At 67.3% G+C, this 41,423-nt stretch carries 36 protein-coding genes and 1 pseudogene; 14 read left to right on the top strand and 23 right to left on the bottom strand.

Annotation, left to right across the window (positions count from 1 at the left end; all coding sequences use genetic code 11):
• The 3 genes and pseudogenes from I55_RS29990 to I55_RS30000 all read left to right on the top strand — a co-directional run.
• Nucleotides 1-1,073, top strand: a pseudogene (locus I55_RS29990) (transglutaminase family protein); the annotation flags it as partial.
• Between the two features lie 7 nt (nucleotides 1,074-1,080).
• A complete protein-coding gene (locus I55_RS29995; protein ID WP_049974643.1) occupies nucleotides 1,081-3,627 on the top strand; it encodes a circularly permuted type 2 ATP-grasp protein in 2,547 nt (848 codons plus the stop codon).
• A complete protein-coding gene (locus I55_RS30000) occupies nucleotides 3,605-4,594 on the top strand; it encodes a transglutaminase family protein (RefSeq protein WP_044564389.1) in 990 nt (329 codons plus the stop codon). Before I55_RS29995 ends, I55_RS30000 begins: the two co-directional genes overlap by 23 nt.
• Nucleotides 4,595-4,600: 6 nt before the next feature.
• Here the strand turns inward: I55_RS30000 and I55_RS30005 are convergent, their stop codons facing one another.
• The 8 genes from I55_RS30005 to I55_RS30040 all read right to left on the bottom strand — a co-directional run bounded on the left by I55_RS30005 (nucleotide 4,601) and on the right by I55_RS30040 (nucleotide 12,945).
• Nucleotides 4,601-5,869 carry a hypothetical protein gene (locus I55_RS30005; protein WP_083901547.1) on the bottom strand — a complete coding sequence of 423 codons (1,269 nt, stop codon included), beginning with the start codon at nucleotides 5,867-5,869 and terminating at the stop codon, nucleotides 4,601-4,603.
• Between the two features lie 97 nt (nucleotides 5,870-5,966).
• Nucleotides 5,967-6,395, bottom strand: a complete 429-nt coding sequence (locus tag I55_RS30010; protein ID WP_044564391.1) for an EamA family transporter — start codon at nucleotides 6,393-6,395, stop codon at nucleotides 5,967-5,969.
• Between the two features lie 106 nt (nucleotides 6,396-6,501).
• Nucleotides 6,502-7,080, bottom strand: a complete 579-nt coding sequence (locus I55_RS30015; protein WP_148294052.1) for a hypothetical protein — start codon at nucleotides 7,078-7,080, stop codon at nucleotides 6,502-6,504.
• 41 nt (nucleotides 7,081-7,121) lie between these two features.
• Entirely contained in the window at nucleotides 7,122-7,982 is an 861-nt protein-coding gene (locus I55_RS30020) for a hypothetical protein (protein ID WP_148294053.1), read from the bottom strand.
• Nucleotides 7,983-8,056: 74 nt separating this feature from the next.
• Entirely contained in the window at nucleotides 8,057-10,285 is a 2,229-nt protein-coding gene (locus I55_RS30025) for a glycosyltransferase (RefSeq protein WP_044564394.1), read from the bottom strand.
• Nucleotides 10,282-11,247: an NAD-dependent epimerase/dehydratase family protein gene (locus I55_RS30030; protein WP_044564395.1), complete on the bottom strand. Its 966-nt coding sequence runs from the start codon at nucleotides 11,245-11,247 to the stop codon at nucleotides 10,282-10,284. The genes I55_RS30025 and I55_RS30030 overlap by 4 nt, the downstream gene beginning before the upstream one ends.
• A 138-nt stretch (nucleotides 11,248-11,385) precedes the next feature.
• Nucleotides 11,386-12,228: a class I SAM-dependent methyltransferase gene (locus I55_RS35145; protein WP_159107302.1), complete on the bottom strand. Its 843-nt coding sequence runs from the start codon at nucleotides 12,226-12,228 to the stop codon at nucleotides 11,386-11,388.
• A 201-nt stretch (nucleotides 12,229-12,429) separates the two neighbouring features.
• Nucleotides 12,430-12,945, bottom strand: a complete 516-nt coding sequence (locus I55_RS30040) for a sugar O-acetyltransferase (protein ID WP_199902773.1) — start codon at nucleotides 12,943-12,945, stop codon at nucleotides 12,430-12,432.
• Between the two features lie 174 nt (nucleotides 12,946-13,119).
• Here I55_RS30040 and I55_RS30045 point away from each other — a divergent pair, with 174 nt between their 5' ends.
• From I55_RS30045 to I55_RS30070, 6 genes are all read left to right on the top strand, one after another.
• Nucleotides 13,120-13,470: a TfoX/Sxy family protein gene (locus I55_RS30045; RefSeq protein ID WP_044564397.1), complete on the top strand. Its 351-nt coding sequence runs from the start codon at nucleotides 13,120-13,122 to the stop codon at nucleotides 13,468-13,470.
• 231 nt (nucleotides 13,471-13,701) lie between these two features.
• Nucleotides 13,702-14,541 carry an isopenicillin N synthase family oxygenase gene (locus tag I55_RS30050; protein ID WP_044564398.1) on the top strand — a complete coding sequence of 280 codons (840 nt, stop codon included), beginning with the start codon at nucleotides 13,702-13,704 and terminating at the stop codon, nucleotides 14,539-14,541.
• Nucleotides 14,542-14,635: 94 nt separating this feature from the next.
• Nucleotides 14,636-15,472, top strand: a complete 837-nt coding sequence (mazG, locus tag I55_RS30055; RefSeq protein ID WP_044564399.1) for a nucleoside triphosphate pyrophosphohydrolase — start codon at nucleotides 14,636-14,638, stop codon at nucleotides 15,470-15,472.
• Between the two features lie 37 nt (nucleotides 15,473-15,509).
• Nucleotides 15,510-16,289: an SDR family NAD(P)-dependent oxidoreductase gene (locus tag I55_RS30060; protein WP_044564400.1), complete on the top strand. Its 780-nt coding sequence runs from the start codon at nucleotides 15,510-15,512 to the stop codon at nucleotides 16,287-16,289.
• A gap of 125 nt (nucleotides 16,290-16,414) precedes the next feature.
• Complete coding sequence (locus tag I55_RS30065; protein WP_083901548.1) at nucleotides 16,415-17,215, top strand: glycosyltransferase family 2 protein; 801 nt, start codon at nucleotides 16,415-16,417, stop codon at nucleotides 17,213-17,215.
• Between the two features lie 8 nt (nucleotides 17,216-17,223).
• Nucleotides 17,224-17,925: a hypothetical protein gene (locus I55_RS30070; RefSeq protein ID WP_044564402.1), complete on the top strand. Its 702-nt coding sequence runs from the start codon at nucleotides 17,224-17,226 to the stop codon at nucleotides 17,923-17,925.
• Here the strand turns inward: I55_RS30070 and I55_RS30075 are convergent.
• Nucleotides 17,922-20,321, bottom strand: a complete 2,400-nt coding sequence (locus tag I55_RS30075; RefSeq protein WP_252181372.1) for a S9 family peptidase — start codon at nucleotides 20,319-20,321, stop codon at nucleotides 17,922-17,924. The genes I55_RS30070 and I55_RS30075 overlap by 4 nt on opposite strands.
• A gap of 54 nt (nucleotides 20,322-20,375) precedes the next feature.
• Nucleotides 20,376-21,389, bottom strand: coding sequence for a hypothetical protein (locus tag I55_RS30080; protein ID WP_044564404.1), 1,014 nt, complete (start codon nucleotides 21,387-21,389; stop codon nucleotides 20,376-20,378).
• A gap of 517 nt (nucleotides 21,390-21,906) precedes the next feature.
• On the opposite strand from I55_RS30080, the gene I55_RS33675 reads away from it, so the two are divergent.
• On the top strand, nucleotides 21,907-22,956 hold the full coding sequence (locus I55_RS33675) for a helix-turn-helix domain-containing protein (RefSeq protein WP_159107303.1): 1,050 nt from the start codon (nucleotides 21,907-21,909) through the stop codon (nucleotides 22,954-22,956).
• Between the two features lie 122 nt (nucleotides 22,957-23,078).
• On the opposite strand, the gene I55_RS35150 is transcribed toward I55_RS33675, so the two are convergent.
• The 13 genes from I55_RS35150 to dusB form a co-directional block, all read right to left on the bottom strand.
• A complete protein-coding gene (locus I55_RS35150; protein WP_044564405.1) occupies nucleotides 23,079-23,372 on the bottom strand; it encodes an inositol monophosphatase family protein in 294 nt (97 codons plus the stop codon).
• Nucleotides 23,357-23,929 (bottom strand): inositol monophosphatase family protein, encoded by a 573-nt coding sequence (locus tag I55_RS35155; RefSeq protein WP_199902774.1) that lies wholly within the window; start codon nucleotides 23,927-23,929, stop codon nucleotides 23,357-23,359. Before I55_RS35155 ends, I55_RS35150 begins: the two co-directional genes overlap by 16 nt.
• A gap of 154 nt (nucleotides 23,930-24,083) precedes the next feature.
• Nucleotides 24,084-25,733 carry a chaperonin GroEL gene (gene groL / locus I55_RS30100; RefSeq protein WP_044564406.1) on the bottom strand — a complete coding sequence of 550 codons (1,650 nt, stop codon included), beginning with the start codon at nucleotides 25,731-25,733 and terminating at the stop codon, nucleotides 24,084-24,086.
• Nucleotides 25,734-25,844: 111 nt separating this feature from the next.
• The gene (locus I55_RS30105) at nucleotides 25,845-26,132 is read right to left on the bottom strand and encodes a co-chaperone GroES (RefSeq protein WP_044564407.1); all 288 of its coding nucleotides are present in this window, start codon (nucleotides 26,130-26,132) and stop codon (nucleotides 25,845-25,847) included.
• 122 nt (nucleotides 26,133-26,254) lie between these two features.
• A complete protein-coding gene (gene hflX, locus I55_RS30110; RefSeq protein ID WP_252181373.1) occupies nucleotides 26,255-27,574 on the bottom strand; it encodes a GTPase HflX in 1,320 nt (439 codons plus the stop codon).
• Nucleotides 27,575-27,746: 172 nt separating this feature from the next.
• A complete protein-coding gene (gene hfq, locus I55_RS30115) occupies nucleotides 27,747-27,995 on the bottom strand; it encodes an RNA chaperone Hfq (RefSeq protein ID WP_040843434.1) in 249 nt (82 codons plus the stop codon).
• A 145-nt stretch (nucleotides 27,996-28,140) separates the two neighbouring features.
• Nucleotides 28,141-28,836, bottom strand: coding sequence for an HAD family hydrolase (locus I55_RS30120; protein ID WP_064742554.1), 696 nt, complete (start codon nucleotides 28,834-28,836; stop codon nucleotides 28,141-28,143).
• Complete coding sequence (locus I55_RS30125) at nucleotides 28,833-29,702, bottom strand: D-amino-acid transaminase (protein WP_044564422.1); 870 nt, start codon at nucleotides 29,700-29,702, stop codon at nucleotides 28,833-28,835. Before I55_RS30125 ends, I55_RS30120 begins: the two co-directional genes overlap by 4 nt.
• A gap of 66 nt (nucleotides 29,703-29,768) precedes the next feature.
• Nucleotides 29,769-31,172 carry a sigma-54 dependent transcriptional regulator gene (locus I55_RS30130; RefSeq protein ID WP_044564408.1) on the bottom strand — a complete coding sequence of 468 codons (1,404 nt, stop codon included), beginning with the start codon at nucleotides 31,170-31,172 and terminating at the stop codon, nucleotides 29,769-29,771.
• Between the two features lie 2 nt (nucleotides 31,173-31,174).
• Nucleotides 31,175-33,523 (bottom strand): PAS domain-containing sensor histidine kinase, encoded by a 2,349-nt coding sequence (locus tag I55_RS30135; protein ID WP_064742555.1) that lies wholly within the window; start codon nucleotides 33,521-33,523, stop codon nucleotides 31,175-31,177.
• Nucleotides 33,524-33,806: 283 nt separating this feature from the next.
• A complete protein-coding gene (ntrC, locus tag I55_RS30140; protein ID WP_044564410.1) occupies nucleotides 33,807-35,261 on the bottom strand; it encodes a nitrogen regulation protein NR(I) in 1,455 nt (484 codons plus the stop codon).
• A 3-nt stretch (nucleotides 35,262-35,264) separates the two neighbouring features.
• On the bottom strand, nucleotides 35,265-36,389 hold the full coding sequence (locus I55_RS30145; RefSeq protein ID WP_044564411.1) for a nitrogen regulation protein NR(II): 1,125 nt from the start codon (nucleotides 36,387-36,389) through the stop codon (nucleotides 35,265-35,267).
• Nucleotides 36,389-37,474 (bottom strand): tRNA dihydrouridine synthase DusB, encoded by a 1,086-nt coding sequence (gene dusB / locus I55_RS30150; protein ID WP_083901546.1) that lies wholly within the window; start codon nucleotides 37,472-37,474, stop codon nucleotides 36,389-36,391. The genes I55_RS30145 and dusB overlap by 1 nt, the downstream gene beginning before the upstream one ends.
• Before the next feature lie 300 nt (nucleotides 37,475-37,774).
• On the opposite strand from dusB, the gene I55_RS30155 reads away from it, so the two are divergent.
• The 4 genes from I55_RS30155 to I55_RS30170 all read left to right on the top strand — a co-directional run.
• Nucleotides 37,775-38,950, top strand: coding sequence for a bifunctional 2-C-methyl-D-erythritol 4-phosphate cytidylyltransferase/2-C-methyl-D-erythritol 2,4-cyclodiphosphate synthase (locus tag I55_RS30155; RefSeq protein WP_044564412.1), 1,176 nt, complete (start codon nucleotides 37,775-37,777; stop codon nucleotides 38,948-38,950).
• A 4-nt stretch (nucleotides 38,951-38,954) separates the two neighbouring features.
• Nucleotides 38,955-39,452 carry a CinA family protein gene (locus I55_RS30160; RefSeq protein ID WP_044564413.1) on the top strand — a complete coding sequence of 166 codons (498 nt, stop codon included), beginning with the start codon at nucleotides 38,955-38,957 and terminating at the stop codon, nucleotides 39,450-39,452.
• A gap of 131 nt (nucleotides 39,453-39,583) precedes the next feature.
• Complete coding sequence (locus tag I55_RS37920; protein ID WP_049974646.1) at nucleotides 39,584-40,744, top strand: HD domain-containing protein; 1,161 nt, start codon at nucleotides 39,584-39,586, stop codon at nucleotides 40,742-40,744.
• On the top strand, nucleotides 40,741-41,423 hold a 683-nt coding region (locus I55_RS30170), incomplete at its 3' end, for a nucleotidyltransferase family protein (RefSeq protein ID WP_044564414.1). The genes I55_RS37920 and I55_RS30170, both read left to right, overlap by 4 nt.

Raw genomic sequence — 41,423 nt, forward strand, 5'->3', positions numbered from 1 at the left:
CTATTTCCGAACCACCCCAGCCTTTCCTATCTGTTCGCACCATGTTCATCGGGCCGACCAGCCAGCACCCCCGGGTGGACGAGGCGCGGCACGAGAGCCTGTATGAGCTGGAGATCGCCTTCAAGGAGCTGGACCGCGCAGGCCCCAACCCACCGCCTTGGCTGGTCGACCGCGCGCTGCGCCACCTGTTGGTGGACGTGCAGGGGAACACCCACCGGTCGGAGTTCTGCATCGACAAGCTGTACAGCCCCGACAGTTCCACAGGCCGGTTGGGACTGGTGGAACTGCGCAGCTTCGAGATGCCGCCGCATGCGCAGATGAGCCTCGTGCAGCAGTTGCTGCTGCGCACCCTGATCGCCTGGTTCTGGAGGGAGCCTTACCGTGCCGGCCTGGTGCGCTGGGGCACCAAGCTGCACGACCGCTTCCTGCTGCCGCAGTTCGTGGCGCAAGACATCCAGGATGTGGTGGCGGAACTGCGCGAGGCCGGCTACGCCTTCGAGGACAGCTGGTTCGCCCCGCATCTGAACTTCCGCTTCCCCAAGATCGGCGCCGTCAGCCAGCGCAGCCTGAGCCTGGAGCTGCGCACCGCGCTGGAACCCTGGAACGTGCTGGGCGAGGAGCCGGGCGGCGGCGGCACCGTGCGCTATGTCGACAGCAGCCTGGAGCGCATCCAGGTGCGCATGACCGGCATGGTGGGCGACCGCTACGCCGTCACCTGCAACGGCCGCCGCGTTCCCCTGCACCCCACGGGCACGGAGGGGGAGTACGTGGCGGCCGTGCGCTATCGCGCCTGGCAGCCACCGGGATGCCTGCATCCGACTATCCCCGTGCATACTCCGTTGGTATTCGATATTTTGGATTTGTGGACCGAACGGTCCGTCGGCGGTTGCACCTATCACGTCGCCCATCCAGGAGGGCGCAACTTCACCACCTTCCCGGTCAATGCCAATGAGGCCGAAGGGCGCCGGCTGGCGCGCTTCACCCCATTCGGGCACACGCCGGGTCCCATGCCCACACCGCCGGAAACACGGAACCCGGATTACCCCATGACCCTAGACTTGAGACTTGGCTGAGCGGGATTTGCCAGAATCCGCCTCCCAACAGCCGCCGGAACAGCCCTCGCTGTTCAGTGACGCCGGCGACCTCGGCTACGGCATCGGCCCCGTCTTTGACGAGATGGTGACCGGCACGGGGCATCTGCGTCCGCATTGGCAGCAGTTCTTCGCCGCCCATGGTCCGTTCACACCGGAGCAGATGGCGGCGAAGTGGGCGGCGGCGCGCCAGCGGCTGTTCCTGAACGGCGTGACCTTCAACTCCTACCGCGACCCCCAGGGGACGGAGCGGCCCTGGCCGCTGGACCCCGTACCCCTGCTGCTGTCGGCGGCGGAGTGGCAGGTCATTGGCGCCGGGCTGGTGCAGCGCGCCCGCCTGATCGAGAAGGTGCTGGAGGATTTCTACGGACCGCAGCGGCTGCTGGCCGATGGCACCGTTCCGCCCGCCCTGCTCTATGCCGACCCGGGTTATCTGCGGGCCTGCCAGGGCCTGGACGTGCCCGGCGGGCGGCGGCTGCTGCTGTTCGCCGCCGACCTGGTGCGCGACGGCGACGGCCAGTGGCGGGTGCTGACCTGCCGGACCGAGGCGCCGACCGGCGTGGGCTACGCCCTGGAAAACCGGGCGGTGCTGAGCCAGACCCTGGCCGACCCCTTCCGCGCCTGCAACGTGGAGCGGCTGTCGCCCTTCTTCGAGACGCTGCGCGCCTCGCTGGCACGGGTGGCCCCGCAATGTTCCGGCGTGGATGGCCATCCCCGCGCCGTGCTGCTGACCCCTGGTCCCTATAACGAAGCCTATTTCGAACACGCCTACCTCGCCCGCCACCTGCGCATGACCCTGGCGGAAGGGGCGGACATGGTGGTGCGCGACCAGGCCGTCTATCTCAAGACCTTGGCGGGGCTGGAGCGGGTGGACGTCATCCTGCACCGGGTGGACGACGCCTTCTGCGACCCGCTGGAACTGCGGGTGGACAGCGCGCTGGGCGTGCCCGGCCTGCTGCAGGCGGTGCGCGCCGGATCAGTCGCGGTGGTCAACGCCCTGGGGTCGGGCATGGCGGAAAGCACGGCGCTGCTGTCCCACATGCCGGCCCTCAGCCGCCGCCTGCTGGGCCAGGAGTTGCTGCTGGCCGACGTGCCGACCTACTGGGGTGGCGACCCGGCGCAGCGGGAGATCCTGCTGTCGCAGTTGGACCGGATGGTGGTGCGCCCGGCCTTCTCCAGCCTGCCCGGATCGGTATCGAACGGGCCGGATCTGGAGGGGGAGGCGCGCGAGGCCTTGGCCGCCCGCATTCGCGCCCGACCGCAGGACTGGGCGGGCCAATTGCCGGTGGCCCCCTCCACGGCGCCCCTGTGGCGCGACGACCGGGTTGAGCCGCGACCCCTGGTGGTGCGCGCCTTCCTGTGCGCCAGCGGCGACGACGGCTGGAGCGTCATGCCTGGTGGCTTGGTGCGCATCAGCGCCGATGCGCGCCATGCCGCCGTTTCGCTGCAGGAAGGGGCTGGATCCAAGGATCTGTGGATCGTGGGGGCACAGCCACCGGGCACCATCCGCCGCCTGGTTTCCGCCCCACCCGACGGCGCGCGGGAACCCAGCCCCGTGCCCGGCAACCTGCCCAGCCGGGCCGCCGACCACCTGTTCTGGGTCGGGCGTTACGCGGAGCGGGCGGCGGCCGCCGTGCGGCTGCTGCGCGGCGCCACCCTGCGCCTGTCCGACGACAGCCGCCCGTCCGCGCGGGAAGAGCTGCCGCCCCTGCTGCGCCTAATGGGCCGTGCCTCCCTCATCCCGCAGGAGATCGCGCAGCTACCGGATAGCGACGCGTTGCGCGGCATGCGCCAGGCGCTGGAAATCGCTGTCGACCCCGTCAACCCCGGTGGTCTGGTGGCCACCACCCTCCGCCTGCGCCGCGCCATGGGCAGCGTGCGCGACCGCCTGCCCTCCGACACCCGCCAGGTGCTGAGCCGGCTGGACGCCATCGGCGCCGGCCTGGTGAAGGCCGACCGCGCCGCGCTGGCCTTGCTGCTGGACGATTTCAGCCAAGTGCTGGCGGCGCAGATGGGACTGGAGCTGGACGGCATGCCGCGCGGTGCCGGCTGGCGCTTCCTGGTGCTGGGCCGCCGGCTGGAACGGTCGATCGACGCCGTGGAGCGCTTGCAGGCCAGCGGCGTCGCCGCCGAGCGCGCGGACGCCGCCACGCTGGAAGTGCTGCTGGAACTGGCGGAAGCCGGCCCCGCCTATCGTGAGCGCTTCCCCGTGGGTGTGCAGCGTGACGCGGCGCTGAGCCTGCTGCTGACGGATTCGGAGCACCCGCATTCCCTGCTGTTCCAGCTGGAAACCGTGCGCCGCCAGGTCACCCGCCTCCCTTCCCTGCCCATCGTCGGCACGACCGACGACGCCGACCCGCTGGCCCGCCTGGCCGATCAGGTGGCCCAGGCCAGCTATCGCCTGCAGGATCTGGCGCTGACCCGCGACATGGGCCTGCTGAGCGCCACCCTGTTCCAGTTGGGCTGGTCGCTGCCCACCATGTCCAACCTGCTGTCACAAGCCTATTTCAGCCATGTCCACGCCCGTGCCGCCTGAGGCCCCCCCCTTGGCGCCCGTGCGCTATCGCTGCCGCCACACCACGCGGTACAGCTACACGGTGCAGGTCGTCTCCTCCCAATTGGTCGCCCATCTGGCGCCACGGGACGTGCCGGGCCAGGAGGCCCGGGTGGTGGAAACGCTGATCGACCCCGCCCCCGCCGTGGTGGCGGCCCGGCGCGATTGGCTGGACAACCCCGTCAGCTACGTCGCCATCGACACGCCGCACCTGGACCTGTCGGTCACGGTGGAGCTGGATGTGATCCTGACACCGCGACCGGCGCCAGACCTGGACACCACTCCGGCGTGGGAGGAGATCGCGGTCATCGCGCCCACCCAGCTGGCAGTGGCGGAATTCCTAGAGTCTTCCCCCCGCTTGCCCCTGCCCAGCCCGGAGCTGTCGACCTTCGCCGAAGACAGCTTCCCCGCCGGCCGGCCCGTCGGCGCCGGCGCCCGGGACCTGATGTCCCGCATCCACGCCGACTTCTCCTTCGACGCCACCGCCACCAGCGTGACCACGCCGGTGCGGGAGGTGCTGGCCCTCAAGCGCGGCGTCTGCCAGGACTTCGCCCATCTCATGATTGGCGCCTTGCGCGCGCTGGGCCTGCCCGCCCGTTATGTCAGCGGCTATCTGCGCACCTTGCCGCCGCCGGGCCAACGCCGCCTGCAAGGGGCGGACGCCAGCCACGCCTGGGCGCAGGTCTGGTGTGGACCTGCCGCCGGCTGGGTGGACATGGATCCCACCAACGACACCCTGATCGACCGCAACCACATCACGCTGGCCTATGGCCGGGACTATGACGATGTCTGCCCCCTGCGCGGGGTCATCCTGGGCGGCGACGCGCACGCCCTGTATGTCAGCGTCGACGTCGAGGAACAGGACGACGAGCCGCTGACGGAACCGCAACGGCAGGCCCAGTCGCAGGGCCAGCAGGGCCAGTGGCAGACGCAGGGATCTGTCGGGTGAGGCCGGCTAGGCTATCCCGATGCGGCCGCGCAGGTCGGCGCGGGTGAAGCGCAACGCGTTCTCAGGCACCTCGGACCAGCTGCCGACGAAGTCACCGGCGATGTAGTGGAATCCCGCCCCATCAGCGTAGGAGGCCATCAGGGTGGTGTCCGCCCCCTCCACGCCAGTGCGCAGACGCAAGCGCAAGGCCTCGTGGGCGAAGCGCGACAGCTCCAGGCCCCAGCGTTTGGGCGTGGCGCCGGGTGGCAACAGCAAGGTGGCGATATAGACGCCGGCCGCCGACAGGGCCGGCAGATCATGGCAGCCGCATTCCACCAGCACAATGACCACGCGGCTGAACTGCTTCAGGAAACTCACGATCTCCGCGGCACGGCTGACCGGCACGCCCTGGGGCAGGCCGATGATCTGGAAAGCGAGGAAAGCCACCAGTTCCTTGGGGATGGCCTGCAAGGCCGCCGCGTATTCCCGTCGCCGGACAATGCCGGCCAGGGTTTCGAAATGCACCGGAACCGACAGGAAGCAACGGAACTGGTTGCGGTAAAGCTCGTCGTACACCTGCATGGTCTGGCGCAGCACCTCCAAATCCAGGGCCAGAATCTGCTGCGCGTCCTGCGGGTCGGCGACGCAGTCATAGCCCCACAGGGGCAGGCGCCCCCGGCGCGGCCGCATGGGACGCGCCAGATAGATCGACAGCACCTCCTTGCGCACGTCCCAGATGGGGCGGTAGACCACTTCCACCGGCTGTTCCTGTTGGGCCACATGGCCCCAAGGGGACGCGTAATCGGATCCCGGGCCCGGCTCCGTCACGGCCGTTCCGGCGGCCAGCGCCGCGGCGGCGCCCAGCATCTCATGCAGAGTGCTGCTCTGGAACAGCACCTCGCCCCCAACCTCATGCACAGCGGAATGGACGCGGACGGCGGCGGTGTCGACATCGCCCAGCAACAGGCGCTGGAGTTGTTCCACCAGCTTGGCGCAGACCAGACCGGCCGCCGCCCGGTCCAACTGGGCGAAGACGACGATGTAGCCTTCCTCGCCATAGCGGAACCAGGCGTCGTTGGGCGCCAGCATCTGCCCCAACAGGCGTTCGGCCAGTATGTGGACGCGCTCCGCCACCCGTGGCCATCGGGTGCCCAGGCGGGTCCGCAGGCTGTCCAGTCCCACCATGTGCAGGCTGCCGGCGGCGGCCTGGGTCTGAGCCTGGAAGATGGCGCGCAGCTTGGGCGCAGCTTCCGTGAAGTGCCCGGCACCCGCTTCCTGTTGCGCCAACCCGTCCATGAACACGACCCCCACAACCCTGCGTGTCTTTTCACCCACAGTGTGGGGGCCGGAGATTAACAAAGGCTTGTGAAGGACCCCATCCCTTGGGATAGGGTTAGCCGCGCCAGGCCACCAGCACCGCGCCCAGGGCGATAAAGGCCACGCCCAGCCAGTTGGGCAGGCTGAGCCTCTCCCCCAGGAACAGCGTGCCGAACAGGGCCACCAGCACCACGCTCATCTTGTCGATGGGCGCCACCCGCGCCGCCTCCCCCAGTTTCAGCGCCCGGAAGTAGCAGAGCCAGGAGCCGCCGGTGGCCAGGCCCGACAGCGTCAGGAACAGATAGCTGCGGGCGGATACGCTGGCCGGCGGCTGCCATTGGCCGGTCAGTGGCAGCAGGGCGGCAATCACCAGCAGGATCACGGCCGTGCGCACCAGGGTGGCGTAGTCTGAATTCACCCCATCCACCCCCACCTTGGCCAGGATGGCGGTCAGGGCGGCGAAGACGGCCGACAGGATGGCCCAGAATTGCCAGGAGTGTGTCATGGGCCGTGCCCCATAGCTGATTGTCGATGCCGCTCATGAGATATTGCGCGGCCTGGGCTTACCCAACCTCCCCCATCGAGGGTCCCATGCTGAAGCTCAAAAGTCCCTATGGTGCGCGGTCTATTCGGTAAAGGTCCGCCACGGGGCCTTGATAGACGGGAACCAAACCGGCGACGGGCAGCCGCGCGGGACCGTCGGGGTGAAGGAAAAGGACGCGATCGAAGCGGTGCCGCCAGTCGGCCCACCAGCGGCCATCTGGCTGGTCGAGCTGCGCCGCCGGCACCGGTTCCCATATCTGCGTGTCGCTGGGGCGGTGATCTGGCCGGATTTGCAGGGGCGTGGCGCTGAAGGTCAGCGGATTCAGGGTGGAATGCTCAACCACCGTCAAGGCGGCCCAGTGCCAAAACACCACTTCCCGATGGCATGAGGCGCCGGTGCCATGGCGGGGCGGGTTCGCCAAGATGACCGGCAGGACACGCCGCCCCCGCCAATCATCCGGAATGGCGGTCAGCAGGCCATCCAGGGGCCGGCCGCAGTCCCGCCAAGCCATCGTCACGGTGCCCAGCAAGACAATGACGGCGGCCCCGGCCCCGGCCATCACCGGCAGCCGTTCCCCAGGCCCAAGCCTAACCCGGCACGACGCCAGCAGCAGGAACGCCACCAGGACCGGCAAGCGGGTGTGCATGATCACCACGCCTGATATGACGGGCGGCGTCAATAAAGCCATCACCCCGTCAGGCAGCAAGGGGACCCCGGGCACTTCTCACAATGGAAACGCGCCGGCCAGCGACCAGAAACCCGACAAGGGCCAGCCACGCCACGCCCCGGCAGGGGCGCCTCCATGAACACAACCCAAGGTGATTTGACGACGTCGAGCATCGACTGAGAACCAGGCGGCTCAAACCCGCCGTTGGCGACAACGGGAACCCCTAAAGTGGGCAAGGCAAGGCCAAGCGGAATTGCCGCGAGCGCCAGTAGAGCGGCGGCGTCCCGCCATTTTCGGGGTGGATAGGCCGGGTCCCGCCCCATGGGAAGGCGAAAGCCGACCTCGAACCAGAAGGCCGCCGCCGCGAGCACCCCGAACGCCATGGCATGGGCGACCATCACGGCCCCCCCGATCAGGGCGATGAGCGGCAAACGCAGCCATAGCCGCCAATGTCGCGTGCTCAACCAGAAGGCCAAGCCCCACAGCGCCAGACCAAGGCCGAACAAAAAGTTCACCAAGCCGTGCTGGAACGGCAGACCGTAGAGGATTGGATAGGCCAGGATGCCCGCATACCAGGGTCCGGCCGCACCGGAGGAACCCAAACGGCGCGCCAGGGCCCAGGTCCCGGAAATCTGAAGCAACATCGTGGCAAGGATGAATACCTTGCCCGCCCACCACGGCGAAAGCGGGCCGACCAAGGCTGGCGTGACCAAATCCATGGCCAGGTTCATGTTGGGGCGAAGACTCCAGTCCAACTCATACAAGCGCTGGAGATCCGGGTCCTGGCTATAGCGCGCCTCGACCACCACCCGGGCCAGATGCTCCGGATAGTCGACCAGTGGCGGAACAGTGACCGCCAGCACCGGCAGCAGGGACGCCACCAAAAGCGCGAGGCCCACTGCGCGGAAAGCCCAGCGCTCCGCACGGCGGGACGCCGCTCCCTCCCCCATGACGCTCAATTCTCATCCCCCGTGGCAGACGAGCCCGTGCCGAGGGATTGAAATTCGATGGGTATTTTCTGAATGACGGTGGCAGTTTTGCCGGTGGCCAGCAGGGGGATTTCATCGCAATAAGCGACGGAAATGGTGATGCTCGGCCCCATGTGGCCGGCCAGTTCCTCCATCATCCGCCTCATCCCGTCGCTTGAGTGGGTGGGGCTTTTGGCGATACGAAGGGTCATGGCCGCTCGCGTCTCCTGGATCACCTGGAACTGCCGAACCACGGAACTGTGATCCTTGAAGAAATGGCTAAAGAACGTGCCGGGGATCCAGCGTCCGTCCGGAGTGAGGATGACGGCCTGGGCGCGGCCTTGAATCCGGCCAATGCGCGGCAAGCCCCGTCCGCAGGGGCACGGCGTGGACTCGTCCAGCGCCTCCGCCAGATCCCCCACCCGATACCGAATCAGCGGGACGGAAAAATTGTTGAGGTCGGTGACCACCACTTCTCCGACCTCCCCCGGCAGGGCGGGACGACCGTCCTTCAGGATCTCGACGATGTAACTTTCCGCCATGACATGATGGCCGGCCGCGTGGTCGCATTCGTAAGCGATACCGGAGAATTCCCGGGCGCCATATTTGTCGAAGGACCGCGCCCCCAAATATCGGCTGATGGCCGCCCGGGTCTGGTCGGCCAAGATCTGACCGGAACTCATGATCGCCGCAGGACGGAACGGCTCAAGGCCATGTGCCTCCGCATGGCGAACCAGATAATCAAAGCTTTCGGCGTAACCATCGACAAGGACGGGGCGATGGCGCCGCATGCGTTCGATGGTCGCCGCCATGGTCGCCTCGCGCATTTCGAACGCCGGGATGAACAAGCGGCGCATCAGCCAGGCGTCCAAGCGCTCACGGACCGCCTGGGTCCAACTCATCCCCAAGGTCTGGTGCCACAGCCTCACCTGCCGATCGCCGAACCGCCACCCCGTCCACTCCATGGCCCGTAGCGTGGTGGCGAACCGCATTTCAAGCTGGTGCCGGTCCGCATAGATCGTGAAGGGTTCTCCGGTGGACCCGCTGGTGGTGACCCTCAGCATGCGCTGCTTGTCATGGTCGTCGGAAAACAAATCAAAATGGAGGTTGGCCCGCACGTCCGCCTTGGAAAGAAGCGGCAGCTTGCCAAGGTCGTTCAGTGAGCGGATGTCCGTGGGGGTCAAATCCAGCGCCCGCATGCGTTCCCGGTAGTAGGGAACCTGGTGGTATGCGTGGCGGATCAAGCGTCGCAACTTCGCTTCCTGCAAGGCGCGCAGGGCGGCGGGACTTTGCCATTGGCTGGCCAGGAGAAGCTGATAGAGATGCCGGGTTCTGGATGTGATCATCCACGCATGCAGGGGCATGGAGTGGAAATAGAGCGCGCGCAAGGCGCGCCGCCAGAGGGGCAAATGGGGGGATACGCGCTCCGGATGGGCAGACGGATGCGTGGCCAGGTTCAGCCGTAACAGTGGCTCGCTTGGTCTGCCGCGCCAGCGGTATTCGATCAGGGCCCGAGGAAGATCAGCGAGCACCCGGCCAATGACGCGCAATGGCAGAGGGTTGATGAAGGACTGTCCCGCTTGACGCTCCACAAACAGGGTTTCCACCTCCTCCACCTCATAGCCCTTCGCCTCCGCCGCCACGCGGACGAAAGTCTGGAAGAAGTTGTACCGGCCACGATGGGCCAGCAGGTCCCGCAGCGTCTCCCGCTCGGTGATGATGAATCCGGACTTGTTGTCCCGCGCCCGCATGCCGAAACAGACATTCAGGAGAACGTTCAGGCCGCGGCTGAGGAGGTAGCGGCCGTCGCGCAAGCGGCCGATGGAACTGCGCACACCTTGCACCACATCTGCCTTGCTCGCCTTGAGTTGGCGGTATAGGCGCCAGATTTCCTGGGGCGGATTTTGCAGGTCCGCGTCGATCAGAACCACAAAGCGGCCGCGCGCGGCCCCCACGCCGCTGCGCCACCCGCCCTCGATGCCCTGGTTCACGGGATGGTACAGGCCAATCACCGTCCCGGGATTGGCCTCGGCCAGGGCGGCGATGCGCGCGGCCGTGTCGTCACGGGAAGCATCGTCGATCAGGATGAGCTCGCCATCAAGCTCATGGCGGTGGAAAACGGTCAGGACCTGCTTCGCCAGTTCAGCCACATTGTCCGCTTCATTGTGGCAAGGAGCGATAACCGACAGTTCCAGCCGGGACGAGACCGCGTTCATCGACGCATCCCGAGGTAGGTCACGGCCAGCCCGTCCTCAAACGCCGTGGTTGCTCTCCAACCCAGGATCTGGGCAGCGCGCGCCACGGTGCCCACCCGCCGGCTGCCTTCCGTCCAATCGGCCGCCCGCCACTCTGGCGGCCGGTTCAGGCCGGTCGCCTCGGTGATGGCGGAGACCACCTCGATGATGCTCCGACCGATGCCGGAGGCGATGTTGATCGGCTGGGGGCCTGTGTCCACCCGCGCCGCACGCAGCAGCGCGTCCACCACATCGCCGACGTACACGTAATCCAGCTCCTGTTTGCCGGACCCATTGATCTGGGCCGCGTGTCCCGCCAATAGGCGCTCGAAGCTGCGGACGATCACCGACTTATAGCCGCCTTCGGCGAATTGCCGGGGACCGTAGGTGAAAAACAGACGCAGGCAGGCGACGGCTATGCCGTGAGCCTGCTGGAAATGATCAGCGATATGCTCCCCCGCCAGCTTGGCGATACCATAGGGGGTCAGCGGCCGGGGCAGGTCCGCCTCGTCCAACACATCCCCCCCCATGCCGCCATGGGCATAGAGGGAAGAGGTGAAAACGATCTTCTTAACGCCTGCGGCGACCGCCGCTTCGAACAGGCGCCAGGTGCCCTGGACATTGACCGTCCAGACCCGATCCGGAGTTTCGATCGCCTGGTTATGTTTCTCGGCCGCCAGATGGAACAGGATATCAGTGCCGCGCAGGAAGTCGGACAGCTCCGCCACGGAGAGGGCGGAGAAGTCCGCTTCGCGGCGGTCCAGACGCGGGTCCGCCAGCCAAGGGCCCAGGTTATCCCATCGCCCCGCCCGCAAACTATCCAGGGCCTTGATCCGGTCGATTCCCCCCCTGAAAAGCGCATCGACCAAATGGCTGCCGATAAAGCCCGCCGCCCCCGTAATGGCGACGCGTCCCAAACCCGCGTCGCCAACCCCGCCCATCATGGCATTCCCCATCTGTGACCACGCCAGCGACATGCCCGCTTCCCCCGCGGTTATGCAAACTGGACATGGGAAGTGAATTATAAATCAAACATAGACGTGATTTCTGGTCGCGTTCCCGGCTTTTGCCGGCGCCGGCCATCAGCCTGCGGCTAGCGGGCGGCGGGCGATGGCGACCAGTTGCCATCCTCCATGGCTCCAGGCCGGCTGTAGCCGGAACAAGTGGCGGAAAAGGGTGATGCCCGCGCGCGCCAATGTGGACGGCTTGCCGCGCAGGTCATCAATCAGCCGACGCCCACGTAAGGTGATCAACAGCTTATAGAGGTTGAAAAACGGCCATCCCGACGCCCGGACCCGCTCCACTTCGAACCCAGCCTCCTTCAATAGTTCGCGCAGATCCTGCCGCGAATAATGGCGGCGGTGTCCAATATGGCGGTCGTACGCCGTGCGGGGGCCGGCGGGAACCGTCACCAGCAACACGCCCCCTGGGGCGATGGCAGACCGGGCGTGGCGCAGCAGAGTGCCGGGCGCGTCCACATGCTCCAGGACCTCGCTGCAGATCGCATGCGTGGCCCAACCGGATAAGGGCGCCAATTCCTCCGCGTTTCCCTGCAGGTCGCAGACCAGCAGATGGGCATCCGCCAACCGCGCCTGGCCTGCGGCGATGGCAATGGCGCTGGCGTCGACCCCGGCCAAGGCCGTTCCCGGGAAACGCGACGCCAAGTCCATCAAGGTAAGTCCTATACCGCAGCCGATGTCGAGAAGGCGGGAATGAGGACCAAGCCCCGTGGCGGCCAAGTCGGCTTCGATAAGACGCGTCCTGAAGGCGGATGAGGGATTGGCGGCACGGGCGCTCCCATAGTCTGTCCAGAGGCGATCCCAGTCATCTGGGGCGCCCTGACCCAACGTTCGCGGATATCTAGCCGCCGATACGGCGTCGCCAACGGCCACGTTGGTCGACTTACGAATGGCGTCACCGGCCATTGCCCCACGTCTCCTTACCGACCCATGCAAACAAAGAACGTCTCCGCATTTTCGACGATATCGATCAACACTGCCACTACGATCACGAATTCGTTGCACGATTGGCCAGGGCAGAAGACGCGGCATGCTTCGTCTTTATGTCGGAAGCGTTGGATGCTCAGTATACGGCCGGCAGTGCGGCCCGGAACCGCCAGCAGCGTGTCACGGGTAAGGTTCCTCGTGCCTTATCGACCGGATGACCCGCGCCGGGTTGCCCCCGACCAGGGTGTCGGGCGGGACGTCCCTGGTGACCACCGCCCCCGCCGCGATGACGGAATTCTCCCCCACCGTCACGCCGCCGATGACGATGGCGCCGGCACCGATCCAGACGTTCCGTCCGATCACGATGGGCTTGCCGATGGTGACGGCGCGGCGCTGCGATGGGTTCAGCGGATGGCCCGTGGTGATGAGGCTGACGTTCGGCCCGATCATCACGTCGTCGCCGATGTCCAACCCGCCCAGGTCGTAGAACGTGCAGTTCTGGTTGATGAAGACATTGCGGCCCACCCGGATCTCGTTTCCACCGGCGGTGTGGAAGGGTGGGATCAGGGAGAAGCCGTCGTCCACCTTGGCGCCGATCAGCTCGCTGAACAGCGCCCTGATCGCATCGGCATCGTCGAAGGTCAGGCGGTTCAGCCTGGCGGTGAGGGCCATCGCCCGCCTGACGTTCGCCACCATGGCAGCCGATTCCGGCGTCCTGCGGTGTATGATCCTGGTGCGGTCCTCATTCGACATTCTTCTTTTCCCCGAAGAGCGTTGGAGGAACAGGGTGTTGGAGAAACAAGATACTGCCAGGACCTGTCAGCGCCGGGCTGTTAAATTCCCCCGTGGACGCGAAACCACAGGAAACCCATGGCCCACGAACCCAAAGACCTTCAGGCGACGCTGGCAACGGCGGTGCCCGACCTGGAGTTGACCTTCAAACCCATGTTCGGTGGCATCCTGGCCTATGCCGAGGGCAAGCCCGTCGCCTCCCTGTCCGACGTTGGCCTGGCGCTCAAGCTGGCGGGCGCGGACCAGGCGGCGTTGCTGGCCCTGCCGGGCGCCAAGCCCTTGCGGTACGGCCCGGACCAGCCGCCCAGCAAGACTTACGTCGTGGTGCCGGACGCCCTGCTGGCCGACGCGCCGGCGTTGCGCAACTGGGTGCGCCGGGCGGCGACCACGGCGGCCAAGGCGCCGGCCAAGAAGCCTCAGAAAACCTGAAGGCCGATTACCCCCGCGAAAATTGGAAACACTCTCCGCCATCTGCATGGTTGACGACCGCCCGCCAGGCTGCTGATAGTCGCGGAAATTCGACATGGCTGCCCGCGGCCGGCCTTGATCCAAAAAGCAGTCCCTGGCCCGCGGCCCGGGGGCGGATGTAACAAGCGTCCGCGAGCACCCCGCTTTCCCGCGACTGGACCGGGGGCGGACGGGCGCATTCGGGGAACACCCATGTTCGATATCGCCAGCGTTGATTGCACCGATTCCTCGGCCCCGGCCGAATTCGTGCGTTCCCTGCACGAAACCGGCTTCGCCGTGTTGCGCAACCACCCCATCGATCCGGCGCTGATCGACCGCCTGTACCGGGAATGGGCGGCTTTCTTCGCGTCGGAGTCCAAGATGGACCACCTGTTCTCGCCCGAGACGCAGGACGGCTATTTCCCCTTCCGGTCGGAAAACGCCAAGGACAGCCCCGTCAAGGACCTGAAGGAGTTCTATCACGTCTACCCCAACCGCCCCCTGCCGGCGGGCGTGAAAGAGGCGACGAAGGCCATGTACGCGGCCCTGACCCAGCTGGGCGCCGACCTGCTGGGCTGGATTCAGGAGAACGCCCCGCCCGAGGTGGCGGCCAAGTTCTCCGTGCCGCTGCCCCGGATGATGGTGGGCAGCACGCAGAGCCTGTTCCGCGTGCTGCACTACCCGCCCCTGGCCGAGGGGTTCGAACCGGGCGCCGTGCGCGCCGCGGCGCATGAGGACATCAACCTGATCACCCTGTTGGTGACGGGCAGCGAGCCCGGCCTGCAAGCCAAGGACACCGCCGGCAATTGGCACGACGTGCCCTGCGACGCCGGCATGATCGCCGTCAATGGCGGCGATATGTTGAAGGAGGCGTCGGCCGGCCACTTCCCGGCGACCACCCACCGCGTGGTGAATCCGCCGCCGGAGCACAACGTCTCGCGCTATTCCATGCCCATGTTCCTGCATCCCCGTCCGGACGTGCGCCTCAGCGACGCCTACACAGCCGGAGAGTACCTGGACCAGCGGCTGCGCGAGATCGGCCTGAAGAAGTAAAAGGATGCGGCACGGGGCCGGTGGCCTTGGGCGCCAGGTTCGGTGTAGGAAGGGGGGGCCATCCGGCCCCCCTTCGCCTTTTCGGGACCAGCCCATGACCGACCGCCCGTCCGCGACCGCCCCCATCGACCGCCTGCTGGGCATCATGGCCAAGCTGCGCGATCCCGATGGCGGCTGCCCCTGGGATCTGGAGCAGGACTTCCCCACCATCGCCCCACACACCATCGAGGAGGCGTACGAGGTGGCCGACGCCATCCAGCAGGGCGACATGCCGGCCCTGAAGGAAGAGCTGGGCGACCTGCTGTTCCAGGTGGTGTTCTACGCCCAGATGGCCAGCGAGCGGGGCCTGTGGGATTTCAACGACATCACCACGGCGCTGAGCGACAAGATGGTGCGCCGCCATCCCCATGTGTTCGGTGAGCAGGTCGGCGCGGTGGCCGACGCCACCGACCAGGTGAAGAATTGGGAGGCGCAGAAGGCCGGCGAGCGTGCGGCCAAGGCTGCCGCCAGCGGCGCCAAGGCCTCCGCCCTCGACGGCGTCATCAACGGCCTGCCGGCCCTGACCCGGGCGGTGAAGCTGCAGAAGCGCGCGGCCCGCGTGGGCTTCGACTGGACCCAGGCCAAGGAAATCCTGGACAAGATCGAGGAAGAGATCGGCGAGCTGCGGGCGGAGATGGAACACGCGGTGCCGGAGCAGGCCCGCATGCAGGATGAGTTGGGCGACCTGGTGTTCGCGCTGGCCAACTTGGCCCGCCATATCGACGTCGATCCCGAAACCGCGCTGCGCGGCACCAACGCCAAGTTCGAGCGGCGCTTCCGCCAGATCGAGGCATGGCTGGCCGAAGGCGGGCGCGGCCCGGCCGAGGCGACCCTGGAAGAGATGGAAGCCCTCTGGCAGAAGGCCAAGGGCCTGGAACGCACCGGCGCCTGACGCCGGCACGCATGATCAAAACAAGGAGGCAGTTCCCATGAGTTACGCCCCGCCCCACGTGCCCGGAATCGTGCTGATCTCCGGCGCCACCGGTGATTTCGGCACCGCCTTCGCCCGCCGCTTCGCGGCCCTGGGCAGCCGGCTGGTGCTCACCGGCCGGAATGAGGAGAAGCTGAAGGCCCTGGCCGACAGCCTGAACGTGCCCACCCACACGCTGGCCTTTGACGTGCGCGACCGCAAGGCCATGGAGGCGGCGGTCGCCAGCATCCCGGCCGACTTCGCCGAGATCGACCTGCTGATCAACAACGCCGGCCTGGCTCTGGGCATGGAACCCGCCTACAAGGTCAACCTGGACGACTGGGAGGTCATGGTCGATACCAACGACAAGGCGTTGGCGATCATGACCGGCCTGATATTGCCGGGTATGGTGGAGCGCGGGCGCGGCCACATCATCAACCTCAGCTCCACCGCCGGCAGCTATCCCTATCCCGGCGGCCACGTCTATTGCGCCTCCAAAGCCTTCGTCACCCAGTTCAGCCTCAGCCTCCGCGCCGACCTGCTGGGCACCGGCGTGCGCGTCACCTCGGTGGAGCCGGGCATGGTGGAGACCAGCTTCAGCCTGGTGCGCTTCAAGGGCGATGCGGAGAAGGCCGCCAAGGTCTATGCCGACACCACGCCGCTGACGGCGGAGGACGTGGCGGAGTCGGTGACCTGGGCCGCCACCCTGCCCCCACACTTCAACGTCAACCGCGTGGAGATCATGCCCACCGTCCAGGCCCCCGCCGGCCTGGCCGTGCATCGCTTCAAGAAAAACTGACGTGACGCGCCCCGGCGTGAACCCGGCGTGAAAGACCGGCCCGCCTTGGCACGCCCCCGTTTGTCTGAGAAGATGACGGCGATGGGGTCCAGGCGGGCCTTTTTCTTATGATCCATGGGTGCCTGATGGCCGAATTGCCGTTCTTTACCGTCATCATGCCCACCCACAAGCGCGCCATCCTGTTGCGCCGCGCCCTGGCATCGATCAATGCCCAGCGCGAGGGTGTGGGCGGGGTGGAGATCCTGGTGATCTCCGACGCCGTCGACGGCGACACCGACGCCGCCTGCGCCGACCTGCTGACCCCCGCCGACATGTATGTCCGCCGCAACGGCAGGCCCGGTCCCTCCGCCAGCCGCAACCTGGGACTCAGCCTGGCCAAGGGCCGCTATATCATCTTCCTGGATGATGACGACGCCTGGCACGACGGCTTCCTGGCCGCCCTGCTGGCCCAGCCGGCGGTACAGCAGGGGCAGGCGGTTTATTTCAATTTTTCGATCGTGAATGAGCGGCGCGGGGCCGACGCCGCCCTGTTGTCGGAGGGTGGGGCCGACCTGGCCGGACGCCTGAACGACGACATCTACCTGAAGAACCAGATCCCCGTCTGCTGCTTCGCCTTCCCCCGCGCCCTGCTGGCCGGCCTGGTCTTCGACACCCACATGCGGGCATATGAGGACTGGGAGTTCATGCTGGCCGTCTACGGCCGGCAGACGGCCCGGCATGTGCCGGTCATGGGCGCCCGCATCTTCAAGGACAGCGGAGCGGAGTCCGAACGGCGCGGCGTCAGCCAGCAGTCCCACGACTACAACGCCGTGTTCGACTACCTCTACGTCTATCGCCGCCACGCCGCCCCCACGCCGGAGTTGGGCCAGCGGCGGGCCGAGCTGCTGAACGGCTTCAGCATTCCCGTCACCCCCGACCTGCTCTGACGGGACCCATGCCCCACGATCTGGACGCCCTGGAAAGCCGCACCCTGTTCTGCCTGTGGACGGGGCATGAGGAGATGTCGGACGACCGCCTGCGGGCCTTATGGACCGTCTTCCGCACCACCGGCTGCGCCGTCGCTTTCGTCAACCGCGACACGCTGGGGGAATGGGTGCGCCCGGAACATCCGCTGCACCCGGCCTGGCCCCACCTCAGCGCCACGCACAAGGCGGACTATCTGCGCTGCTATCTGATGCACCACTACGGCGGCGGCTACACCGACATCAAGACCACGACGGCCAGGTGGACGCCCTTCTTCCAGCAGCTGGCGCGGTCGGACAAGCTGGCCCTGGGCTACCAGGAACTGCCCAACGGCGTCGCCCCCATCGCGGGAGAGTTTGGGGACCTGCTGCGCCGCTCCCACGCTGACCTCATCGGCCTGTGCGCCTTCATCTTCCGCCGGGGCACGCCGCTGACCACCGCCTGGCTGGAACGGACGGAGGCCCTGCTGGACGCCAAGCTGCCGGAACTGCGGCGCCACCCCGCCATCCACCCCCTGGACCGCCAAGGCATCCTGCTGCCCGACGGCACGCCCTCCCCCTATCCGCTGAAGTGGACGGAGCTGCTGGGCGACATCTTCCATCCCCTGGTCTATGAGTTCAGGGAGCGGATCCTACAGGCCCCCATTCAGCCCAGCTTCGCCCGCTACCGCTAACCCGCCGGTACCGCCGTGGCATGGGCGTTCCAGTCCGGCGCATCCGCATCCCCCAAGTGCTTCAGGAAAAAGCCGTACTGCTTGCGCAGGGCGTAGCGGATGGGGCCGGTGGAGCGGCCGGCGGAGTGCCCCTCGCCCGGCACCACCAGCAGGTCGAAGGTCTTGTCCGCCTTGATCAGGGCGTTCACCACCTGCATCGTGGACGACGGGTCGACGTTGTCGTCCAGTTCGCCCACCACCAGGGCCACCTGGCCCCGCAGCCGCCAGGCGTTGTCAACGTTGGAGGACTGGGCATAGCTCTCGTCCACCGGCCAGCCCATCCACTGTTCGTTCCAGCTGATCTTATCCATGCGGTTGTCATGGCAGCCGGCGTAGCAGAAAGCGGCCTTGTAGAAATCCGGATGGAACAGCAGCGCCGCCAGGGAGCTTTGCCCGCCGGCGGAGCCGCCATAGATTCCCACGCGGCTGATGTCCAACTGCGGGTACTGGACCGCCGCCGCTTGCCACCACCGGATACGGTCGGGGAAGCCTGAGTCCTTCAGGTTCTTCCAGCAGACGTCGTGGAAGGCCTTGGACCGGTTCATGGTGCCCATGCCGTCGATCTGGGCCACGACGAATCCCATTTCCGCCAGGGCCTGCATGCCGATGACCTTGTCGCCGCCGGCATGGAAGCCGAAGGGCCAAAATTTCTTGGGCACGAAGCTGTCGTGCGGGCCGGCGTAGATGTTCTCCACCACCGGATAGCGGCGCGCGGGGTCGAAGCCCAAGGGGCGGACGATGATGCCCCAGATGTCCGTCTTGCCGTCGCGTCCCTTGGCCTTGAATACCTCTGGCGGGCGAAAGCCGGCGGCCACGAGGCGGCTGATGTCGCCCCGCTCCACCTCCGCCACCAACGACCGGTCATGGGTGCGGCGCAGTTCCATCACCGGTGCCGCGTCGATGCGGGAATAGAGGTCGACGTAGTATGCCAAATCATCGGAGAAGCTGACGTCGTGATAAGCGTCCGCGCTGGTCAGGGCCATCAGGTTGCGGCCATCGAAATCGACCCGATAATAATGCTGGAAGTACGGATCCTCCCCGGGGCGCATGCCGCCGGCGGCGAAGTAGATCTGGCGCTTGGCGTCGTCCACCTTGGCCACGTGCCGCACCACCCACTCCCCCTTGGTGATCTGGGTCTTCACCTTCCCCGTCCGCCCGTCGAGGAGGTAGAGATGGGCCCAGCCATCCCGTTCCGACAGCCAGACGACCTCGACCCCGCCCTTGTTCACGTCGTGGCGGAAGCGGCGCTCGTTATTCACAAAGGTGGCCGCAGTCTCGGTGACGACGGCGCGCGGGGTGCCGGTGGCGGCATCGATCTCGATCACCCGCACCATCTGGTGGCCCCGGCGGGTGTATTCGAACAGCACCGTGGCGCTGTCGGCCCGCCATTCGAAATCCGTCATCAGGTAGGGATTGGGGAACAGGGCGGCGTCGATGTCCAGCTTCCGACCCGGCACCCCGGCGGCCGGCACGTGGAACAGCACAGGTTGCTCCTGGTCCACAGCGTCACCCGGCTTGGGATAGAGCTGGGTGTGCAGCTTGGGCTCGATCTGGTCCTTGGGCGAGGATTCCACCTTGTGGACCTCGCGGCGATAGCCCGGACGCACCCGATAGAGCGCCAGCTTCCGAGAATCCGGCGACCAGGATATCGTCTCCCCGTCATAGAAATCGCCCTCGCTGCCGTCGGTGCTCAGCAAGGTGACAGCGCCGGTGACGACTTCGCGCAGTGCCAGGTTCTGGTTCTGGATCAAGGCCTCCCACCGACCATCGGGAGACTTCTTGGGGCCGTTGTCGCCCGGCTTCATCAGGTCGCGCACCACGCCGAAGCCCCGGGGGCGGCGCCCCCCCTCCTCCTCTTCCCGCTTGCAGGCATAATCCGACAACCGGCAGGACCACTCGGCCTCGTCCCATTCGAAGCGCAGGGTCTGGCCGTCGTCGCTGATATGCACCCGGTCGAACGGCAGGGTCAGGCCAGTGACGTGCGGTCCCCCCACCTTGCCCCATTCCGCCGCCAAGCGGTCATGGTCGAAGGCCGGCTTCTTCTCCAGCGTGGTGGCGTCGACGCTGACGAACTGGAAGCCGCCAGGCACCGTCTTGCGGTATTGGAAACACCCGCTCTTGCCCATCCAGGTGGCCGGCCAGGCGACGTTCTCCGTCAGGCTCATCCAACGCTCGCGCAAGGACAGCGCCCGCTCATAGTCCGCCTCGGTCGGCACCGGTCCGGCGGCGGGCGCGAAACCCGCCGGCAGGGGCGCGGCGGTCGGCTCCGCCGGCACGTCCTGGGCGGCGCGGGCGCTGACGGCATGGGCCGCGGCGGCGGCGGCGGGCAGGGCGGCGATGAACGAACGGCGATGCATGGATGGCTTCCCCGGTGGCGAAGCCGTCATTTAAGAATTTATACAATATCCCATTCAAGAAGATTCTTGCGCGCGTCCCTGGTCCAACCGCCACCGTAGCGCCCGGATGAACGCCTGGGGCTCGTCGACCGCGAGGGCCACCGTGGTGATGGTCCGCGCGGGTCGCAGGAAACGGCGCCGCTCCAAAGGGGTCGCCAGGGTCAGGGCCACGTTGGGGGCCAGCAACGGGCTATGGTTCTCCGGCCCGCGCTTCGTCAGGCCAGCCCCGTCCCGGACATCGACGATGGCATCATAGGCGATCAGCCGGTCCGCCAGGATGCCAAAGCGGATGCGCACCCCCTGCGGCGTCAACAGCACGGGCCGCAGGCGCAGGGATTTGGTCAGGCCCAGCAGATAGACGACGCTGATATCACCCACGGCGAACAGGATCAGGGCCGCCGTGCGGTGATGGATGCCCAGCGCCACGTCGATCACCACCATCTCCATCACCTGGGCCGCCAGCAGGCCGCTCATCAGCGGCGTCAGGTCGCGGTGGTAGCTGAAGGCCTGGCAGCCGGCCGGCACATCCGGCGGAACGCGCCACTGAAACAGCGCCAAGTGCAGCAAGGCCTGTTCCCGGGCGATAAGGCGGGCGAAGGGTGGCGGCAGCAGGCAGGCCATCGCCGCCTCCAACCGCTGCCCCCGGGGCTGTCGCCGGGCGCCCCAGGCGCCGGCCAAGCCCCAAAGGACATGCCCACCGACCAGCGCGGCGATGAGGGCCACAGCCCAGGGCATGGACGACAAGGCGGCGCGCAACGGCGGCGTCAGGCCGATGACGGCGCTGAGCAGACCGAGGACGATGGTGGCCAACACCACCCGTCCCGCCGGGCGCTCACCGTTCAGACGGTGGCGCAGCGCCAGGCCGGTGGCCAGGCTGTCGGCCGTGATCCACAGAAACAAGAGCGCCGCCAGCCGGGGATGGTCCGTCCCCCAAGGCGTGCGAATGACCAAGGCGGCCAAGCCAATCACCAGGATGGGCGCGAAGCGGGTAAGGAAGGATGCCGGGATGTGCGCGGGACGCGGTGTCATGGTTCCTGACCATCCGCTTTGAGGAAGCCGCGTCCAGGCTATCACGGCTGCCGCCGTTCGGCGGGCGTCATTCTCGGGCGCGAAGCGTGCTGGGCTGGGGGCGCCACGCGTGCCACATGGCGAAGGGAACCAACCTTCGCCATCGCCGTTAACGCGACACGGCGACGCCCCCATTTCGCTGCCGCTTCAGCCCTTTTGGCTTCCCCGGCAGGCCGTTCCCAAGTCACCACCCCGTCCCGCTTTTCAAATACCGGACGCAGACTTGGTCAATTCTATTTCCAACGGGTATTTCTTTAAATATAAATGACGATAAGATCCTCAACCAGAATATGTATGGTCAAGTCATCAAACATTATCCAAAATGAAGGCGACTTCGATATCGTCGCCGTCTCACTTGTCTATCTCCCGCGTCTCAGCCCACCGCGAGGCTGGCCACGAGGCACGGTGCTTCGCCTATAATCGTTTCCATCGCGATCCCGGGCCGGTCCGGGGCCGATCGCGAAACAGGCCCCCAGCGATGACACAGACAGCCATCCCATCGATAGCGATCGTGCCCGGCACCCAGCCACCGGAAGAACTGTTCTGGCGCTGGCGGCAGTGCATCTCCCCCTATTTCGAGTCCGTGCCCCTGGCCGACCCCCGCAACCCGCCCCAGGCGCCGGATATCAGGCTGTTCAATGTCGGCCCCTTCCTTTACTTCGACACCAAGTTCTCCCGGCAGAAGTTCGTGCGCAACGCGGCATGGCACCGGCAAAACGACGATGTCGACCATCTGGCCCTGCAATATTTCCTCAGTGGCAGCAACCAGGTGGAAAACGGCGCCAAGGAATATGCCATCCAAGCCGGCGGCACATACGCCGTCAATTTTGGCTATGAGATCGACGCCGCCTGTTCGGACGCGGAGATCCTGACGGTGGTCCTGCCCCGTTCCGCGCTGATGGAGCACCTGCCCCAACTGGCCACGGCCCGGGGGGAATTGTTCGCGCCCGGCTCCATGGCCGGCCGGCTCTTCGGCGACTTCATGTTGTCGTTGCGGCGCAATCTGCCCATCGCCACCCCGGCGGACACCGACCTGCTGTACAATACCCTGCTGGGCATGCTGTCCGTTCTGCACGCCAACGGCGACCCGGCCGCGCGCGACTCCCGGCGCGGCGCCCTGCAGTCGCTGCGCCGTCATATCGATGAGAACCTTGGTGACGCCGCCCTGGACGTGGCCGCATTGTGCGCCCGCTTCCGCATGTCGCGCGCCACCGTCTACCGCCTGTTCGAGGATTTGGGGGGTGTGCGCACCTACATCCTCCGCCGGCGCCTGACCGCTTCCTTCAGGGCCTTGACGGAGCCGGCGGGCATGACGCGGGGGGTGTTCGACATCGCCATGGATTATGGCTTCACCAGCGCCAGCCACTTCGCCGCCCGCTTCCGCGAGGCTTTCGGCATGTCGCCCAGCGAGGTGCGTGAAGCCGCCCGCGCCCTGCACGCCAAGGGAGAACCGGCGTTGCGCCCAACCAGCGGCGACCTTTCCGACACCGAACTGATGGTCCGCTGGACACGGGAGTTGCGGCGGTAAACAGAGACCTCAGGCGCCGGGCGCAGGTATGCGCCGGCCCTTATGCGTGTCTTGGGGCTTGGTCGCCACAGGACGGCCGCGCAGTCCTGAACCTGCGGCGGATGCGATCGTATCCCACAGCATCAATCCGCGTCGAACAGGTCCGAATGCAGAGCGCGCCAGCTCTCCGCGTCCGGGGCCATCATCAGGCCGCCGTCACGGTCCGTGGGAGCATACGGGGTATCGTCCAGCTTGGCGGCATAACCGCCGGCCTCGACATGCAGGAAGGACCCGGCGGCGTGGTCCCAGGGCTTGATCAGCTTGTTCAGGCTGAAATGCGCCTGGCCGGTCAGCAGGTCCAGGTAGTCGTGGGCGGAGCAGCGCTGGGTGTAGGCTTCCGCCACCCGCTCTCGCCGCTGGGTCAGTTGGCGGCGCATGTCGCCATCGAAAAAGCGATGTTGGCGATGCCGCGCATCTGGGACACCGCCAACGGCCGCAGGCGACGCAGCGCGTGCCGGCGTCGGCGGCATCGGCGCCAATCAGCCAAGCACCTCCCCCAGCCGGCGNCGCACGTGCGCCCGGCAACGGGGTCGTGGATCCAGCCCGCCACGGTGCGGCCATGGGCCGACAGCGCCACGATGACGCCGAAGCGCGGCTTGCCCGCCACGAAGTTGGCGGTGCCGTCGATGGGATCGACGATCCATACCGGATCGGTGCCCAGCAAACGGTCCATCACACTGGCGTCGGCGGCCACCGCCTCCTCGCCCACCACGGTGCTGCCGGGCAACAGGGCGGTCAGGCGGGCGGTCAGCGCCCGTTCCGACGCCTCATCCGCCACGGTCACCAGATCACCCGGCCCCTTCTCGCGAATGTCGTCACTGGCGAGATGCCGGAAACGCGGCAGGATTTCCGTTTCGGCCACCGAACGGATCAGGGCGTCGACAGCGGCCAGGTCGATGGCCGGGATGTCGCGGACAGGCAGGGGCGCGGTCATGGGGCACAGCTATGGTTGGCGGCGGCGGTCGTGCCCCTAGGAATAGAATCGTTAGGGCAAACCATAAAGCCCCAAAAGAAAAGGGACCGCCGATGGGCGATCCCTTCTCCTGCGCCTAAGGCTTGGAAAGCCGGGGGCTTCGGATAGTCCAGGCTTAGAAGCCCATACCACCCATGCCGCCCATGCCACCCATCCCGCCGCCTTCCGGCAGGGCCGGCTTGGGCTCGGGCTTCTCGGCCACCATGGCTTCAGTGGTGATCAGCAGGCCGGAAACGGAGGCGGCATGCTGCAGGGCGGTGCGCACCACCTTCGTCGGGTCGATGACGCCGAAGGCGAACATGTCACCGAACTCACCGGTCTGGGCGTTGTAGCCGAAGGCCGCGTCGTTGTTGTCCAGCAGCTTGCCCACGACGATGGAACCGTCGGTGCCGGCGTTGAAGGCGATCTGGCGGACCGGCGACTGCAGGGCCTTGCGGATGATGTCCACGCCCACGCGCTGGTCGTCGTTGGCCGGCTTCACATCCACCAGCGACCGGGTGGCGCGCAGCAGAGCGGTGCCGCCGCCAGCCACCACGCCCTCTTCCACCGCGGCGCGGGTGGCGTGCATGGCGTCGTCAACGCGGTCCTTGCGCTCCTTCACCTCGACCTCGGTGGCGCCGCCGACGCGGATCACGGCAACGCCGCCCGCCAGCTTCGCCAGACGCTCCTGCAGCTTCTCACGGTCGTAGTCCGAGGTGGTCTCCTCGATCTGCGCCTTGATCTGGCCGATGCGGGCCTCGATGTCGGCCTTCTCGCCCACGCCATCGACGATCGTGGTCGCGTCCTTCGTGATCACCACCTTCTTGGCGGTGCCCAGCATGTCCAGCGACACGTTCTCAAGCTTGATGCCCAGGTCTTCGGAGATGACCTGGCCGCCGGTCAGGATGGCCATGTCCTCCAGCATCGCCTTGCGGCGGTCGCCGAAGCCCGGGGCCTTCACCGCGGCGATCTTCAGGCCGCCGCGCAGCTTGTTCACCACCAGCGTGGCCAGCGCCTCGCCTTCCACGTCTTCCGACACGATCAGCAGCGGACGGGTGCTCTGCACCACCGCTTCCAGCACCGGCAGCAGGGGCTGCAGGCTGCCCAGCTTCTTCTCGTGCAGCAGGATGTAGGGGCTTTCCAGCTCCACCGTCATCTTGTCGGCATTGGTCACGAAGTACGGCGACAGGTAGCCGCGGTCGAACTGCATGCCCTCGACGACTTCCAGCTCGGTGTCGAAGCTCTTCGCCTCTTCCACCGTGATGACGCCCTCGTTACCCACCTTGTCCATGGCCTTGGCGATCATCTCGCCGATCTCGGCCTCGCCGTTGGCGGAGATGGTGCCGACCTGGGCGATTTCACCCGAGGTCGAAACCTTGCGCGACTGGCCCTTCAGATCGGTCACGATGGCGGCGACGGCCAGGTCGATGCCGCGCTTCACGTCCATCGGGTTCATGCCAGCGGCCACTGCCTTCACGCCCTCGCGCACGATGGCCTGGGCCAGCACGGTGGCGGTGGTGGTGCCGTCACCGGCGACGTCGTTGGTCTTCGAGGCCACTTCGCGCACCATCTGGGCGCCCATGTTCTCGAACTTGTCGGCCAGCTCGATCTCCTTGGCGACGCTGACGCCGTCCTTGGTGATGCGCGGGGCACCGTAGCTCTTGTCCAGGACCACGTTGCGGCCCTTGGGGCCCAGGGTCACCTTCACGGCGTCGGCCAGGATGTCCACGCCGCGCAGCATGCGGTCGCGGGCATCCGTGTTGAACTTCACGTCCTTGGCAGCCATTTTTAATATCCTTTTTCGTTTCCCTCAGGCGCCGGCGCGGCCATCCGGCCGCTTGGCTATCCTCGGTCGTGGGCTACGGCATGAGGTGAGAAACCTCATGCCGCTGTTGTTTTATTCCAGGACGCCGAGCAGGTCGGACTCGCGCATGATCAGCACGTCCTTGCCATCGATCTTGGCCTCGGTGCCGGACCATTTGCCGTACAGCACCTTGTCACCTGCCTTCACGGCCAGGGCGACGATCTCGCCCTTCTCGTTGCGGGCGCCGCTGCCCACGGCCAGGACCTCGCCCTGCTGGGGCTTTTCCTTGACGGTGTCGGGGATGATGATGCCGCCGGCGGTCTTCTGATCCTGCTCGATGGGCCGGATCACCACACGGTCGTGCAGGGGCCTGAAACTCATGGGTTTACCTCCAGATTGGGCGCCGGCCCCTTAAGCGGGCCGGCGTCAGGTGGCCGGCACCTTAGCCCAACCGCCGGAGCGGCCGGAAGCATGGATGCGCGGCATCGGTACGAATGTGGGGGTCAGGAGACCTGGGCCTGCCTTTCAGGGGCAATCCGTTCGGCCAGGGCCGGAGTCTCCGTCACGGAACTGCCGGGGAAACGGTCCCGGAAACGGGCCACGTCCGCCGGTTCCAGCGCCACCGTCAGGTGGGCATGGTCGTCGTCGTCGTCCCGCTCCGTCACCTCGCCCTTGGCATAGAGCCAGGCAACGGCGGCGCCGTCGCTGACCGGCACGCTGACGCGCACCACGTCGCGACCCGCCACCATGCGGCGGTCCAGGACGTTGAACAGGCTTTCCAGCCCGTCGCCGGTCAGCGCCGATACGGCGACCAGCCCATCCGGCCGGCGGCTCTGGCGCACCAGGGCATCGCGGTCGAGCGGCGGCAGCTTGTCGATCTTGTTCAGGACCTCCACCACCCGGGGATCGGTCTCGACCTCGATCCCCAACTCGCCCAGCACCGCCTCCACATCCGCGCGCTGCGCCTCGCTGTCCGGATGGGCGGCGTCGCGCACGTGCAGGATGATGTCGGCCGCCAGCACCTCCTCCAGCGTGGCGCGGAACGCCTCCACCAGATGGTGCGGCAGGTCGGAGATGAAGCCCACCGTGTCCGATAGGATGATCTTGCGCCCCGACGGCAGGACGATGGACCGCATGGTCGGGTCCAGCGTGGCGAACAGCAGGTCCTTGGCGAACACGTCCGCCCGCGCCATGCGGTTGAACAGCGTGGACTTGCCGGCGTTGGTATAGCCCACCAGCGCCACCACCGGATACGGTACCCGTTCACGCGCCTTGCGGTGCAGGCCACGGGTGCGCCGCACCTCCTCCAGCTCCGCCTTCAGCTTGATGATGCGGTCGCCGATGAGCCGCCGGTCCATTTCCAGCTGGCTTTCACCAGGGCCGCCCAGGAAGCCGAAGCCGCCGCGCTGACGTTCCAGGTGGGTCCATGACCGCACCAGGCGGGAGCGCTGATAGGTCAACGCCGCCAGTTCCACCTGAAGCTGGCCTTCGCGGGTGCGTGCCCGCGCCCCGAAGATCTCGAGGATCAGGCCGGTGCGGTCGATGACCTTGGCCTTCAGGTCGCGTTCCAGATTGCGCTGCTGCACCGGCGTCAACGCATGGTCGACGACGACCAGGCCGATGCCCTGTTCGGCGATGCGCCGGGCCGCCTCTTCCAGCCAGCCACCGCCCATCAGGGTGGCGGGCTTGGGCCGGGTGACGCGCACGCACTCGGCCGCCACCACCTCAAGCTCGATGGCGGCGGTGAGGCCCACGGCCTCTTCCAGGCGCGACTCCGGACTGCGCCGGTCGTCGTGGTCTTCACGCAGGACGGGATGGATCACCAGGGCGCGCCGGGCGGATGGTTCCGCCGGCGCCGCCTCAGGCAACCCCTCGGGGGTGAGGGGGGGAAGGAGGGCGGGCTCATCCGCCGGACGGTCCGTCACGGCGCCCCCATCCTTCCCGTCAACCGGCCCGGCCATCCCGGAGCGGGATGGGGCCGACTGTTTACGAACATCAATCGTGGTCGCCTTCCTTGGCCGATTCGAACAACTGGATGGGATGCGCGGGCATCACGGTCGAAATCGCATGCTTGTAGACCAGCTGCGAGTGGGCATCGCGGCGCAGCAGCACCGAGAAATTGTCGAACCAGGTGATGATGCCTTGCAGCTTCACGCCGTTGACGAGGAAGACCGTCACAGGGGTCTTGTTCTTACGCACATGGTTCAGAAACACGTCCTGAACGTTTTGCGATTTTTCGGACATTGCATGCCTCGCTCTTTATTGGGGCCCTCTAGGGAGCGCCCGGGATTGCCTTTTCGGCGGTTATGGAGCCGTGCCTAAAAATGCCGGCGACCCCGGGCACATCCCGGGGCGTCCGCCATCCTAGCACAGGAAGTGATATGGGGTGCTAGAGCCCATCCACCAAGGTGCAAAGTTCGTCGCACCCGACGAAGCGCCGATGAGGTGGGAAAGCGGCCAATGCTCCCGCGCCATGGGGAGTGGTTCCCACCATCAACGGCAGGCAACCGGTGCGGTGGGCGCACTCCATGTCGATGTCGGCGTCCCCCACGAACCAAACGTCGGGACCGGGGCCGATCCCGGCCGGCTCCAACGCCAGGTGCACAGGCGCCGGGTCCGGCTTGTCGGCGACAGCATCCCCCGCCCCGACCAGGGCGCCGCACCAGCGGTCCCAGCCCAGGGCCTGGGCCTCGGCCCGCAGGAAACGGCCAGTCTTGTTACTGACCACGCCGACGTAGACGCCGCGCGCCGCCAGCGCTTCCAGCAAGGGCCCCGCCCCCGCCAGCGGGTCCAGGAACTCCAGGTGGTGGGCCTCGAAATGGGCGTAGAAGATGTCGCGCGCCCGCTCCCATCCGTCGCCGAACAGCGCCGGGAAGGCGTCCCGCAGGCTCTGGCGTACGCGGGTGTAGCTCTCCTCCAGCGTCCAGGTGGGCATGCCGAAGGCGGCCAGCGCGGCGTTGGTGGCGGCATGGACGCAGCGCCAATTGGTGACCAGCGTGTTGTCCCAGTCGAACAGCACCGCCCTGGGGAACGTAAGCGGCGGCGGGGCCACGGCCGGCGCGATGTCGGATGCGGCGACGGTCACGGCTTTGTCACCGGGTCGGCCACGCCAACGTGAACCATGTAGGCTTGGCGCAGCCGCCGGCCCAGGGGGCCTGGCACGCCGTCGCCCACCGGCTTGCCATCGATGCGGGTGACGGGCAGGCAAAAGGTACTGGCGCTGGAGATCAGGGCCTCCCGCGCGGCACAGGCCTCCTCCACCGTGAAGGCGCGCTCCTCGAAGGGTATGCCCAGGGCTTCGGCCTCGGCCAACAGCGACAGACGGGTGATGCCGTTCAGGATGCGATGACTGGCGGCACGGGTAACCAGCACGCCCCCTTGGGTGACGATCCAGGCGTTGCTGGAACAGCCTTCCGTCACCGTGCCGTCGGGGTCCACCTGCCAGGCCTCGAAGGCCCCGGCCTCGGCCGCCTGTTGCTTGCCCAGCACCTGGGGCAGCAAGGCAACGGACTTGATGTCCCGCCGGGTCCAGCGGATGTCGGGGATGGTGATGACGGCAACGCCCTTTTCCAGGTGCTGTGGCGCACTGAACTTGGTGGCGCGGCAGGTGATCACCAGGGTGGGCGCCGGGTCGGCCGGGAAGCGGAAGTCGCGCGGCGCCTGCCCCCGGGTGATCTGGACATAGACCAGCCCGTTGCGCACCCGGTTGCGGCGCGCCACCTCCCGCATGACGAAGCGTAGGCTCATGGGATGCATGGGCCAGGGCAGTTGCAGCTCGTTCAAGGACCGGGCCAGGCGGGCCAGGTGGCCGTCTTCATCGGCGAAGACGCCGTCGATGACGGACACCACCTCATAGACACCGTCCGCGAACTGGAAGCCCCGGTCCTCGATATGGACATGGGCGTCGCCGTGGGCCAGGTAACGACCGTTGACATAAGCAGTCCGCGGCATGGAATGCATCCTCACCTTGAATCTTAATAACTGGCAAATATCGACATCAAATCAGATGATTGCCGTTCACTCCTCACCTTTTCCATCACCACGCTCATTGCCATGCACGCCCAACGACTTCAGCTTGCGGTGCAGGGCGGAGCGCTCCATGCCCACAAAGGACGCGGTGCGGGAGATGTTGCCGCCGAAGCGGGTGACCTGGGCCAGGAGGTATTCCCGCTCGAACACCTCGCGAGCGTCGCGCAGCGGCAGGGACATGATCTCACCCCCCTTTTCCCAACGCAGGACGGTGGGGGTGATGGAACCGATCTCCGGCGGCAGCATGTCGGCACGAATGGGCTCGTCCGGATCGCCGGGCACCATGATCAGCAGCCAGTCCATGACATTGCGCAGCTGGCGCACGTTGCCCGGCCACTCATAGGCCTGCAACGCGGCCATGGCGTCTTCCCCCAGGATGCGCTGGGGCAGGCCCGAGGCGATGGCGGAGCGTTGCAGGAAATAGCGGGCCAGCAGGGGGATATCCTCCCGCCGCTCCCGCAGGGACGGCACCTTCAGCGGCACCACCGCCAACCGGTAGTACAGGTCCTGGCGGAACTGCCCAGCCTCGATCTCCGCCGCGAGGTCGTGGTTGGTGCTGGCGATGACGCGGACGTCCACCTCCACCCGGGTGCTGCCGCCCACACGCTCGAAGGTCTGTTCCTGCAGCACGCGCACGATCTTGCCCTGGGTCTCCAGAGGCATGTCCGCCACCTCGTCCAGGAACAGGGTACCGCCGTGCGCCTGCTCAAAGGTGCCGACCTTGCGGCCGGCCCCGTCGATGGGATGCTCCGTCCCGAACAGTTCCACCTCCAGCCGGTCGGGCCGCATGGTGGCGCAGTTCAGCGCCACGAACGGGCCGTCGGCGCGGCGGGAATGTTCATGGATGATGCGGGCCACGATCTCCTTGCCGCTGCCGGGCGGGCCGCTGACCAGGACGCGGCTGCCCGTGGGTGACACCTTGTCCAGCGAGGCGCGCAGCTGGTTGATCATCAGCGACCGGCCAATCAACTCCGTCTCCCCGCCAGCGCGCAGGCGCAACTCGCGGTTCTCGCGGCGCAGGCGGGCGGCCTCGATGGCGCGCTCCACCAGCAGCAGCAGGCGATCGGACTTGAACGGCTTCTCGATGAAGTCGTAGGCGCCCTTCTTCAGGGCGGCCACCGCCGTTTCGATGGTGCCGTGGCCGCTGATCATCACCACCGGCACGTCGGGATGGTCCCGCTTCATCTCATCCAGGATCTGCAGGCCGTCCAGGCGGCTGCCCTGCAACCAGATGTCCAGGATGATCAGGCTGGGCCGGCGGGCGGCGACGGCGGCCAGCGCCTGGTCGGCATCCGCCGCCTCGCGGGTCTTCATGCCTTCGTCTTCCAGGATGCCGGCGATCAGCATCCGGATATCAGCCTCGTCATCGACGATCAGAATGTCATGCGCCATGGTTACACGCCTTTGGATGCGCTAGTCGCGGCCACCAGGACCGGGCTGCCGGCCATCCCCTCCGCATCCTGCGGAGGGGGGGCTTGGATCAGGGGAAGGATCAGGGTGACGCGGGCGCCGCCGCCGGGGTTGTCGTCCAACCCCAGGCTGCCGCCGTGGTCCTCCAGGATCTTCTTAACGATGGCCAGGCCCAGGCCGGTGCCTTTGGCCCGGGTGGTCACATAGGGTTCGGTCAGGCGGTCACGCCCCTCATGGGGCAGGCCCTTGCCGTTGTCGGCGATGGTCAGGACGATGTGATCCTCCGTCCCCTCAAGCTTCACGGTGATGTGGCCGGGTGGCGACTCGATGCCGGCGGCCGCGTCCTCTTCCATCCTGCCCTCGATGGCCTCCATCGCGTTCTTCAGCAGGTTGGTCAGGGCCTGGGAGATCTGGCGGCCGTCGCACTCCACCTCGATGCGCTCGGGCGGCAGCAGGCTGTCGAACTTGATGCCGGTCTGGGCGGTGGCTTGCAGGAACACGGCCTGGCGGCACAGTTCCTGGATGTTCTGCGGCTTCATCACCGGCGTCGGCATACGGGCGAAGGCCGAGAACTCGTCCACCATGCGGCCGATATCGTCGACATGGCGGACGATGGTGTCGGTCATGGCCTTGAAGGTTTCCGGATCGCTCTGGATTTCCTTCAGGTATTTGCGCCGCAGCCGTTCCGCCGACAGCTGGATGGGGGTCAGCGGGTTCTTGATCTCATGCGCGATGCGCCGGGCCACGTCGGCCCAGGCGGCCTTGCGCTGCGCCGACAGCAGTTCCGACACGTCGTCGAAGGTGATGACGAAGCCCCGGATACCGGCGCCGCTGGTGTCCGCCGCCACCCGCACCAGCAGGGTGCGCTGGGTGTTGCCCCGGCGGATCTGCACCTGCGCCTCCACCAGGCGCGAGGGGCGCCGGCGGATGGCGGACATCAGCTCTTCCAGCTCCGGCACCACCGCCAGGATGTCGCGCCCCACCATCTCATGCAGGTCCGGGATATCCAGCAACTGGGCGGCCGATTGGTTGGGCAGGTTGATGAAGCCCTGCTCGTCCAGGCCGATGACGCCGGCGGACACGCCGGCCAGCACCGCCTCGGTGAAGCGGCGGCGAAGGTCCAGCTGGCGGTTGGCTTCCACCAGATCGCTGCGTTGGGACGACAGCTGGCTGGTCATGCGATTGAAGGCGCGGCTGAGGGAGGTCAGCTCATCCTCCGGCCCCGGCAGGATCTCCGGCACCCGCGCCGTCAGGTCGCCGGTGCGGATGCGCTCCGCCGCGATGATCAGGGCGCTGATGGGCGTGATCAGGGCGTTGGCGAAATTCAGGCCGGCCCAGATGGCCACCAGCAGCAGCAGCAGCGAGACGACGATGAAGATCAGCATCATCTTCGTCTGAAGGCCGAAGCGCTGCCCCTCCAGCTCGGTATATTCGTGCACGGCGGTCTGGGCGGCGGTCATGTGCTCCATGACCTTGGCCTCCACCGGCCGCCCCAGCAGCAGGAAGATGTCGAAGTCCGGATCCAGGCGGATCAGCGCGGTGATGCGCTTGTCGGCCTCGTTGAACTCCACGTCCACCTCGCCCTTGCGCGCCTTTTCCATGCGCTCCTTGGGAAAGGCATCGGCCTGGAAGACCGAGCCCAGGGTGTAACTGCCGTACTGATGCGCCTGCCCGTCGAAGATCACCGCCTCGGTGAAGGAGCGCTGGAAGGACTCGTTGCGCAGGAAGGAATAGAGGTAGAGCGGGTCCAGGGTGATCAGCGGGCCCAGGCGGAATAGGTCGTTGGCCACCCAGCGGGCGTCGCTGCTGATGGCGACCTGGTGTTCATCCAGATAGGCCCGCGCCACCACCAGGCTCTCGTTCACCGCCGTGCGCACCCGGTCGCTGAACCAGGACTGGACGCCCAGGTAGAAGAAAAAGGCGGAAAAGGCGGCCATGACGATGGCGGGCAGGACGGCCAGCAGGCTGAACACCGCCACCAGCCGCACATGCAGGCGCGACCCGGCCAGGCCCCGGCGCCGCTCGATCCATAGACCGACGATGCGGCGGGCCATCAGCGCCAGCAGCATCAGCAGCAGGGCGCCATCCAGGGTCAGCAGCAGGCTGACGGTGTTGGCGTTGTTGCCGAAGGGCGGCTGCTGCGTCAGCGCCGCGTATGTGGCGAAGCCGGACAGCACGGCGGCGATGGCCAGCGCGACCGCCAGCTTATTGCCCAGGCCCAGGCGCGAGGCCCACACGGACAGGCGCCGCCACCAGCTGTCGCCCTTGGGACCCTGAGGAGGCGCCTGCGGGGCGGGCGGCGGCGTCATCACCGCCGGAGGAGCCGCCGTCATGGCATTACCCCGGGACGCCGGAACGCCGCGACGAAATCTGAGACCGCGATAAAGGCGAAACGAAGCACGGTTCCTGCCAAGCCGGTGGTTTGCACGGCGCAACGCCATCCCCTTTTGACGGGGATGGTGCGGGCACGCCCCCACTGGACGACGCCATCCGGCCACGAGGCCAAGGAGGCACCGCCCGGAGGGGATTTCTGTTGCCCGGGCGCCCACCTCTGTTACCAGAATGCCACGCGCGTTTCCAGACGTCCGTCTTACGTCTAACGGTGGAGAGTTCCCGCTACTTCAGGCCGCGCACCACCTGGATGTCCAGGTCGCGGATCTTCTTGCGGAGGGTGTTGCGGTTCAGGCCCAGCATGTGCGCGGCCTTGATCTGGTTGCCCCGGGTCGCGATCAGCGACAGGGACAAGAGAGGCCGTTCCACCTCGCGCAGCACGCGGTCATAAAGGCCGGCGGCCGGTACGCCGTCCTTGTGCGCGGCGAAATAATCCTTCAGGTGCCGCTCGACGGCCGCACCCAGGCCCTCGTTCTGCGGCTCCTCCGCCGGGGCGGCTGCGGGGGCGAAATCGGCCAGCTCCTGCTCGATGACATCGATGCTGATGACTTCCTGGGTGTACAGCGCGGCCAAGCGCCGCACCATGTTCTCCAGCTCACGCACGTTGCCGGGCCAGCGGTGGCGGCGCAGGCGATCCAGGGCGGCGTTGTCCATGCTCTTCAGCGGCAGCCCCTGCTGGTGCACCAGGCCGAAGAAGTGGCGGGCCAGGGCCGGAATGTCCTCCGTCCGCTCCCGCAGGGGTGGCAGGCGGATGGGCACCACGTTCAGGCGGTAGAACAGATCCTCGCGGAACTGGCCCTGACGGATCAGGGTGCGCAGGTCGCGATGGGTGGCGGCAACGATACGCACGTCGGTCTTGATGGGCGTACGGCCGCCGACAGTGGTGTACTCCCCCTCCTGCAGCACGCGCAGCAGACGGGTCTGGGCGTCGAGCGGCATGTCGCCGATCTCGTCCAGGAACAGGGTGCCGCCCTGCGCCTGCTCGAACCGGCCGGTGGAGCGCACGGTGGCGCCGGTGAAGGCGCCCTTCTCATGGCCAAACAGCTCGGACTCGATCAGCTCACGCGGGATGGCGGCCATGTTGACCGCCAGGAAGGGACCGTTGCGCCGCTTGCCGTAGTCGTGCAGCGCGCGGGCCACCAGCTCCTTGCCGGTCCCCGACTCGCCGGTGATCATCACCGTCAGGTCCGTGCCCATCAGGCGGGCCAGGACGCGATAAATCTCCTGCATCGCCGCCGAGCGGCCGATGAGGGGCAGCGCCTCCTCCTCCGCCTGCGCGGCGGCGGCGCTGGCGGAGGCCGGCGTGGCCGGCTGGGGAGTGGACAGCGCGCGCTCCACCATGCCCATCAGGTCCTTCAGGTCGAAGGGCTTGGGCAGATAGTCGAAGGCCCCGCGCTCCGCCGCCTTCACGGCGGTCAGCAGGGTGTTCTGCGCGCTCATGACGATGACGCGCAGCTCGGGTCGCAGCTTCTTGATGCGCGGCAGCAGGTCCAGGCCGTTCTCATCCGGCATCACCACGTCGGTGATGACCAAGTCCCCTTCCCCATCCTGGACCCAGCGCCACAAGGTCGCGGCATTGCCGGTAACCCGCACGTCATGCCCCAGGCGCAGCAGGGCCTGGTTAAGGACGGTACGGATGGCCCTGTCGTCGTCGGCGACAAGGATGGTGGATGGACCCATGGATTAAACGCCCCCCTCTGACGCCGACCGGCCCGGAGCGACCGGCAGCGAAACCTTGAAGATCGTGCGACGCGGCACGCTGTCGAAATCGATGACCCCGCCATGGTCGCCGATGATCTTCGCCACCAGCGCCAGCCCCAGGCCCGTCCCGTTCATCTTCGTGGTGACGAAGGGGTCGAACAGGTTGGCCCGCAGGTCTTCCGGAATGCCGTCACCATTGTCCTGCACGCTGATCAGCAGCGGCAGATGAACCCGGCTGTCCGATCCCGGCACGGCCAAACGGACGCCGTGCTGATAGGCGGTGGACAGAACGATTTCCCCGCCTTTCTCCGGGCAGGCCTCGGCCGCGTTCTTCACCAGGTTCAGGAAGACCTGGATCAGCTGGTCGCGGTTGCCCAGCACCGGCGGCAGCGACGGGTCGTAGCGCTCGACGAAGCGGATGGCGCGGCCGAAGCCGCTTTGCGCCACGCGGCGCACATGCTCCAGCACGCCATGGATGTTCACCGCCGTCTTCTCCAGCGGCCGGCCGTCGGTGAAGACCTCCATGCGGTCGACCAGGGCCACGATGCGGTCGGCCTCATCACAAATGAGGCGGGTCAGCATGCGGTCGCCTTCCGAGGCGTTCTCCTCCAGCAACTGGGCGGCGCCACGGATGCCGGACAGGGGGTTCTTCACCTCATGCGCCAGCATGGCCGCCATGGCGACGACGGAGCGGGCGGCGCCCCGATGGGTCAGCTGGTTATCGATCTTGCGCGCGATGGAGCGCTCATGCAGCGACAGCACCACCAGGTCCGGCGGGTCGGACAGGGGGGCGGCCTTGGCCGTCAGGAAATGCAGGCCGATGCGCGGCGTTTCCAGCATGATGCTGTAGTCCGACACGCTGCCGCCCGTCACCCGCGCCTGATCGATCAGGGAGAAGACCGGGCTGTCGCCCGGGATCAGGGTGTCCAGCAGGCTGCCCACCAGCAGACTGGCGCTGGCGTCGAAGAATTCCTCCGCCTGCAGGTTGGCGAAATGCACGCGACGCTGCCGGTCGATGACCAGGATGGGTTCCGGCAAGGCGGACAGGATGGCGGTGGGATCGACCACGCCGTTAGCCGGGGCCAGCAGGGCCGCAGTCCGCCCCATCAGGCCGCCACCTTTCCGCTGGTGCTGTCGTCATTCTCCGCGTCGCAGCCCGGTTCGGCCACGCCTCGGCCGGACAGGTCACGGCCCACGATGCCCCGGTCCAGCAGATCCTGGTACCAGCCGCGCACGAAGTCCTGCACCTGCTCCGCCCTCTCGATGGTGTTCACCCTGGCGCGGTATTCGGCGGAACCGGGCAGCCCCTTGGAATACCAGGCGATGTGCTTGCGCCCGATCTTCAGCCCGGCCTCGGCGCCGTAATGCTCCAGGATGGCGTCGTAATGCTCCAGCACCAGGTCGCGCTGTTCCGCCAAGGTTGGCTCCGCCGGGGCGGTGCCGGTGCGCAGCATCTGCATGACCTGGTTGATGAACCAGGGGCGGCCATAGGTGCCGCGTCCGATCATGACGCCATCGGCCCCGCTCTCTTCCAGGCAGCGGGTGACATCGGGGAAATCGACGATGTCGCCGTTGGCGATGATGGGCAGCGAAACCGCATCCTTCACCTGGCGGATGAAGGCCCAGTCGGCCACGCCGTTGTACATCTGGTTGCGGGTGCGGCCGTGCACCGTGATCATGCGGATGCCGCATTCCTCCGCGATCTTGGCCAGGCGCGGCGCGTTCAGGTTCCTCTCGTCCCAGCCCTTTCGCATCTTCAGGGTCACGGGCACGGACACGGCCTTGACCACCGCCTCCAGGATGCGGCCGGCCAGCGGCTCATCCTTCATCAGGGCGGAGCCGGCATAGCCGTTCACCACCTTCTTCACCGGACAGCCGAAGTTGATATCGATGATGGCCGCACCCCGGTCGACGCACAGCCTGGCGGCCTCCGCCATCGCGTCGGGCTCACACCCCGCCAGCTGGACGGAGAGGATGCCTTCGGCGGCGTCGGGATCGATCTTCTTCTCGGACTCGCGGGTGGCGCGAATCATCGCCTGGCTGGCGATCATCTCGGAAACGACCAGACCGGCGCCGGCGCGCTTCACCAGGCGGCGGAAGGGCGTGTCGGTCACCCCCGACATGGGGGCCAGGATCACCGGATCCTCGATGGTGATGGGACCGACCTGGATCGGCGCTAACTTACTGCCCATTTCCTAGGCGCTTTCCGTGAGTGCTTCAAATTTAGGCGTTCAAGCTATCATGAGCCCCCGCCAAAGGGAAGCGACGCCGCCGAAGATGGCAGATGCGACAATGGTATGGCCCCAGGCGCGGCATAGGGTACGGCATGGGTGCCGGGCGGGTATGGCGGGGTGGCATGGCAGACCGTGACCACCGGTGAACAATCAAGCCTAGCGGCGAAGTCTTAAGGGGAGATATCTCTGGTCGGGAAATAGGGATAATTGTCCCCATCCCAAGCCTGTCCCCCGCATTCCTGGTATCCCGGAACGACCATGCCGTCCTGCCTTGCCCTGATTGTCGCCGCCGGCAGCGGCTCCCGCTTCGGCGGGGATCTGCCCAAGCAGTACCTGACCCTGGCCGGCCGCGCCGTCCTGGCCCGCACCGTGGCCGCCTTCCAGACCCATCCGGAGGTGACGGCCGTGCGGGTGGTGATCAACCCCGCCCACCGCGACCTGTATGAAGAGGCGGTGGCCGGCCTGGACCTGCCGCCGCCGGTGGCGGGCGGTGCCGCCCGCCAGGACAGTGTGCGCAACGGGCTGGAGGCGGCCGCGGCCGATGGCGGCTATGACCTGGTGCTGATCCACGACGCCGCCCGCCCGCTGGTGGACGCCGCCAGCATCTCCGCCGTCATCAAAGCGTTGGCGGAGGTGCCGGCCGCCCTGGCGGCGGCCAGCGTCAGCGACACGCTGAAGCGCGCGGACGCCACCGGTGCGGTCGCCGCCACGGTGGACCGCACGGCGCTGTGGCGGGCGCTGACCCCCCAGGGCTTCCGCTTCAAGGACATCCTGAAGGCCCACCGCGACCTGGCGGGCCAGGAACTGACCGACGACGCCGCCGTGGCGGAGAAGGCGGGCCTGCCGGTGCGCCTGGTGCCCACCAACCCCGACAACCTGAAAGTGACCCATGCCGAGGATTTGGCGCGGGCGGAGAAGATCATCATGAACGACCTGGGCGACGTCCGCGTGGGCCATGGCTATGACGTCCACAAGTTCACGGAGGGTGACCACATCATCCTCTGCGGCCTGAAGGTGCCTCACACCCACAAGCTGGAAGGCCATTCCGACGCCGACGTGGGCCTGCACGCCCTGACCGACGCCATCCTGGGCGCCATCGGCGCCGGCGACATCGGCAGCCATTTCCCGCCCACCGATGAACGCTGGCGCGGGGCTGACAGCGGCAAGTTCCTGCAGCATGCCGCCACCCTGGTGAAGGCCAAGGGTGGCGCCATCGCCCATTGCGACATCACCGTCATCTGCGAGCGCCCGAAGGTGGGTCCCCACCGCGAGGCCATGGTGGCCCGCGTGGCCGACCTGCTGGGGATCGCGCCGGACCGCGTTTCCGTGAAGGCCACCACCACTGAGGGCCTGGGCTTCACCGGCCGGCGGGAGGGCATCGCCGCCATGGCGACCTGCACGGTTCGCCTCCCTTGGCCGCCTGCGCTGGGCTAACCCCATGTTCCCGGCGGAGATCACCAAAGCTGCCGAACGGCTGCTGGCCGCCTGCCAGGGGGATGGCCTGTGGCTGGCCACGGCCGAGTCCTGCACCGGCGGCCTGATCGCCGGCAGCCTGACGGCCATCGCCGGTTCATCCTCCGTGGTCGACCGGGGCGTGGTCACCTACAGCAACCAAGCCAAGGTGGACCTGCTGGGCGTGCCCGACGGCCTGATCGCCCTGCACGGCGCCGTCAGCCGCGAGGTGGCGCACGCCATGGCGGAGGGGTTGCTGGCCCGCTCCCGCGCCGACATCGCCCTGTCGGTCACCGGCATCGCTGGCCCGGGGGGGGGCAGCCTGGAAAAGCCGGTGGGCCTGGTCTACCTGGGCTGCGCCCGCCGCGACCGTCCCGTGGTGGTGGAGCGCCACGTCTTCCCCGGCGACCGCGAGGCCGTGCGCCTGGCCGCCGTGGCCCGCGCCCTGGCCATGGGCCTGGCCGCCACGGCGCATGAGGAGTGACGGGGCGGCCCACCGCGCTTCCTTCCTATCCTTTCTTGGTACTATACTTGGCTAGTCTTAGGTCTGGACTTGGGGCGCCTTTGAGTTCCGACACAACGATAAAGACTTGATCTGGTCGTGGGGGTTGATCGATGCGGGACGGCGGTGACGTGGACAGCCTGGCGGTCGCCCGGCACATCGTCACGTCGCTGGGGCTGCAGGATCACCGCTTCCACCTGGTTCGCCACGCCGCCGCCATCAACTGGCGCCAGCGGAACCCCGACGCCGCCGCCAAGCTGGACGATATCGCCACCGGCATCCGCTTCGACAGCCATGACCTGCTGCCCCTCAGCGGCGAGGCGCTGGGCCGCCTGCGTCCGGCCGACTGGGTGACGCCGACAACCCCACTGCTGTCCCTGACCTCCCGCGTCATCGATCCGGCGGGGAACACGCTCCACCTGCCCTTGATGAACCTGCATCTTGATGAGCCGGTTTCGCTGGGTGCCTTGCGGCGGGGGCTGGAGCAACTGGTCGACGGCCCCTTCTTCCTGATGCGGACAGACCGCTACTACCATGTCTATGGCAGCCGGCTGTTGAGCGAGGACGAGTGGCGGACCTGGAACCTGAATTTCCTGATGGTCGACGCGATCGTCAGCCCGCGTTACATCGGCCATTCGCTGCAGCGGGGCTTCAACCTGCTGCGCCTCAACGCCACAACCGCGGTCAAGACCACCGTGCCCCACCTGATGACCGAGCGGGAAGAGACCGGCGATGGATCAGCCATGGACAGGGTGCGGACCTACGCCGTGGCCCGCCACGCCCGCCAGCTGACCCGGGGTGGGGAGCCCTACTGCCTGCACCTGTTTGAGGTGGAGGCGGCCGCCGACGCCATCGCGGCGGACCTGGACCTGCCCGAGGCCACCCGCGACCAGATACGCCAGGCGGCGATCCTGCACGATGTCATCGAGGATACCGGCGCGGAGTATGAGGACGTGGCCGGCGTCGCCGGCCCGGCGGTGGCCGACCTGGTGGCGATGCTGTCCAACGACAAGCGGCGGCCCAAGGGGGTGCGCGACGCTGCCTTCCTGGCGCAGATCGCCGCCGCCCCCCTGCCCGCCCAGGTGATCAAGCTGGCGGACCTGCTGGCCAACCTGTCCGCCATCGACCGGCAGCGGCAGGCGGGCGGCGCCCTCAATCACGCCTATCTCGCCAAGGCGGAACGCTTCCTGGCGGTGTTGGACCCGCGCCTGCGGGCCACCGCCGCCTTTCCCGCCTGCCACCGGACGCTGGCCTCGCTGCATGGTGAACCGTGATCACCGACCCCGACCTGCTCTACAATCGCCACCGCCTCAGCGCCTTCCAGATCCGGCGGCATTTCGGCTGGAGCGGCCCCCTCCAGGCGAACGCCCAGGCGATGGCGGAGGACCATTTCCAGACCCTGGACGCCTTCTTCCAGTTAGCGGATGCCCTGGCCGCCCACCAAATCCCGTTCATTCCCCTCAAGGGACCGGTATTGAGCGACCTGATCTATGGCGATGCCACCGCCCGGCGCTTCTACGACCTGGATTTCCTGGTCGACCCGCGGGACATCGGGCGGGCGGTGGCCGTGGCCGCCGCGCACGGCTATATCCCGCAGGAAACGGTGCCGGCCGACGCCCAGGGGTGGGAGCGGCTGTTCGCGGGCGACCACCACTTCCTGTGCCGCCACGCCGACAGCGGCACGGATGTGGAACTGCACTGGCGGCTGTTCGCCCACTACGACTTTCCCGGCAAGACCTTCGCGGACCTCTACCGCGACGACACCATCCCGTATTGCAAGGCCGGCCCCTTTTCCCAGACCAAACGGTCATACCGCACGCTGAACCATGAGATGGAGTTCGTGTTCATCCTGGCCCACGGCTCCAAGCACGTCTGGTTCCGCCTGAAATGGCTGGTCGACGTCAACGACTACCTGCGCACCGTGCCGCTGGACTTGGACACCGTGCGGCGGTT

It is taken from the genome of Azospirillum sp. B4, assembly GCF_000333275.1.
Classification (GTDB): Bacteria; Pseudomonadota; Alphaproteobacteria; order Azospirillales; family Azospirillaceae; genus Nitrospirillum.

Bases quoted from the DNA above. Each gene is read 5' to 3' on its own strand.
- I55_RS30060 (WP_044564400.1), top strand. From the start codon at position 15,510: ATGAGTTACGCCCCGCCCCACGTGCCCGGAATCGTGCTGATCTCCGGC.
- I55_RS30105 (WP_044564407.1), bottom strand. From the start codon at position 26,132: ATGAGTTTCAGGCCCCTGCACGACCGTGTGGTGATCCGGCCCATCGAG.
- I55_RS37920 (WP_049974646.1), top strand. From the start codon at position 39,584: ATGCGGGACGGCGGTGACGTGGACAGCCTGGCGGTCGCCCGGCACATC.
- dusB (WP_083901546.1), bottom strand. From the start codon at position 37,474: ATGGGCAGTAAGTTAGCGCCGATCCAGGTCGGTCCCATCACCATCGAG.
- I55_RS30160 (WP_044564413.1), top strand. From the start codon at position 38,955: ATGTTCCCGGCGGAGATCACCAAAGCTGCCGAACGGCTGCTGGCCGCC.
- I55_RS30075 (WP_252181372.1), bottom strand. From the start codon at position 20,321: ATGCATCGCCGTTCGTTCATCGCCGCCCTGCCCGCCGCCGCCGCCGCG.
- I55_RS30135 (WP_064742555.1), bottom strand. From the start codon at position 33,523: ATGACGGCGGCTCCTCCGGCGGTGATGACGCCGCCGCCCGCCCCGCAG.
- I55_RS30040 (WP_199902773.1), bottom strand. From the start codon at position 12,945: ATGGTGGCGAACGTCAGGCGGGCGATGGCCCTCACCGCCAGGCTGAAC.
- I55_RS30125 (WP_044564422.1), bottom strand. From the start codon at position 29,702: ATGCCGCGGACTGCTTATGTCAACGGTCGTTACCTGGCCCACGGCGAC.
- I55_RS30010 (WP_044564391.1), bottom strand. From the start codon at position 6,395: ATGACACACTCCTGGCAATTCTGGGCCATCCTGTCGGCCGTCTTCGCC.
- I55_RS30145 (WP_044564411.1), bottom strand. From the start codon at position 36,389: ATGGGGCGGACTGCGGCCCTGCTGGCCCCGGCTAACGGCGTGGTCGAT.
- mazG (WP_044564399.1), top strand. From the start codon at position 14,636: ATGACCGACCGCCCGTCCGCGACCGCCCCCATCGACCGCCTGCTGGGC.
- I55_RS30015 (WP_148294052.1), bottom strand. From the start codon at position 7,080: ATGCACACCCGCTTGCCGGTCCTGGTGGCGTTCCTGCTGCTGGCGTCG.
- I55_RS30070 (WP_044564402.1), top strand. From the start codon at position 17,224: ATGCCCCACGATCTGGACGCCCTGGAAAGCCGCACCCTGTTCTGCCTG.
- I55_RS30080 (WP_044564404.1), bottom strand. From the start codon at position 21,389: ATGACACCGCGTCCCGCGCACATCCCGGCATCCTTCCTTACCCGCTTC.
- I55_RS30000 (WP_044564389.1), top strand. From the start codon at position 3,605: ATGTCCACGCCCGTGCCGCCTGAGGCCCCCCCCTTGGCGCCCGTGCGC.
- I55_RS30030 (WP_044564395.1), bottom strand. From the start codon at position 11,247: ATGATGGGCGGGGTTGGCGACGCGGGTTTGGGACGCGTCGCCATTACG.
- I55_RS30050 (WP_044564398.1), top strand. From the start codon at position 13,702: ATGTTCGATATCGCCAGCGTTGATTGCACCGATTCCTCGGCCCCGGCC.
- I55_RS35145 (WP_159107302.1), bottom strand. From the start codon at position 12,228: ATGGCCGGTGACGCCATTCGTAAGTCGACCAACGTGGCCGTTGGCGAC.
- ntrC (WP_044564410.1), bottom strand. From the start codon at position 35,261: ATGGGTCCATCCACCATCCTTGTCGCCGACGACGACAGGGCCATCCGT.
- hfq (WP_040843434.1), bottom strand. From the start codon at position 27,995: ATGTCCGAAAAATCGCAAAACGTTCAGGACGTGTTTCTGAACCATGTG.
- I55_RS30065 (WP_083901548.1), top strand. From the start codon at position 16,415: ATGGCCGAATTGCCGTTCTTTACCGTCATCATGCCCACCCACAAGCGC.
- I55_RS30025 (WP_044564394.1), bottom strand. From the start codon at position 10,285: ATGAACGCGGTCTCGTCCCGGCTGGAACTGTCGGTTATCGCTCCTTGC.
- groL (WP_044564406.1), bottom strand. From the start codon at position 25,733: ATGGCTGCCAAGGACGTGAAGTTCAACACGGATGCCCGCGACCGCATG.
- I55_RS30130 (WP_044564408.1), bottom strand. From the start codon at position 31,172: ATGGCGCATGACATTCTGATCGTCGATGACGAGGCTGATATCCGGATG.
- I55_RS35150 (WP_044564405.1), bottom strand. From the start codon at position 23,372: ATGCGCCGCCAACTGACCCAGCGGCGAGAGCGGGTGGCGGAAGCCTAC.
- I55_RS30155 (WP_044564412.1), top strand. From the start codon at position 37,775: ATGCCGTCCTGCCTTGCCCTGATTGTCGCCGCCGGCAGCGGCTCCCGC.
- I55_RS30005 (WP_083901547.1), bottom strand. From the start codon at position 5,869: ATGGACGGGTTGGCGCAACAGGAAGCGGGTGCCGGGCACTTCACGGAA.
- I55_RS30045 (WP_044564397.1), top strand. From the start codon at position 13,120: ATGGCCCACGAACCCAAAGACCTTCAGGCGACGCTGGCAACGGCGGTG.
- I55_RS33675 (WP_159107303.1), top strand. From the start codon at position 21,907: ATGACACAGACAGCCATCCCATCGATAGCGATCGTGCCCGGCACCCAG.